Source organism: Nostocoides jenkinsii Ben 74 (genome assembly GCF_001046875.1).
In the GTDB taxonomy this organism is placed as follows: Bacteria; Actinomycetota; Actinomycetes; order Actinomycetales; family Dermatophilaceae; genus Nostocoides_A; species Nostocoides_A jenkinsii.
In genome coordinates this window covers 70,344-127,721 of record NZ_HF571038.1, presented here as the reverse complement: position 1 = coordinate 127,721, position 57,378 = coordinate 70,344, and the positions used below count along the sequence as shown (strand labels likewise).

Sequence of the window (57,378 nt, the reverse complement as noted above, 5' to 3'; positions counted from 1 at the left end):
TGTGGCGGTCATGTCAGTGCCCCGCCCCGGCGAGCAGATCGTGGATTTCGTCCGGCGAGCCGGTGGTGTCGACGACCACGCCATCGCGCAGGAAGACGACCCGATCGGCCCAGGCGGCGTGCCGAGCCTCGTGCGTGACGAGCAGGCCGGCGGCGCCGGAGTCGCAGCGCTCCCGCAGCACACGCAGCACACCCTCGCCGGTGTGCGAGTCGAGAGCGCCGGTCGGTTCGTCCGCCATGACGAGGCGTCGATCGCCGACCAAGGCGCGAGCGATGGCGACGCGCTGCTGCTGACCGCCCGACATCTTGTCCGGGAAGCGGTCGATCAACTCGCGAAGGCCGACCAGGTCGAGGGCGTCACTGGCGAAGTGACGTGCCTTGCGCGGGGAGAGTCCGTCCAGTTCGAGGGGGAGCGCGACATTCTCGCCTGCCGTGAGGGAGGGGATGAGATTGAAGTCCTGGAAAACGAAGCCGACGCGTCGGCGGCGTAGCGCCGCCAATTGGAGGGCGGACATAGTGCTCAGTGGCTCCCCCTCGATGAGGACCTCGCCCGAGGTCACCTTGTCGAGCCCGCCGGCGACATTGAGCAGGGTGGATTTGCCGGAGCCGCTGGGGCCCATGACGGCGACGAGTTCGCCCGGGCGCACTTCGAGGCTGACGCCGCGGAGCGCGTGGACGGCGGTCTCGCCGGTCCCGTGCGTACGGGTGACGTCGACGAGACGAAGGATTGATTCGGTCATTTCTTTGCCCCCTGCAGATCGGTTGAACTTGAATCGGTGGTTGCTTGCGTCGTGCCGGACTGGTTCCTTGGCTGGTTTGTGCCGGACTGGTTCGTGCTCATGCGAGGGGATGCCCCGTCAGTCACTGCGGCACGCCGGGGCATCGCGGCGGCCCGAGCGAGGCTGGACTCGACATGGTCAAGCCAGCGGACCTCGCTTTCGGCGGCGAAGATGAGGTTCTCGACGACCAGGAGCCACGCGAGGTCCCGCTGCTCTCCTTCGGACGTATGCCGATCGCTCGCCTGCGTCTTGACCCGCGTCAGATCCCGCAAGTGGCGAATGGTCGCGGTCCGCTGGGTCTGGACGACGGCGCGGACGTCGACGCCCGGGGTGGTCACCGCGAGCGCCAGTTTGATGACGAGTTCGTCGCGGGGCGTTTCCTCGCGCCGCACGGGCGTCTCCCACCAGGCCATAACCTCGGTGCGCCCGAGATCGGTCAACTGGTAGCGGATCCGGCCTTCCTCATCGGGCTCGGCGTCCTGGACGACCATGCCGTCGCGCTCGAGGCGGGCCAGCGTGGTGTAGACCTGCCCGACATTGAGCGGCCACGTCCCGCCAGTGCGGCCCTCGAACTCGCTGCGCAACTGCGCGCCATACATGGGTTCCTCGGCCAGGAGGGCCAGCATCCCCAACTTGACTGACATTCGCGCCGCCTTCCATTCGGTCGGGTGTCACCGGTCTAATACTGGGTATTTCCCGTGCTGAAGCGACTGTATACCGAGTATGAGAAGGTTGGCAATACGCGGTATGCGGGTGGTGGGTCACGTTCTGATGACACGACTGATGACGCCTCATACCCCTCCACAGACGACGGTTCGTTCGTGTAGGACGTAACGGCAGAATCGAGGTTGACGGGAGGGCAGGCGGGCGTCGATTTCGAGGACTTCGTCCGGGCGAGGTATGCCGCGCTCGTCCGCGCCGCCTATCTCCTGACGGGGACGCGCGAAGGCGCCTAGGACCTGGTTCAGGATGTGCTCGTGCGGGCCGGGGCGAACTGGTCTCGGATCATCGGTCGCGGCCACCCTGAGGCCTACGTGCGGCGGATGCTCGTGACGCAGTCGATCGATACCTGGCGCAAACATGATCGACCAGGTGGAGACGGTGATTCGGGAGGCAGCTGCGCGGCCGGGTGAGGTTGAGCTGCCGGACGCACCTTCGGGCGATCTGATGGACCAGATCATGGGGCGCGTGGAGCGGTCGCGGCGCCTGGGCCGGCTGCGGTTGCTCGGCGGTCTGGCGGCCGCGTCGATGGCGTTGGCCGGAGGGGTGTGGGCCGCAGGGGGGGTGGGCGGGGCTTCAGTACTTCCGGGGGAGCGAGTCGCTGCCGCCGGCGACGATGGCGAATACCTCGGCGACGACCGGGGCGAATAGTGGGACGACCGGCGCGACGGCCGGGATGACGACCGGCTCGACGACCGCGGCGCTGACCCTGACGTGCGATGGAGCCCGTCTCGCCGCTGCCGCCGCGCGCAGACCGCCTTGCCGCGCTCGTGCATACGCGAGATGACCGGGTGCTTGTCGTGGATGGCGACGGGCGGTGCTGGAGTGGGCCGAATGGACTCGGTGACGTCATCGGCGTGGCGGGCGCTGGAACACGGGACTGCGGCCTGAAGTCACTCAATCTCGACTATGTCCGCCAAAGCGACGTGGCACGCGTGATTGATTGGCAGTCCACCGGAGCGGCACCCACGGCCGCGTGGTGCCTGGGTGCGGGGATGGTGGGGTCGGTCGCACCGGACGGGCGGTCGGTGGGCCTGGCGGCGTCGAATGGCGGTGGGGGCATCCGGTGGTCGGTGGCCGATCTGGGCACCGGAGCGGAGGGAACTGTGAGCCTGTTGCCGGGCAGCTGGGTTCCCGGGGCTCCGTGGTTGGCGGATCAGCCGCTCACCAAGGGCGCTGGTTCTCCGGGCACAAGATCGACGGGCACAAGTTCGACGGGCACGGGATCGACCTTTCAGCTGGTCGACGGTAGCGGGCGAGTGCTCGTTGATTCCGATCCGGCGCTCCAGGTTGACGAGGTCCACCTCGCGCAGTGGTTCGTGGACGCCCGTAGTTGAGCCTCACGGAGTTTGAGGGTCAGGGCCGCAGCGCCAGGGCTGGAGTGTCAGGGCAGGAGCAGAAGCGGTCGTGTCCAGCGGCCGGTGTAAATGAGACGGGCGTAGGTTCGGTTTCGAGACCGCTCAAAGTCATCGAAGGAAGGACCCTACGCCCGTGTCTGCACGAGTATCACCCACCGATCGGATCCACGCCAGGATCGACGCCCTGTTCGCGCAGGACCGGCCGCTGCCGGAGGTGTTGGAGGAGGTGGCCCGGCTCGGCGCGCAGCTGTTGATGCAGGCCGCCTTGGAGGCCGAGGTCACCGAGTTCCTCGGCCGGGAGCGCTACCAGCGCGCCGCGACCATCACCGACGCCCGGCCGGGGTCCCGTAATGGGTACCGGCCGGTGACGGTCAAGACCACCGCCGGACCGGTCCAGCTGGAGCGGCCGAAGCTGCGCGGCACCACCGCCGCGTTCGCCTCCCGCCTGTTCGGTAAGCATGTGACCAAGACCAACGCGTTGGAGTCGTTGGTGATCGCCGCGTTCGTGCGGGGCCTGTCGGTGCGCGATGTGGAGGCCACCTTGGCTGAAGCCCTCGGGGACCAGGCCGCGATCTCCAAGTCCACCGTCTCCACCATCTGCCAGGCGATCACCGCCGAGTACGAGCAGTGGGCTGCCCGCCGCCTGGAGGGGGTGAGCGTGGATTACCTGTTCCTGGACGCCTCGTTCTTCCGGATGCACCCCGGCAGCCCGGCCGAGCCGGTGCTGGCCGCCTGGGGGATCAGCACTGACGGCAAACCCGTCTTCATCGGCCTCGCGCCCGGGGCCGGGGAATCCACCGACGCGTGGGTCGACTTCCTGGCCGACCTGCGCGATCGGGGCCTGGGCAGTCCGCTGCTGGTCATCTCCGACGGCGCTCAAGGATTGATCGCCGCGATCGAGCAGATCTACCCGAAAGCGTTGCGGCAGAGGTGCCTCATCCACCGGCTGCGGAACGTTCTGGCGAAGACCCCGACCGGGATGCAGGACGAGATCCGCGACAGCTACTGGGCCATCTTCGACACCACCGACCTCGATATCGAACCCGGCCCCGCGCTGGTCGACCTGATCGACACCCGCGTCCGCGCGTTCGCCGAGAAGTACGCCGCCATCTACCCGGCAGCGATGAAGATCCTGCTCACCGACGCCGCCGGACTGAGCGCCTACCTGCGCTTCCCGGCCGAGCACCACCAACGGATCCGGCACTCCAACTTCATCGAACGCACCTTCGGCGAAACCCGCCGCCGCGCCAAAGTCATCGGCCGCTTCCCCGGCGAGACCTCCTGCATCAGCCTGGTCTGGGCCGTCCTGGACCGCGCCTCCGCCGGCTGGCGCGGCCTGGCCATGACCCCCGCCGGCTCACGCCTGCTACACGACCTCCGCCGATCCCTACTCGACCCACCCCGCGAACTACGACCCCGACACGCCGTCGACCACGCCCACCAAACCGACGCTGTCACCGCCACCGCGTAACATCAACCCCACGAAACCTGAACCAGAGCCCGCGCGTTTACACCGGAATCTGGACGCCACCAGCAGAAGCTTGCCGATGTGCTGGCTCGCTTCGAGGTCGCGGTGCGCATCGGCGGCGTCGGCCAGGGGGTAGGTCGCCTGGATCACCGGCCGGACCGTTCCTGACTCGCCATTCCCACTTTCAGCGATCAGCGGCCAGACGTGCTCCCGAACGGCGGCCACGATCGTGGCCTTCTCCGCGAGCGGGCGGGCGCGCAGCGAGGTAGCGATCACCGCGGCGCGCTTGGTCAGGAGTTGGCCGAGGTTCAGCTCGCCGACCGCCCCGCCCTGTAGGCCGATGACGACAAGGCGCCCGTTGATGGCGAGGGCATCGACATTGCGCGGCAGGTACTTCGCGCCCATATTGTCGAGGATGACGTCCGCCCCGCGCCCGTCAGTCGCCTCCTTGATGCGCGCGACGAAGTCCTCGTCCCGGTAGTTGATGAGGACCTCGGCGCCGAGGTCACGGCATACGTCGAGCTTGTCTTGCGAGCCGGCGGTGACGGCGACCCGTGCCCCCACCGCGCGGGCCAACTGGATCGCCATGGTGCCGATCCCTGAGGAGCCGCCGTGGCACAAAAAGAGTTCTCCCGTCTGGAGATTCGCGGTGAGGAAGACATTGGACCAGACCGTGCACGTCACCTCGGGAAGGGCGGCGGCGTCCTGGACTGAGATGCCGGCGGGTATGGGGAGGAGTTGCGTCGCGGGGACGGCGACCAGCTCGGCATACCCACCGCCGGTCAGGAGCGCGCACACTTCGTCGCCGACCGCCCAGCCCTCGACCCCCTCCCCGAGCGCGTCGATGGTGCCGCTGACTTCCAAGCCGGGGTATGCCGATGCCCCCGCTGGCGGCGGATAGAACCCCTTGCGCTGCATGACATCCGCGCGATTCACTCCCGCCGCGGCGACCCGGATCCGCACTTCGCCCTGGCCTGGGGTCGGGTCGGGCACCTCGGCCAGGACCAGAGCGTCGGGCTCGCCAGGGCTTGGAATCGTGATCGCCTTCATGCCTCCCGATCGTAGGCACCAGCAGATTGCCCGGCCACGACCGCGGGAGTGGCAAAGTTGCTACGCTTTGTGCATGACGACCGTAGCCAGCCGTGACCTGCGGAATCACACGGCCGAGGTGCTCCGCCAGGTGGCTGAAGGGACGGATGTCACCGTGACCGTTCACGGTCGCCCGGTTGCCCTGATCACGCGCCCGACGAGTGCTAAGCCGACCTTTCTCACGCCCGCGATGGTGGTTGGGCCGGGTCACGAGGGCGGAGTTGATGGCCGTCTCCGAGCCGACCTGGCGTGGATTAAAGATGGCTCCACGGACGAATTGAATGATCCATGGGCAACCCACGACTGACGAGAGGCCTCGCGGACTCCAGTGTCTTCGTCGCGCACGAGACGGGCAGAGCGATTGATGTGAAGTCAATGCCGCCGGACTTGGCGGTCTCGGTTATCACGGTGGCTGAGTTGCGGGCGGGCGTACTCGCGGCCCGGAGCGTCGAAGAGCGGGCGATCCGTCTGCGAACGCTAGAGCGGGCGACGGCCGCAGAGCAGCTACCTGTCGACGGGCGTGCAGCGCAGGAATGGGCACTATTGCGCGTTCACCTCGGCCAAGCCGGGCGACGCGTGAATGTCAACGACCTGTGGATCGCGGCGGTCGCCCGGGCGAATGGCCTCCTCGTCGTGACGCAGGATGACGACTTTGACGTGCTCGCGGATCTCGGTCTGGTGGACGTGCTTCGGGTCTAAGGGCAGCCCACCGAACGATTGACTACCTACCGGGCCTGGTGTCGTCAGGTCGAACCCGATGTCGGGCAGGATTCACGGCATGAGCGCCGATGTCGACCGGCCAATGAGCCGCGGACGCTGGCGGCGGCCGCGGTGACGATGCTGTTCTGGGCATCGGCGTTCATCGGGATTCGCGCGGCGGGCAAACATTTCGACGCGGGTGCCCTGGCCTTGTTGCGGATGGCGGTCGGGTCGGTCGTCCTCAGCGTCATTGCCGGGGTGCGTGGGGTGCGCTGGCCGCCGCGTCGCTCGCTGGCAGGGGTCGTCGCGTGGGGCGTGGCGTGGTTCTGCGTTTACAACGTCGCGCTGAACACCGCGGAACAGACCATCGACGCCGGGACAGCGGCGCTCGTGGTGAATCTTGCCCCGCTGATGGTCGTTATCGTCGGCGGTCTTCTTCTCGGAGAAGGCTTTCCACGAGCGCTGGTGATCGGCGCGCCCATCTCGTTCCTCGGGGTTGGGCTCATCGCGACCCAGTCCCGGGGTGGTCACGTCGAGTTGCCCGGGCTCGCGCTCGCGCTGCTCGCCGCCGTGATGTATGCCGGGTGCACCCTCGGCCAGAAGCGCCTCCTCGCGAGGGTGGACTCCACCACGCTGACCTGGCTCGGTGCGGTCGCCGGGACCATCGCCCTGCTGCCCTGGGCAGGTCGGCTTGCATCGGATCTGCAGACGGCGCCGACGTCGGCGACCTTGTGGGTGGTCTATCTCGGCATCTTTCCGACGGCCATCGCGTTCACGACCTGGGCCTATGTCCTGGCCCGGACCTCAGCCGGTCGCACGGCCGCGACGAGCTATATCGTCCCGGCGTTTGCGATCGCGATGTCGTGGCTGCTCCTGAGCGAGGCGCCAACCCTCCTGACAGTCATCGGTGGTGTGCTGTGCCTAGTGGGCGTGGCGATAACCCGCCTGGGCGGGGCCTCGCGGCCGAAGTGACTCCCGCGGTCAACGACCGTCGTCGAGGAGCGCGTCGAGAATCGGTCGGAACGGACCGAGATCGATGTTGTGGTCCTGGGCGTAACTCAGGACCGAATGACCAGCGGCTCCCGCGGTTCCTGATAACTGCTGCCTGGCCCGATCCTGGACAGTGTTTACGCCGAGCTGCATGGCGCCGAGAAAGACCATGGGCGTCACGATGACGCCGATCGCCATCGCGATCCCGGCCATTCCTCGACGGGGGCCACGCACAAGGCCGATCACCGCCACGATTAGGCCGACGGTGATGAGAATGTCCATCCCTAACCATCCGGTGAGCCACAAAAGGCCGTCGCCTAGCGGATCGGTCGAAATGAGACTCACGGATGCGATGGCCTCATACAGCATCAAGGCGCCGACAAGTGTCCCGACCACGACCGCGGTCAGCGCCCCCACGCTGAGTCGCCCGCGTCGGCCCTTGAGAGAAGCAGTGGGGCCGGTTGAGCCTGCAACGGCTACTGGGTGGCCAGAGCTGGCCGGTGCCCCCAGCGGATGGGATGACGGTGTCGGACTCCACACTGCGAGGTCTCTGGGGGCGGGTGTGGGTGTCGTATAGGACTGTATCGAGCCGAACTGAGGGGTGGGCGTGCTCACGAAGTGAGGAGTTCCCGTCGGATAAATGGGTGATCCGGCGGGTGCCGACCACGGGCTGCTAGGGACTTGGCCCGGCGATGCGACATCGTCCGGGTCACTTAACCTGAGGTCATCGACCGACCAACCGTCTCCCATGAATAGTCACCGTCTTCTCCGTCGTGCGTGGCACGGCGGTCGGCGTGCGCACGGATCTTGCGCGGTTATGCGATGCCGGAATGCTATTGGGCGATTTCGCTTGTTCCCGGTCCTCCTTTTCAAGGACAACGCGGGGGCATCGTCGTTCGCGCACCTCTAGGCGGTCAGTTGAGGGAGGGCGCGCCATGGCTTGTCCTTCAATGCGAGGACTGGTCGGTCCCTGGACACTCCGGCAAGTTGATTGGGGCCCAGCACGCCGCTCTTGGCCTGTTGGACTGCGGCCCACGCCATCCCACTGCAGAGGACGACACATGAGCTGGAACCCCGAGCCATTTCCCGGGTCCCAGGGGGTTGGCGGTCAGGCCGGCAGCGGCTCTCTTGGTGGCTCCGGAAGTGGGGCCTCGCAATGGCCAGGAACGGGGACCTCTCCCTGGGACCCCGGCGGGCCAGGTGGTGGGGGTGCTCCAGTTTGGCCTAGCCCTGACGAAGCGCCCGTCGAAGGCTCCGCGTGGGGCAACGAGGGGGGCGCGACCGATCTGTGGGGCGGTGGATTCGATGGCGGAAGCCCCGGCCCGGTTGCTGCGTTGCCGCCGGGTAGGCCACCGGTGCCCTGGATCGCGGGAGCCGCAGCTAGCGCCGGACTCGCGCTCATCGGCGGGCTACTTGCCGCATTCGTGCTGAATGGTTCGCTCCCCCTGGCACTCGTCAGCTGGCTCCTTGCCGGACCGGTGGCTATCGCATTGTTGGGGCAGTTCGTCAAGGGTGATGAGCGCCAGCGTGCGCGGGCGTTCTACGACGGGTCCTGGGCTCGCCCCGCCACAGTGGGCGTCGGCATCTTGGCGATTTTGGGCGTGACGGCGTCGGCCTATGTCATCGCCAACTGGGTGGCTACGCGATGAGCACCCTTATCGCTCGGGCTGTGGCTGCCGCCTTCACCGTCGGCGTTGTCGCTCTTCCCGTCACCGTCGCACCGGATGCACGTGCGGTCTTCTCGGCGTCCGTGCCGGCACCGGCCTCACCACCCATCCGGTCATTCGCGACGGAAAGAGCGGCCGGTTCGCAGGGAATTGCCAAATTCGGCGCGTGCATGAAGAACAAGAAGTCCGCCGACGTCGTCATCCTGCTGGATGAGTCGGGTTCGTTGAAGGACAGCGATCCGGCAGGTGCCCGGGTGGACGCGTCCAAGTACCTCGTCAAACAGTGGGCTGCTCTCGCTCGGGAGAACAAGGTCAAGATGGCCATTCAGTCCATGGGCTTCTCGGGAAGCGTGTCCGATGCCAGTGGCGCGTGGCGTGACGCCGCGACTGACGAGCGCCGCATCACTGAGGAGTTGGAGGCATTCCGGCCGCGAGACACCGGCGCACAGACCGACTACTGGATGGCACTCGACGGCGCCCGCTCGGCGCTCGCCGAACGCTCCGAGAGCGGCGGGTCCAGCTGTCAGGCCATTCTCTGGTTCAGTGATGGAAAGCTTGACGCGTTCTCGACGTATCAGGGCGTGGTCAACGGAAAGGTCAAGGAGGCGGTCAAGCCTTACCTCAAGGCCAAGACCGACAACGCCTCGGCCACCGCAGCTGCCAGCAAGGACCTGTGCCGCAAGGGCGGCCTAGCTGACCAAGTGCGTTCCTCGGGAGTCGCGACGTTTGGGATCGGGTTGGCCGCCAAGACCGCAACTGCGAAGGACCTCGACCTCATGAAGTCCATCGCCCTCGGCACCAACAACTGCGGTGCCGTGTCGGCCGCGGGCACAGGCGACTTCCACTTGGCGTCGGATATCGGCCAACTGATGTTGGCCTTTGACGCGCTTCGCACTCCAGGCCAATTGCCGATCACGGAGCGTCGCAAGGTGTGTCAAGGGCAAGTCTGTGCCACTGAAGCGCACAGTTTTGTGCTCGATGACTCGATCACCAGCGTGCACGTAGCCGCCACGGGGGGCGCCACCGGCCTTGACCTCTATGTGCTCCCACCCAAGGGCGATGCGGTCAAGATTCCCATCGCAGGGACAAAAGACACCCGCGTCGGGGGAGCGGTCATCCGCAGCGAAGGACTTGCTGAAGACACCGTCACGCTGGACTTCTCGGCGAAGGGGTCCTGGACTGGCTTGTGGTCACTGGTTTTCGTAGATCCCAAGAGTGGCTCCGGCAATGCCGTGTCCGAAACGTCGATCTCGTTGTCTGGGGACATCGAGCCAACGGCGACCCTGCCGGCAGGCACCATCTATGCGGGAGAGCGCTCGAAGCCAATTCAGCTCGGGTTGCAGCGCACGGACGGCAAGCCCATAGACCCCAAGTCGCTCTTGGGCTCCGTGGTTGTCGATGTCGCCTTTACAGACTCGGCCAAGAACGTCACTCCGGTCGCCTCGGGCATCGATGCCGCGGGGCTGGCGGAACCGGTGACAATTGATCTGACCAAGGCGGCCGATGGCGCCGGCACGCTGACCGTTGAGGCGACCATTACGACGGCGTCGATCAAGCCGGCGAAGGGGAAGACCATTCCCGGCACGCCGCTCGCCACGTCGGCAGTCGACGTCGATGTTGCCGTGGCACCGCCAGTGGGGTTCCCCACCGTGACTGACACGGTGACATTCGGGTCGGCCAGGGGTGCGGCCAAGTCGTCCGCATCGGTCACGGTCACCGGGCCTGGTTGCGTCTGGGTGGACGGTCCCCAGGTGACCGCCGCCCCCGAGCAGGCCGGGGAGATCGCGGTGAGCAGCAGCGCTAGTTCAGCCACCTCCTGCATCGCCGTCGCCGACGGCGAGACCAAGGAGTTGCCGATCGACTTCGCTACGTCTGCCGCGGCGAATGGGGCTGTGACGGGGACGTTGACGGCGCATCTCGCGCCAAAAGACGAGCCGGATCGGGCACGCACGAAGTCGCTGACTTTCACGGCCAACTTGGCGAAGCAACCGGATATTGGCAAGCGCTGGGCAGTATTCGTGGCCACCTTATTTGGAGGCATCGCAATCCCCGTGGGGCTCATGTACCTCGTCAAGCGGATGAGCTCCAAGATCCCGCCACTGCCGCTGATGGCCGGTGTGTTCGACGTATCGGTCGATGCAGGCCAAGTGCTGCGCGACGGCACGCCCTTCGCGTTGCAGCCGCACGAGTTGCGTGACCCGATCCCCATTCCTTTGGAAGGCGCGACGTCCCTGACGATCGGTCCCGCCCAGCTCAAGGTGTCGAACGGGTGGTCACCTTTCGGCGCCGGATCGGTGCGCGCCGCGATCGCGGGCGCCGTCGGCGTGTCGTCTGAGCGGTCCGCAGTCCGCAAGGATGGACAGGCGGAGCTGCCGCTGGCAATCCACAACACCTGGGCGCTCTTCACGGCCCCAGATCGAGGACCCGGTCACGGTCGCCTGCTCCTGCTGGCTAGCGCCGATGCGGGGCCGGATCGTCGCTCCGACCTGGTCAACAAAGCCCTCGCGATCATTCCTCAACGCCTTCAGGAAATGAGCGCGAGCGCGGGTGCAGCGTCCGGAGCGGTCCCGTCGCCCTTCCCCGGCGACCTCGGGACACAGGGCGGCACAGCAGGACCAGTCCTTGCGGATCCGGACGCGACGTGGAGCCCAGGGGCAACCGGCCGACTGGACTCGGTCAGCGGAGATCGTGAGTGGGGTTCCCCGACCTACGCGCCAGGCGGATTGGCCGATCCCTGGGGGCAGGGTGCCGCTACTCCGCAGCCGAGTGGGTCGGCCGATCCGTGGGCGCAGATGGGCGGGGACGCACCGGCATACGAACCGCCGACTGAGGTGATCCCCCAAACCGGCGCGCCGGCGACTGACGCGGAGTCCATGGCGACCCAGCCGCGGGCAAATATCGCCGAGCAGACCGGGTTCTTCGACTGGTCGCCTGAAACCACGTCGCCGTGGCCCCCCGACGACAACTCGTCGCGCTGACCTTCACTTTCGACTCCGAGGGAGCTTCTGTCGTATGCGCAATATCCTGTTTGTTGGTTGTGGTGGCTCCGGCGGGGCGTTGCTTGGCTATCTAATGGACCAGCTCCGCTCTGATTTGCGGCGGCAGGGCATCGAGCAGCTCCCGAGTGGGTGGGGATTCATCCACGTGGATTGTCCGCCGTCCCCGGACCCGTTGGCTCCTGGCCTGGGCACCATCTGGGATCTGGGGGGCAAGTACATCGCGTTGGCGCCACAGGTCGGGTCGTATGGCATTGTCGACCGAGCCGTGACGACGGGCAACGCGTTGGGTGAGATTGCGACGTGGGCTCCCCGGCGTCCCGATCGGGTGAACGTTCCGATCCAGCTAGGGGCCGCGCAGCAGCGAGTCCTGGGGCGGGTCTTGCTGGCGTCGCGGGCACCGAGCCTGTTGGAGCAGTTGAAGGCTGCCGTGGATGGGATGAAGTCCGCGGAGGCGACCAGCGAGATGTATGCCGCGGCGAAGGCTTTGGGAGAGCCCTATGACGCGGCGCAGGCGTCATACACCATCGTTTTGTCGTCGATGGCCGGCGGCACGGGCGCCTCCATTGCGTTGGACGTCTGTCGCATTCTCGGGCAGATCGTCGACAGCTCGTTGATGTCGGTGTTCATGTGTTCTCCGGATGTGTTCGATTCGATTCCTGCGACGCTGCGCGTGGGGGTGCGTCCGAACGCGCTGGCGATGTTGGGGGAGATCGTCGCGAGCCAACTCGGGGAGTCCCATGAGCATGACCTGGCGTTGTTGACGGCGGTCGGCGCGCCGGTCACCGGTGCCGCGCCGGTCCCGTTTGCGCGCGTGATTCCGGTTGGGCGCTTCTTGGGGACGGCGGGAACCCCGTTCGGGGACGGGAGCATGCAGACGATCTACCGGGGGGTGGGACAGTGCCTGGCGGCGTTGACCGTCAGTGAGAAGGCTCTGGAGAACTACCGAAAGTTCATTCTGGAGAACTTCACTCCGCGCGCGCATACGCGAGTGTCGGCCTTTGGGTGGGGCGCTAACAGCAATCCCGATATTCAGTGGGGGTCGATCGGCTATGCCTCGTTGTCGATGGGGCGTGATCGCTACGCGGAGTATGCCGCGCAACGCATGGCGCGGGCCGCGCTGGACCACCTGATCGGTGGCCATCTGCAGCGAGGGAACCCCAACTCGGGGCAACTTCAGGCGCGCGCGATGGTCGCCTCGCAGTGGCCTTATGTGTGTTCACAACTCGGTCTGCCCGCGGGTGGCGGGCAGGATCCGCAGGCGCTGGTGCGGTGGCTCTACGAGGGGGGACTACCGCGGCAAAAGTCCGCGCACATTGCGCGCTCGGTGGTGGAACGGGGACTGTCGGCAGAGATGCCGGTCGCTACCGCCGGCATTCCGTCCGAGCAGTTCGTGCCGACGCTCATGGCATTCCTAGGTCGCGCGCGCAACCAACTAGCCGAGTTGTCGCGCCAGGCGGCCTATGCCGACGCCTACGTCTGGACCGGCAGTTTTGTCTCGCGATTGGAGTCCGTTATCGGAGACGCCATCGCGCAACACGGCTTGGTCTACACCAAGGAACTCATCTCTGTCCTGCAAGAACATCTGACCGGCAACTACGGTGCCGCCGGGCTCTCGGCTCTCGGTGCCCAAACGCCAGATGCGGCGCAAGTCCCGCCAGGAGTCGGGGAACTGTTCTCTTCCATGCGTGGGGTCATCCAACGTGGCCAAGATCTCGCGGACCAAGTCAAGGAACGCTACGCCGCCATGCTCGATATGTCGGCGCGCGGCATGTGGTGCTCCCACGTAGCCCAGGTCCTCGGGGATATCGCCGGCGGCGTCTTGGCCCCCATGAATGAGGCGGTCATGGCCGCGCTGCGCGAGGTCGAGTCCGCGCGCGCGGCCGCCGCCACGCGCACCGGGCTGGCAACTGTCGCGACCCCGCTCTATCCCCTATGGCCTTCCGACGAGGACGTCATCGTCGACGCCCGCTGGAGCGCAGCAGACAACGAAGTCCTCCTCACGCCCGCAGCCGCATTCCCCGATCAGTACCTTCGCGATCTGGCGACCGCGAGCCAGATCGACAGCGACGGGGCACCACCACCCATCGCCGAGGCTCGTCGCCGCACTACCCATGCCGTGGTGACGGGCCTATGGGCGACCGCCGGCGGGTTCTCGCCCCCCGGCGGCCTGATCACAACCGACCCGCAATTCGTCGCGAAGTCGCTTCCGATCGACCCGGGCACGGGGCGGCCCCAGATCCCCACCCGAGCCGTCTACACGATGCACGTCAGCGCCGAGAATCTCCTCGACCGTGCCCGACAGTACGTCAACCGGACACAGTCTTCCTTCTCACTCTTCGTCCAGGAATCCATCCGCGCCTACGTCGACACCGGCGGCGGTCAACGCAGCAACGAGGTCGTCGGCAAGTTCCGATCCGTCTTGACCAAGGCTGTCCCTTTCGCCCAAGTCAGCCCGCACGTCGTCGACGAGGTCCATGACGGCCCGGCCACGGTCAATTTCTTCTTCTCCGACATCCCCTTCGCCGGCTTGCCCATCGCCGCCGAACTGGAAGCGCTCGTCACCCAAGACTCTTCCGTCGACGCGTTGACCACCCAGAACCTGACCTTGGCCCTCAGCCAAGCCCCAGCGACGCGGATCGACGTTTTCGGCTACTACCCCAACGAACTCCCCGTCGTCTACTCCGGACTCCTCGAGCCAACCCGAGCCCAATGGGCCCAATCCATGTCCGCGGACTCCCGCAAGACCTTCTGGCACGGCCGACGCAGCCGCCCCCTGCCCGCCGCCCTCGCCATGAGTCGAGCAGAACGCCAAGCCATGGTGGGCGGGTGGTTCCTCGGCCAAATCACCGGCGAAATCGACATCCCCGCACCGCCATACACCCAGCCCGTCCGCGTCTGGGACGCACAGAAGAAGACCTGGCTGGCGTTCCCGAACCCCCTCCTGACACCGCCGGAACGATTCCTGCGCAACTTCGACTGGCTCCCCGCCGTCCTAGAATCCCACCTCCTCGCGGTCGCCAACTTCGGCGCCAGCCCCGTCGGCCAATCCATGGCACCCTACGAATCACTCCGCCGAATCTGGGACGACAACCCCGACGAACCGACCCCCATGGCCGCCGGAATGTTCCAAACCCGCGGATCACGAGCCCTAGCCACCTGGCTCACCGACGGTCGCACCCCACCCGGACCTGGCTCACGCGTCCCCGGAATCGAGCCAACCGCCACCGGCGAGGACCGGCGCACCGCCGCTCTCGCGTGGCTGGACTCCATCCACGGCCTCGTCAGCGACCACTTCCGCCCGGACGGCAGAGGTGAATTCTGCCAAATCACCTCACCCGACCAACGCGAACGCGTCCCCTTCTTCCGCGACCTCAACGCCGACCTGCACAAAGTCCTCCCACAACTAATCGACATGACAACCAACGCCAGCATCGGTGGCGCCAACAACAGTGCCCACGGCGTCATGGACGCGACGTTCTGACCATTGCCCCTGTGCCCCCAACCTCACGCGAGCGATTTGGACGTATGCCGATGAGCGACCTGACAATTCTCGTCACCGAGAATCCAACCCTTGCCGGGATCCCGGCCGCCCTTAGGGACTGGTCTGCTGCCGGGCTGATTCGCCCCTTTGTGTGGGTACCACCGGCGACGCCCAACTCGCGTCTCATTGAGGCGCGGTTGGTCGAGTCGGGAGACGTTGTCGTGTCCTCCCTCGGAGACCTGCTCGCCCGCCGTTCTCCCCGTCACGTGCGCATCGTCGCCCTGACCAGCGAATTGGTTGACGGCGCTGATTCGGCGCGGAACGCCACCAGCCTGGCGGCAGCGGTCGGCGGAGCGGGAGGGGAGATTCGCACCACCCTCGTGCAGCTTGTCGTGACTCGCCTGGAGGCAAGAGAAGGCGCGTTGACGGCACTTGAGGGATGGCACAACATCCTCATTTCACCCGATGATGCCGCGGGGCCGACCAAGCCCCATACCTTGCTCGAAGGCCCCGCGTCCGACGAGGACATAGCGCAGTTCGCGCTCCCGGCGGTTGCTGCTGTGGGGGCGCTATTCGACGGCGTGGAGGCCGGGCCGCTCGATGACACGCCCGTCCCCCCGGGGGCAACGTTCCAGGTTCTGCGAGTCTTCGCCCGCCGTCTTGACGCCTCGACTGTCCGCGACGCGCTGCAACGCCAAACTCTTGGCCTAACCGATGGGTATCCGCTGGTGCTGGGAGCCGGTGGGGCCTCGGCCACGTATGTCGAGAACATCGACCTCGCCAATCTCGACATGGCCAATGGTCTGTGGAGTCGCCACCTTGGCATCCTGCGCAGCGCGCGCCAGAACCCCCAGTTGGCGCAGGTGGAGTCGCTCGGCATCTGGAAGGCGTTCCGGATGCTCTGGAGCTTTCTTTGGGCCTCGATCAAGAACGCACCCGCGGAGTGGGCCAACAAGGTCATTTACACCGGCAAGCAGTGGGTGGCCACCACGGCGACGCGGGCGATCTTCGGTCAGAACAGCGCCTTCGCGGTCGTCGTCGGGGGCGTCCGCGGGCAATCAGCCTCCTGGCAAACCCAAGTGGAGGCGTTGGGCGCACTCGAGAACTCGCTGGGTCCGGCGCAAGACGGGCACCACGTCCACTCCCGGATGGATAGCCTGTGGCAAGACTTGGTCTCCGGTGGCTTGACCTTGCTCGACGGGCAGCCCCGACGGGGTGATCAGATGGACGCTGCCAAGATCGGCAGCGACACCGGGATCATCCGGTTCGGCCGGTTTCTCGCGCCCTCTCGCGCGACGGACTCCTTCACCGACATTCCCGGAGCAGTGCGGGCCGCCACCGAGACGGACGAGTTGGCACCATACGACACGCTGCAGATCCGCCGATTCGGCACCCGCCTGAGCGCTTTGGCCGCTGACCCAATCGCAGGCGCCGATGCGTCAGCGACTATGGAGAAGTTCCAGGCATGGTGGCGGCGGGTCAGCGCGACATATACGACCAAAGTATCGCTCCGCCTGTCGGACGAGTTCGAGCGCCGGTTGGCCGAGATAGCCGAGTACACCGCCGTGCTGCAAGCCGCACAGGCCACCACGGGAATCCCAGACGACATTCGCCACGAGCAGAATCGGCTCGCCTCCCGGCTGCGGTTCCTGCTCATCGCTCTGGTTCTGCTCATCACCGCCACGATCACCCTCGGGGCACTAGCCGTGATTCCGTGGCTGGTCGCCGGGATCGCCTTGGGAGTATGGATGCTCGGCTGGCTGGTGAGTTCGGTCTTGACCTTCCTTAAGGGTCAGCGCCGGCTATTCCAGTTGAAGAACATGCGGGCCGAGGCATTGAGCAAGGCTGACGCAGCGGAATATAACCTCGCCGCGGCCATCCGGGACGCTCGACGCTGTGGAGACGCCTATGCCCTCCTCCTGCAATGGGCCGAGTCGCTGGCGATCTTCGCCTCCGATCCATTAGGTCAGGCAAGTGCGCAGGCGGGGCCCAACGTGGGGCCGGGAACCGACCACCCGCTTGCAATTCAGTTCGGACAAGCGGAGGTCAACGATCGCGAGGTGGCGCGCGCCGCGAGCGCTCTCCGCCGGCAGTTCTTCCCGGTCGGGTGGCTCGACTCCGTATGGGATGCCTTTTTGGGGAGCGCCGGTCACCTCCTCGGTGCGCGCGGGACAATGCTTCTCGACGAGCCGGCCCTGCTTTATCGGCAGCGAGCCATCCAAGAAGACGTGCTATTGCCCAGGTGGGTCGAGGCGCTCACCGAGCAGGGAGTCCCTGGAACTGCTGGCGACCAGACGTGGGAGCGCATCGTTCACACATTGCAAACGACTGCGCGGGATGAGCTAGAACGGCTGTTGGGACAGGTTCGCACTGAGACCGGCGCGCCCACGGCGCTTAATGAGTTCCTTGGTGGGCTGACGGCCCAGGTGATAACACCGACTGGCTTCCCCACGACCCTGTTCTCGGCCAGCGCGATCACGGGCGACCTGATGCGGCCGCACGTGACCTGGTGCCGGGAGTGGTCGGAGGGGCTGTCGCGCACTGTCGTTCTGGCGCAGATCTCCGTTCCCATGCCCGCCGAATACCTACGTCCTGAGGCGCGCCGGCACGAAGACCCGATCGGCAACGTGGGGTCATCGAACGGCGGCGCGACCACCCGGCTGGTCCGGCCCATCGTTGACGACATCTTCTAACGTGGAGGAACGGGCAGGTGTGTGAGAACAAGCAGTGCATCCTCCTCACGTGGCGGCGGTTCATGGCTGCCAATGGGATGCCGTCATTGCCGAGCGAGAGTGATTTGTCCTTCATCTGCGCCCAAGGTCGGATTCCAGACAACCCGCCTTCCGCCGTTGCCAGTTGGGGACACGCCATCTCTTTCCTGCTGAACCAGGCCAAGTTCGGCGTGACCTGGGAAGGCATCCACCTCACGGGAGACTTGCTGCGACCTTTGGCAGCAACGATTGGTCGGGGGTCAGCGACACCCCTAGCCACGTCATCCCCGACTACTTCCCCCAATGCGGCTGCACCCGTCGGGACGCCCGCACTCACGGGAATGGCGGCAGCGACCGGAGCAGCGCCCAACCTCCTAGACGGCCTTCGTGCGTGGCGCGATCGCGCTGTCAAGGACGGGGCCCTCGCGGCAGGCGCTGCACCGGATCACCACCTCGTCATGTTGATTCGTCCCGCGATGAAGCGACCGGCAGATGTGGGCCAGCGCGTCGCCGCACTTGCCCCCTTCGCCCAGGAAGTTTTCGATGTCGTAGCTGCGGCGGAGACCTCCGCCGCTCCTGCGTCATCTACGACGCCCGCAACGACGTTCGTCGCGACGGACGAGGACGAGGCCCAGCCGCGGACTGTTCCACGGAGCAACCTCGCGACAGCCATACGTGCAGTCGAAGCGGTCCCGCCGTCGTCACTGTCTGGCGGCCGGCCGGTCACAACCGTTCAGCCGCCCGCGGACTACACCTCGCCGGTGTACCCGTCCACCGCGCAATATCCGGGGGCGTCCGTTCTGCCGTCAGGCAGCCACAGTTCCGGGGCGACCACGAGCGCGTATCAGGGTCACGTCGCGGATACAACGGCACCGCGCTCGACCTCCAGCTCGGTTGCGTCCAATGCGACTGAATCACGCCCTTCAGCTGTCACCGCGTCTACGGCTCACGAGCCGCCTAGCCTGGCCGCCGCAGCGCGCGAGGACGGAGAAGTGCAGACCGAGGTGTCGGCCGAGGTATCGGCCGACAAACCGGGCGGCGCGCAGACGCTGCCGTCCGATCTCCGGAGCATCGAAAGTCACGATGATATCGAGCGTGGCTTCGCTGAGGCGTTGAGTGTCGTGGCCGAGCCGGCCAGCACCGTGGTCGACCACATCAGTATGGACGGGCGATCGATCTATCGGTGGCCGGCCCAGTCGGAGGCACTGACGATCTATCGGGTTGTCGTGTCCGACAGTCAACGCCCGCTGGTGCCCGAGATGGGCGATCTTCTTGCGGTCACCCAGGGTACTGAAGTTGAGGATGGTGCCCCGATCGGAGGGCTCTTCCGCTTCGTTCAAGTCTGGGCCAATTCCGGCGACTCGATCGGCGCCGCGAAGGCGGCGCAGCCTCGACTTGTCGCCGAATGCGTCCGGGTGGCCCCGGTGCACGAGGTGTCCGGCTCCCCAGATTTCGGCCAGGTCGCCCTCGTCTGGACGGCACCGCCTGGCGCCAGCAGGGTCCAGGTGTTCCGGCTTCCCCCCGCAATGACGGGCCCGTCCGGATTTCGGGCTTTCGAGATTGCCACCGATCGTCCTAACCTGGGTGGTGTCGTCGATCGCGGCGGGGAGGCCGGCGCGGCATACGTCTATCGCATGATCGTGGAGGCGAGAGATCCTTCCGGGGGAAGCCACCAATCGAGCCCTGTCGATCTGCGATTGGAGTGGCCAGCCGTTATTCGCGAAGTCACGAACCTGGCCATTCATACGGTTAAAGGGCCAACCCGATTCGAGTCGGGAATGGTGGACTTGACGTGGACGGCATTGCCGGTCGGGGACGTCCAGATCTATCGCCTCAAGGAGCCATTGGGGGCCGGCATTCTGGGGGTCGAAGTTGACAAGGGCGCACTCCCGCAAATGGGCTTGACCGACAGCGAGCTGTGCAAGAACCCCCAGGACCCGATGGGCGACGATCAGATCCGCATGGCCGAGGTGCCCTGGCCGCCGGGCTGGCCACGCATTCACTTCGTTCCCGTGACCATTCTGGGTCAGCGCGCCCTGCCCGGACGGCCGAGCGTTGAAGAAGCACCCGTCGCGCCAGGCGATCCACGCCTCGTTGATCGGGTTGCTCAGCAGGTCATCACATTTGTCTGGCCGGAGGGCGCCACGTATGTCCGTGCCTACATCGGCCCGGTTGGGGCAGAACCTCACGCTGTCTGCAGCGGCAACCCCCATCACCAAGTGACCGAGGAAGACTATCGGCGCCATGGGGGTCTGCGGATGGCCTACAACCCCCCCTCCGACGCCGCGGTCTTTCTCACCGGCGTACGCGGTGACTCCGTGAGTGCACCCGTGGCGGTTCCACTACCCAAGCGGTGGCAGATCCGTTACTCGGTCGAATTGCACCGTCGACGCCTCATCGGACCGGTGGACTACGTGCGGGTGGCGGTGTGGGCGCCCAACGAGCAAGCCGCCGGATCACCGCCGTTCGTCGTCGCGTATAACCAGGACCGGCTGCCAATGCATCCGCGAGACGGCGTAATCCTGACGTGCGTCCCGGATGCGACACCGGATGCATCACCAACTCAGGTGATGCATCCGCAGACCTTGATCGGAGGTCCACAGTCGCCTCGCTTTCGAATGCTCCTGCCATCGCCCGTTGCTCGCGGATATGTTCGGCTCTTCGTCTCACCTGGAGTCGGCGCTGAATCTCTGCGCAGGATCGTCGTCCTTGATCCGTCCGTTACGGAATTGCGGTGGGCCTGATGTATGCCTCCGGCGAAGAAGACGCCGCGGGACAGATCGGTTACACGTCAAGCCGCGGCGGATTCGGCATTCATGCCGAAGTGGGTCAGCTGACGGACACGGAACGGGATCTGCTGGTGCGGGGAGCCGATCCTGGACGCACCGACTTCGGCCAGCCCCTGCCCCGATTCGCCGCGCCCGATGAAGTGGCGACTTTCCATCGAAACCTCGTGGTGACGCCGATCCCCACGGGTGCGGCTGCATGGCATAGCTCGCCCGCCGGAGCCGATGAGAGCGGTCGCGCCGGCAACGTCTTCATCCATGCATTGCTCGATCGTGCTCCAGCCCACGACGGCCGTCGGCTCATCGATACCTGGCGGTCACCGGATTGGACAACTCCGTATGGCGCGGCCGAGGTCCGCGGCAGTGCGCTTCCTCCCGCTCTTCCTCGCCCGGGAAACGTGGTCGGTTACCAAGGTGTGTGTGACTTCCTCCTTGATCCTTCGACCTGGAGACTTGGCACTTTGTCCGTCCTTCTGGACGAGCTTGCCCTCCCACGGGGGGCACGCGGACCCGTCGTCCTCGGCGTCAAGAGTCCCGATGTCGGCGCGCTTTGGATTGGGTCAGTCGCCCATCTCATGTCACCGGGTGCGGCTGCCAAACTCGGGTTCGGCGTCTGGGAGAGCCCGCGCGCGTTACAGGGCGATCGGCCGGTGACCTACGAGTTCATCTGTGTTGCATCCAATGATCTGACCGAGATCCGTGAACAGCACCCGCAACTGACCATTCTCGACGACGAGGATGGCGCCACGCCACGCGATTGGACTTCTGCCGCCGGCGGTGAGGCAGCCTGGGGGGCCTTGTCGGTGGGGATGCTCAGCCTTGCCGACGATCCCTACAACGTTCTTCGCGAGATCGATGAGGTGTCGACTCGTGTCGGGGATGTCGACCTTTCCCGATTCTGGCCGCTCGCCATGGTGATGGCCCAGCGCCTGGACTCGTGGGCGTTCTTATCGCAGCCCATTGCCGCGGCACTGGGTTCAGGGAGCCCGCCATCCTTGGCCGGGCAGGCGGACCTCTTCTCGACCACGTTGGCCGTGGTCGGCCGGCATACGGGTGAATCCACTGCGGACTCGTGGCAGGCCCTGTCAGCCTGCGCCCCCGGCCCGATTGCGCAGGTTCTCCAACGGATCTACTTAGTTCGCGCCCTAGCAGATGATTCCTGGTTGGCTACGCCCGGTGGGCCACCCACTCGGTGTGACCCGGGTTGGCGGCCGACAGACCATCCTGGGTTGGAGGCGGAAGCGACAGTCGCCGTTCAGCGCCTAGCCGAACTCGACACGCCCATGGCGGCCGTGCTGATGATCAACCTCGCCGACCTGCTGATTCGCTCTGGCTGGCCCGTCGAAGACCCGGACAGCTTGTGTGACGGCCAGCTGCTTCGTGGTCTGGCCGGGTGCCTCCGGCCAGTCCTCGGGAGTGCTGAACTACGTCGGCAAGTGACGTCCATGAGGCACGTTTCGTTGCAAACGCGAGCCGGCCTACTGCGACCGGCGCTGGCGGACTGGCCGGACGATATCGCCAGGCAGTTCTATCTTCCGTTAGGACGACGAACGCCGTCTGACGTTATCGCCTGGCTGTATCCGAACGGGGCCGACGACTTGGGCCCCGCACCGGAGGAACTATCGCCGCTGGATCTCGAGGCACTTGCCTTAGTGGCCCTAGCCGGACCTGACCGCGATGCGCGGATGATGGGGCGCCAGTTGCTGCTCGACGCGCTGCTCGTGACCAGATCTGGCGGGGAGCCAGAGCTGCGGGGCCAGTTAGAGCTGCGGGGGCAGTTGTTGGCCGTCATCGCCGATTCACGTCCACTCCGACCGGCAGAAGTCGTGAGGTTGATACAAGCTGACGTCCGCGTGTCCCGGGTGCAGCTAGCCGCCGCGATCCTCGGTGCGCAGGAAGACGAACGAGGCGAGGTGGTAGCGCTTCTTGCGGACTCGAGGGTAGCTGAGAGCCCCGACGGCCTAGGCAGGTCCGCCCGGTGGCTACAACTGATTCTTGGCGGCGAAGCCTGGGGAGCCCAGAGTTTTGAGCAAGCGGTCGAGGTATATGCGCCTCAGGTTGTGGCCGCGTTCAAAGAACTTTGGGCGGCTTCTAAGACCACCGCGGGGCCGCTGTGGCTACGACACCTTGTCTGTGCTGGTGAGTTGGTCGAAGCTCGAAGCGACCCACACGGATTTTGGAACGATGTGCTTCCGGAGGCAGGTGGGAAGGCCCCCGGTTGTGGCGAGCTGTTCCGCTCGCTGATATCCCTTCGCCTGACCGATTCGGCAAGCTACGAAAAGATCGACATGCTGGGCATGCGAGTCATGTCATGCGAGCCGGACTTCCCTCGGCCATTGGATCCGCAAGCTCCGGTCCGCAGGCTCCACTCGCTGGTCGATGGAGACTCCTACCCGGCGCTCCAAATGGGATTACTCCGCTACTTCTCCGGCCTGGATCGAGACTCGCTCGCCGGATGTCGAGATGGCGTGGCAGCGACGGTTGCGCGGCTCTTCCCGGACGACACCGAGGTGCACGAGTTCGCTCGCTCCTGGCTGATGCGAATCTCGGGAAGTCGTGGTGTAGGTGATCGAATCCGCAACGTCGGCGGCCGGCTCTTCGGCCGATGAGCAATCCACCTTTGGCGCCTCACAAAAGGAAAACTGATGACCAACTATGAACTCGGGCAACAGCCAGTTGGACTTCGCCGCGGACGGATTGAGATCGCCGCGGTTCTCGGAGACGAGCCGCTGCGATTGAACCTGCGCAGCACCGACGCCCGGCCTCCGATGGAGGGGATTTGGGCACAGCATGGAACCGGCTATCTCGGAATGTTCAACCGTCCGGTCGCCGATCTGCCTCCCCAAATGCTGATCTCCGTCGCCCGGGCAGACGGAAGCCCTTTCCCCGCAACACCTCCGGTGCACGTATCACTCCTCGTCGGACAGGACGGCATTTCCTGGACGTTGGGTGGGCTTGGCGGTATGCCGATAGCGGATTTGGTCTCCGTGGGGATCGCGGATGAGTGGATCACCTTCAGCCGCCCGGCCGGGGCAACTGAGGACCCGGAGGGTCTCACGCGCGAGGCCGCGGCCATGGCTGCTGCAGCCCGTCGGGTGCTGGGTATGCCGATGGTTCCGGAGCCGCAACGGGCGCACGTAGTGGTCGTTGTCGATCCGTCCGGCTCAATGAAGACGAACTCCGCCATGAGGGCACTAGCCGAAGTCGCAACGGCAATCACGGGGATTCATGCCGTACTCGGGGGGCGCGCCAGACGGTTGGAGTGGCATCTCGCGGGTCGACCACGTCGTCGATTCGAATCGCCGGAGTCCCTGCTAGCGAGCCTCAGCGAATCACCGTACCGGTTGGGAATCACGCTGGACCTGCCGGACGTGGTTCCAGCCTCCGACGAGCCGACAGTCGTGTATCTCGTCACCGACGAATTGCCAGGCGGCCTAGCGACATTCGCTGACATCGACGGGCAGGCCCGTCACCTCGTCGTTGTCGCCAACTCGGCCTCGGCGCCTGCGCGCGTGGGCCACGTAGATATCACAGTGTGGCCGCGCGATCCCGCGGACGAGCATCGACTCACCGCATTGGCCAAGGATCTCCTGCGGGGCTGCTTCGCCCAGGAAAGCCTCTGCGGAAAGGCGGTGGCGGTATGAGTAAGTGCCCGCTCTGCTTCACTGATGTCGGCACAGTAGAGGCCAGTTGGCAGTGCGTGAACCGCGATTGCGCGAGCGAGGCGACGGAGCATCCTGCGGTGAAGGCGTATCTCGGTCGTGAAATGAAGATCAAGCAACGTCGCCGCGAGGTGCGTCCGAAAGACCACCGCGGACCGTGGACGCCCCGTCTGGAGCAGCACTGCACGAAGTGCGGCGCACACATGGAACGGTCGTGCCTCGTGTGTCAGCAACCCATCCCCAAAGATATCGACACTTCCGATGTCATTTGTGTTGCATTGACCGGCGCTCGAGCGACCGGAAAGTCTGTCTCGATCGGGGTCATGCGCCTTTTCGTGGAGAAATTGGTCGAGGAACTCCGTTCAGCCCTTACCTTCGAGTCACGGTATTCGCAGACAGATGAAAGCAAGGAATACCTCGACCAGATTCTCACGGGGAAGGCATACCCGGCGACCCCGCCGGGAATCGCACGTTCACTTCTCTACAGCCTGGGGCAGTTGAATGGAAAGCATCGCTATTTGGCCTTCCGTGATATCGCGGGAGAAGATCTTGAGAAGTCTGACTCGTCACTGAATCTCAGCTTCCTGGGGCGGGCTGACCTCGTCATCTTTCTCTTTGACCCGCTCGCGATAAGAAGTATCCGCGACGCTCTAGAGAGCGTGATACCACGGCAGGGTGAACCGGGGCAGGACCCGCAACGCGTGCTTGGAACCGTATTGAAACACATTTCCAACGGTCGCCCGCACTTGGCTGTTTGCCTCGCCAAAGTCGATGCCTTGCAAGCGTTGGGTGAGCAAAATAGCCCGCTGAGCCCGGTCTTTGCCAATGCCGGGACCACGCTCGTGCGTGAAGCCCCCAAGCGCACAATCGGCGGGCCGGCGTATGACCAGGCGGATGGCCTGCTGCTCAGTGAAGAGGTCCGGTCCACCTTGATGCTTCTCAACGGCACGTCCATCGTCAATATGGTCGAAAATCCCGCGACCAAAGTTGTGCTGCCACACCGATTCTTTGCAACTTCCGCGTTGGGAGCAGCTGCCGACGGGGAGCTCTTGCCCGACCACGGAATCACCCCATTCCGGGTTCTGGATCCGCTTCTATGGATCCTCAACGAGAAGGGGGTCGTGCCTTCGGCTTGATCTGGAAAGTGCAACAGAAACTCAACTCGAGAAGGGTGCAATAGATGGCTATATCTCTCTCTAAAGGCGGCGTTATCTCTCTCGCAAAGGAGTCGGGTCCGGCGCCCCTGGACAACGTGCTGGTCGGCCTGGGATGGGACCCCGCAGACACTGGGGCACCGTTCGACCTTGATGCGTCCGTGTTCTTGACGGACTCATGGTCTCGATGCGTCACGGATAGTGACTTCGTGTTCTACGGAAACAAGGTGCACAACTCGGGCGCTGTGACGCACTGCGGTGACAGCATGACCGGGGTTGGCGATGGCGACGACGAGCAGATTCTTATGACCCTGTCCAAGGTTCCTAGCGCAGTCGTCAGGCTGCGGGTTGTGGTCAGCATTCACGAGGCTGCGAGCCGCGGTCAGCATTTCGGCTTGGTTGCGAATGCCTTCATCCGCATTGTTAACCAGAGCGACAATCGCGAACTGGCAAGGTTCTCACTGTCGCAGGGCGCAACGGGCCAGGATTGCCTCATTTTCGCCGAACTGGAGCGGCAAGAGGCCGATTGGACCTTTCATGCGATCGGCGACTTCACGCCGGGCGGACTGGGTGGTGCACTCGCGGCGCACGGCCTAGTAGCGGGCTAATGATCGAGACGGTGCCGGCGTGAGCCACTGGTTGACGCCGGCACCAGTATTAATTCTTGCGGCGGTGCCTAGCGCGCCTTAAGGTAGATCACGAAGTCGCCGCTCGTACACCGCAGTGGAATTGTGTTCTCGCACTTAACGCGCAAGTTCTTTCTGCTAATTGAGCTATAGGCATTGAGGTTGACTGCTCCTTTGCGTTTCTTGGATGGGATATCCAAATAGGCGGTGCGGACAGCTAAAGCGAAGCTACACGGAGTGTCACGTGTACCGGCGTAGGTATTGACTGTGATCTTGGTGTTTGCCTTGCCGCATATGCGCGAGGTGGCCGGGATCTTGATCCTCTTCGGCTTGCTGGAGGCCGACGTTGGCGTGGATGCCGCGCCGGTGTTATCCGACGTCACTTCGCCACTTCCGTTTTTGATCCCGGAGTTGATAAGGTCAATGAGTTCTGACGTCCCGACAAGGAGCGCGAGTGGCAACACCACAAACTTGAGTATTCGGCGCTTCTTCTTTCGCCGCGGCGTGGCAGGCGCGAGCGGCACCGGAGGGGGAGATGGGGTAGGTGCGGCGTCGGGCTTGGACTCTGCCAGTGTCGGTGTGAGGACAGGGTTGATCGTCGGTGGGTTGGCTGTTTTCGGGGGGAGAGACGTTGGGTCATGGCTGCCCACGGTGCCGTCATGCCTTGCGCCACTCTCGTCGGATGACGCTCCAGTCGGCATGGATGCCCCGAGCTTGACCTGAGAGCCGGGCGGGCGGGCCGTGCCGCAGCCACCGCAGAAATCGTCGTCGTCAGCCATGTGCAGCCGGCAGTTGTGGCACTGCAAAGCGATCTCCCCGGATAGTGCCTAAAGATGTCGAGGCTCAGTCGACATTAGTCTGCCGTTCTGGCAAGAGGTGACGGTTCAACTATGCAATTGGGCGGCGTAACGCGGTAGTCCCTGAAACGGGGGACTTTCAGGATATCCGCGATAGCGCACGCAAAGCGGTGACACAGTGCGTGGTCAAGGCGTGTAATTCCGAGCCGGGGGGCAACTGGAGGGCGCGATCCTCGACATACGCGACCCAGGCGTGGGCGACGCGGGGGTCCGTCGCGGGGAGGGCACGGCATACGTGCTCGGCGATCCCGGAACGCAGGCTCGTCGCGGTGGCGCCGGGGTCGTCGAGATCGGCGAGCGGACCGGACTGGCCATAGACGAGGGCGAGATAGAAGTCGTGCCGGCGCACGATCTGGGCGATAAAGCGTTCTGCCAGTTGCCGAATCGCCTCCTCCCCGCTCGCGTCGGGATCGGGCCGAACCGTCCGCAGCACCCGGCGCCCGGCGGCCGCGACGACGGCCTCGTGGAAGAGGGCCTTTGTGGGGAAGTAGTGGAAGAGCAGGCCTCGCGAAACTCCCGCCTCAGTCGCGACCTCGTCCAGGGAGAGGTCCATCGCGGGGCGCTCGACAAACTTGCGGAGACCGATCCCGAGCAGTTGGCGGCGCCGCTCGTCCGGGCTCAGCCGCACACGACCCGGCGGTGGGGTGCTGTGATCGTCGCGACTCGGCACGCTATTGAGCATCGCTCAATAAGCCGTTAGGGTCAAGGGCATGGACTTCAGCCTGTCGCCCCGCGCCGCCGATCTGTCCGCCCGGGTTCGGGAATTTGTCGACACCCACGTCGAGCCCCTGGAGGCCGAACTCGTCGCCGATGTCGCGGCGCGCCGGCTGCGTGGTGAGGATCCGTGGCGCATCGATCCGCGGATCGAGGAGGCGAAGGCCGAGGCGCGCCGCCAGGGTCTGTGGAATCTCTTCCTGCCCGCCGGGCACGAGGGGCCGTATGCCGAGCGCTTCGGCACCGATGGCGGCGCCGGGTTGTCGAATCTCGACTATGCGCCGGTAGCCGAGCAGATGGGCCGCTCGTTCATCGCGCCGCTGATCTTCAACTCCAATGCGCCGGACACGGGCAACATGGAGGTGCTGCTGAAGTACGGCTCGCATGCCCAGAAGGACCGCTGGCTCGAGCCGCTGCTCGACGGCAAGGTCCGCTCGGCCTTCCTGATGACCGAGCCCGGTGTGGCGAGCTCCGATGCGACGAATATGCAGGCGCGCGCCGAGATCGACGGCGACGAGGTCGTCCTCAACGGCCGCAAGTGGTGGTCCTCCGGTGCCGGCCATCCCGACTGCAAGGTCGGCATCTATATGGCGGTCACCGACCCGAATGCAGATCGCCACCACCGGCATTCGATGGTCGTGGTCCCGATGGACCACCCAGGAGTCAGGGTCGAGCGGATGCTCTCCACGCTTGGGCAGTATGACGAGCCGCTCGGGCACGGTGAGGTCACCTTGACCGATGTGCGGCTGCCCGTCGATCACATCATCGGCGGTCCGGGGCGGGCCTTCGAGATCGCGCAGGGCCGGCTCGGACCGGGGCGCGTGCACCACTGCATGCGGCTGATTGGCTTGACCGAGAAGTGCCTGGATCTGGCGCTGCAGCGCTCGGTCAGTCGCGTGGCGTTCGGCAAACCGCTCGCGCAATTGGGTGGCAACCGCGAGAAGTTCGCCGAGGCGCGGATCAAGATCAACCAGGCTCGCCTGCATGTCTTGCACGCCGCGTGGAAGCTCGACACCTTCGGCTCCGCCGCCTCGCTGAGCGAGGTCTCCGAGATCAAGGTCGCCGTGCCAAGAATGGCTTGTGAGGTCATCGATTTCGCGATCCAGATCCACGGCGGGGGCGGGACCGGCCCGGACTTCCCCCTCGCGGCGGCGTATGCCGGAGCGCGCTCCCTGCGTCTCGCCGACGGCCCTGACGAGGTCCACCTCGGAGTGGTCTCGCGGCTGATGCTGGCGCCCTACGCCAAGAAGGCGATGGCCGTTGGGGCGGCCCAGTGAGTCGGGTGCTCATCACCGGCGGGGCGTCCGGGCTTGGGCTCGCCTTGGCCACGGCGATGCTCGCTCGCGGGGACGAGGTCCTCGTCGGGGACCTCGCGGAGGAGCGGCCGGACAGCGTGCCGGAGGGGGCGGCATACGTCCGGCTCGACGTGCGCAGCCAGCAGGACTGGGATGCGGCGCTCGCAGACGTGCGCGAGCGGTGGGGCGGGCTGGACCTGCTGGTTAACAACGCCGGCGTGGCCACCGGTGGGCGGATCGACGTCGAGGCCTTCGCGGACTGGGAGCGGGTCATCGACATCAATCTGCTTGGTGTGGTGCGGGGCTGCCAGACGTTCGTGCCGCTGCTGAAGGAGCGGGGATCGGGGCGGATCGTCAATGTTGCCTCACTCGCCGGACTCGTGCATGGGCCGGCCATGTCGTCCTACAACGCGGCGAAGGCCGGAGTCGTGGCGCTGTCGGAGACACTGCGATTTGAGTTGGCGCCCTTCGGTATTGCCGTCAATGTCGTCTGTCCGTCCTTCTTCCGGACCAACCTGCACACCTCGCTGCAGGGGAAGGACGAGGAGATGGAGAAGACGGCGGTTCGGCTGATCACCAAGGCTGGCGCGAGCGCGGACGACATCGCGGCCAAGGTGCTACGCGGCATCGAGAAGGACCGGCCGGTCATCCTCACCGACCGGCAGGGGTATGCCGCCTACGGGACCAAGCGCTTCGCTCGCCCGCTGTACGACCGCGCGTTCGGGAAGGGCGCGCAACGGTTGGCCAGGAAGGCCGCGAAGTGAGCGATCATGTGACCGGTGGCGAGCCAGTGGCCGGTGCGGGAGCCGTGCGGGACGAGGACGCCTTCGATGCCGCCGCCGTCGCGGAATGGTTGCGCGGCAACGCCGTTGACGCTTCTGGTTTGGACGCTGAGCCGGAGGTGCAGCAGTTCGGGGGCGGCGCCTCCAACCTGACCTACCTCCTGCGTTGGCCCGAGCGCGACCTCATCTTGCGGCGTCCGCCGTCGGGCACCAAGGCCAAAGGCGCGCACGACATGGCGCGCGAATACCGTATCCAGGACGCCCTCGCGCCCGTTTATCCGCTCGTACCCCGGATGATCGGCTACTGCGGCGACGAGTCGGTCATCGGCTCTGAGTTCTATGTCATGGAGCGCGTCGAGGGGTTGATCCTGCGGCGCGACTTCCCCGAGGGGGTCGGGCTCGATGACGGGGCCGCACGAGATCGCTTGTGCGGCACCTTTGTTGATGCGCTCGTCGCCCTCCATACGGCCGATCTCGACGCCTCGGGCTTGCGGGAACTCGACCGCGGCCCGGGCTATGTCGCCCGCCAGGTCGGCGGCTGGACCGAGCGCTTCCGGCGAGCGCGCACGGAGGATGTCGGCGACTTTGCCGAGGTTATGGCGTGGCTCGACGCGCATCAGCCGGACGACCACGCCCATACGATGATCCACAACGACTTCCGCTTCGACAATCTCGTGCTCGCCGCGGATGATGTGAGTCGCGTTGCGGGAGTGTTGGATTGGGAGCTGTCGACCGTCGGTGACCCGCTCATGGACGTCGGCTCGGCGCTGGCGTACTGGTCGCAGGCCGATGACCCCGATGCGATGCAGGCCATCCGGCTGCAGCCGACCAATGCCCCGGGGATGTGGACTCGGGAGCAGGTATGGACGGCCTACGGTGAGCAGCACGGGCTCACGATCAGCGCGCAGGACCGGCGCTTCTACGAACTCTTCGGCACCTTCCGGCTCGCCGTCATCGCGCAGCAGATCTACTACCGCGCGTTCCATGGGCAGACCACGAATCCGAAGGCCGCCGGCATGGGAATGTTCGTCCGGATTCTCGACGCCCGGTGCACGGAGTTGCTCGGATGAGCCGGATCTTCCTGGTTCGGCACGGGCAGGCGTCGTGGGGCGCCGAGAACTATGACGCGTTGAGCGAGTTGGGGCACCGGCAGGCCGCCGCGACCGGGGCGTGGCTCGCCAGGCAGGGCATCGATCCGGTCCGACTGATCTCGGGTGAGCTTATTCGGCAACGAGATTCGAGGGCAGCTGCGGCAGCGGCGGCGGGTTGGAGGGTCGCGCCGGAATGTGACCCGGCGTGGGATGAGTACGACCACCTTGCCGTGCTCGCCGCCCTGCCCGCCGAGGATCCGGTGTATGCCGCGAGCGCAGCCTCCGTCGAGCGCCGCGCCTTTGATGCCCGCGCCTTCGATGTGGTGTATGCCGCAGCCTTGCGCCGCTGGGTCCTCGGCGAGGGCGACTACCCCGAGACGTATGCCGCGTTCACCGCCCGAGCCTCGGCTGCCCTGGAATCGCTGGCCGCGACCCTCGCTCCCAAGGAGGACGCGGTCGTCGTCACCTCGGGTGGTGTCATCAGCGCGATCGGTGCGCACCTGCTCGACGGGGGGCCGCTGGTCTGGGACCGGCTGCAGCGGACCGTCGTCAACGCCTCGGTGACCCAAGTGCGGGTGGGGGCGCGCGGCATACATCTGATGAGCTTCAACGAGGCGAGCCACCTGGGCGAACTGTGGTCGGCCCGCTGAAAGGGCAGCCCCGCTGAAAGGACAACAATGACAACGGTTTTGATCACGGGAGCCAGTTCCGGCCTGGGTGCCGAGATGGCGCGGCAGATGGCCGCGCTCGGCCACGACCTCGCGCTCGCGGCCCGCCGCACGGGGCGGCTGGAGGAGCTACGCGACGAGATCGAGAATGCGCACCCCGAGTGCCGCGTTGAGATCCGCGCCCTCGACGTCAACAATGACGACCAAGTCTTCGAGGTCTTCCGCGCCTTCCGCGACGACTTCGGCACCATCGATCGCATCATCGTCAACGCCGGCCTCGGCAAGGGTGCCCCGATCGGTACGGGCCGGTATGACGCCAACAAGGCCACCGCGATGACGAATTTCGTTGCGGCACTGGCGCAATGCGAGGCGGCGATGGAGATCTTCCGCGCCCAGAAGGCCGGGCACCTGGTCATGATCTCGTCCATGTCCGCGATGCGGGGCATGCCCAAGACCATCACGACGTATGCCGCGACCAAGGCCGGCGTCGCCGCCCTCGCCGAGGGCATCCGCCACGAGATGGCCGGCGAGCCCGGCCTCGCCATCGACGTCTCGGTGATCTATCCCGGCTACATCCGCTCGGAGATGAACGAGCACGTCAAGAAGCCGATGCCCTTCATGGTCGACACCCCGACCGGCGTCGCGGCGATGGTCGAGGCGATCGAGAAGCGCAAGCCCCACGCCCGCGTCCCGTCATGGCCCTGGGTGCCGATGGGGACCGTCCTGCGCCACGCCCCGCTTCCGGTCGTCCGCAAACTCACCTGATCGATGCGCTCCTTGCCCCGAAGAGAGGGGCCCATTGATCGAGTGCCGGGCCGACCCGGTGCACCGTCTCAGGGGCGTTTGCGGAAGTAGATCCAATCGGTGTCGAGCCGCTCGCCCAACGGTGGGCGGTAGTCCCTTGACGGCCGCGCTGGTTTGGGAGGCGCCTCGCCGCCGTGTGGGTCGGGTGGGGCAACCTGGATCGAACGACCATGGCGGGTGCGGAATACGAAGGGCAACAACGCATTTCCACTCTCGGAGATGGTGAAGTCGCCGGCGTGGTGCGCGTCGTGGTGGTGCGGGCACAGACTGATCAAGTTGGCGTAGTCGGTGCCGCCACCGTCGGCCCAATGGTCGATGTGGTGGATCTCGACGAATCGGGTCGCCGTGCAGCCGGGATAGGCACAGCCACGATCCCGGTCCTCGACGAGCCGGCGGAGCCGCTCCGGAATGGCGTGCTGAGATCGGCCGACTGAGACGGGCCGGCCCTTCGTCTGCCAATCGACAGCCGTGTCGGCGGTGCAGCCGAGCCGGGCGGCGAGGTGCGCGGCCAGCGAGCCGCGGGCGTTGACCCAGGCGCCTTCGGTGTCGAGGTGGATGTGGACGCGGTAATGACTGGCCCGGGCCGGTGACTCGACGGCACCGAGGCTGCGGGAGGCGATCTCGATCAGCGCATCCGCATACGTCGCTGCGGGGTTCCCGGCGGTGAAGAGCGCATCCTTCGCCTCGCGAAGAGCGTTCTCCATCAAGGCGCCATCGGCGGCATCGAGATCGGCCCGGAGCACGAACCGGCCGTCGTCCCACTGCAGGGACACGGAACTCGGCTGGTCGGCTCGGTCGGGGAAGGCCGGCGGAGCAGCAGCTACCGTCGGCTCTTCGGTCTTTGACGCATCCTCGGCACGGTCGGGCTCATCGGGCTCGAACGGGTAGCGGTTGACGATCCGCCGCAGTTGGGTGACGGTCATCAGCGGAGCAAGTTCGCAGACCGCTTCCTCGTATGCCGCGGGCACCCGCCCCGCGACCGCCGCGGCCTGGTCGAGGGAGAGCCGCCCCTGCTCCACCAAGCCCGTCAACACTGGAAGGCGGGTCCGGGCGCGCGCGAGCGTGGTGATCTGGGCCGCCGTCGCCGGCGATAGCCCGGCGCGCAAGGCCAGCCAGTGCTCGGGCGACCGCACGCCGCCATTGCCACCCCAGCAATCGGCCTCGATGGCCTGAGCCGTCAACTCCACGAGCTCGGCGTGCAAGGCATTGAGTTGACCCGCGATAGCGGTCGCACGATCCCAGATCGTGTCCGGATCCGGCGCCGACGCGGCATGCGGGAAGGCCACAACACTCATGCCGACACCCCCGTATCGCTCGCGCTGCCCACCCCGGGCTAATGCCTCAATAGTACGCGCGTTCTATGCTGAGGTCAAGGGCTTTTCCCAACTCTGACAAGGGTTTTCGCTCATTTGGGAGCCACGAGTGACGACAGCCATCGAGGGATTCTGTCCGGGCCGTAGCCAACAACCTCCTCCGCTGGCCGGTCGTCCAGCACATCTCGTGCGCGCCCACGTCGGATGATGCCCATCACGTTGTCGGCGCTCTCGGGGCGTCGAATGAGACTTCTAAGTTGCTCCGAAAGTCGCAGCGCAGAAGCCCGCCCGTTTGTCCTCACGGCTTCGCGGTCGCCTCCTGCTCCAACTCCTTGGTCTTGGCCTTCGCCTCGGCCTCAATCGCCTCCATTTGCTCGCGCACATCGGCCGGCGGTAAGACTTTCTCGCGCACCGCCTCGGCCAACAGGCTCGCGACCTGAGCCCGAGAGGCGCAGCCCTTGGTCAGCAGTGCATTTCGCTTGGTGCACCAGGCGGCACCCAGCTCGTGACGGATGGTCGCCGACACATCGGCCCGGGCGGGGTTGAGTATGGACAGTTCCTCCTCGCCGCTGTGGTGGGCGACGACCTTGCTCAGCTCCTCGAGGGCGTCCTCATACTTCTGCGTCGTCGTGCCCTTCGCATCCAGGAACGCGAGCAGCGCCTCCAGGATCTCCGCGTGTTCGTGCTCGCCGTGCTCCTCCTTGTCGGCGCTAATGGCCCGCTTGGCGTGCAGCGACGGATAGACCTCACTCTCCTCCGCCTCCGCGTGGGCGACCAGCAACTCCGCGAGCGCCGAACGGGCGGCGGCCCGGTCGCGATCGTCGCGACGGCATTCGCGCAGGAGGTCTTCGAAGGTGCGGTGATCGCCGAGGATCAACTCGACGACATCGCCATTGGTGGGCTGCTGGATCCAGAGCGTGTTCATCCGGCCATCGTGCCCACCCAACCACGGCTGTCGGGTTCTTGTGGCCTGGTGGATTTCGCGGCGCGTCTCGGATTTGATGAACCTTGTGACGTCAACGGTGACCCTCGGCAACGAACCCCTGACCATCGAACAGGTGGTCCACATCGCCCGCTCCGCGCCGCCCGGCACGGACTACCTCGGCAGGCCCGTGAGCGTTGAGGTGAGCGAGGCCGCGTGGGGGAGGGTTCGGCATACGCGGGGGGTGATCGACGCCCTCGCCGACGACACCGTCGCGCACTATGGAATCTCCACGGGTTTCGGCGCGCTCGCCAACACGAGCATCCCCCCGGAGAAGCGAACACAATTGCAGCGCAGTCTGATTCGCTCCCACGCGGCTGGCTCGGGCGCGGAGGTAGAGCGCGAAGTCGTGCGCGCCCTCATGCTACTGAGGATCCAGACCCTCGCCACCGGCCGCACCGGCATACGCGAGGAAACGCTGCGCGCGTATGTCGCGATGCTCAACGCCGGGATCACCCCCGTCGTGCGCGAGTATGGCTCGCTCGGCTGCTCCGGCGACCTCGCCCCGCTCTCGCATTGCGCGCTCGCGCTGATGGGGGAGGGCTGGGTGCGCGACGCCGACGGTGAGCTGATGGCGGCCGGTGATGCGCTCGCCGCGGCTGATATCGCGCCCGTCGAACTGCGCGAGAAGGAGGGCCTGGCCCTCATCAATGGCACCGACGGCATGCTCGGGATGCTGTGTATGGCGATCACCGACCTCCGCGCGCTCGTCACCATCGCGGACCTCGCCGCCGCGATGAGTGTCGAGGGCCTGCTCGGAACGGACGACGTCTTCGCCGCCGACCTACACGCCCTGCGGCCCCAGCCGGGCCAAGCGCTCAGCGCCGCGAACATGCGGAAAGTCCTGGCCGTCAGCGGTATTCGCGATTCGCACCGCGACCCGGAGGCATGCACACGCGTCCAGGACGCCTACTCGTTGCGATGCGCGCCCCAGGTCGCCGGCGCGGTTCGCGACACCCTCGACCACGCCGCCCGGGTCGCGGGCTGGGAGTTGGCGAGCGCCGTCGACAACCCGGTCGTGACCCTGGACGACCGAGTCGAGTCCAATGGCAACTTCCACGGCGCGCCGGTCGCCTATGTCCTCGACTTCCTCGCCATCGCCGCCGCCGACCTGGCGAGTATGAGCGAGCGGCGCACCGATCGCTTCCTCGACAAGGCCCGCAACCACGGGTTGAACGCCTTCCTCGCCGACGACCCGGGCGTCGATTCCGGCCTGATGATCGCCCAATACACCGCTGCCGGAATGGTTTCCGAGATGAAGCGCCTCGCGGTGCCCGCGAGTGTCGACTCGATCCCCAGCAGCGCGATGCAGGAGGATCACGTCTCGATGGGCTGGGGCGCGGCGCGCAAACTGCGGCGCTCCGTCGACGCCCTGACCCAGGTGCTGACCATCGAACTGCTCACGGCCGCGCGCGGCATACAACTGCGCGCACCCTTGACCCCCTCCCCGGTGAGCGCGGCGATCATCGCCGCCCTTGACGAGGTCTCCCGCACCGCCCCCGGTCCTGACCGCTTCCTCGCCGACGACATCGCCGCCGCGGTGTATGCCGTCGCCGACGGCTCCGTCCGCCACGCCGCCGAGTCTGTCGCCGGCCCGCTGAACTAACCCGACTCCGCCGGTCGAGTTCGGGAAGCACGCCGGCGCGCGGGCATCCCCCTCGGCGTGTTTCCCGAACTCGATGCTTCGGGTGCGCAGTGTTCTCGGCTGCGGTTCAGAAGTGTTCAAAAAGTGCCGCTGTTCAGACATTCTGAACGGCGCTCCTCGCGCGAACGCGTGTCGGCCCACCTGGAACCCCAACCCGCCTCCCCGATGGTGCGAGAGTGGCCGTATGTCGTCGAAGTGGTCCATCGCCTCCGAAGACTCGATCCTGTGCATCGCGAGTCGCGGGTCGGTGCTCAGCATCGGGTCCGTGGGCAGCGCCTTGTCGATCGGGTCCATCGGGTCGATCGCGTCGGCCTTCAGCATCGCCTCGGCGGCGAGCGCTGGGTCCCTGATGTCCGCCGCCAGCGCGGGATCGGTGATGTCCGCGGCCGCGGCCGGGGAAGTGCAGGGGGCGGCGACGAGTGGGGGACGGCGGCATACGGTCGGGCAGGGCCTGGGGATCGCGACGGCGACCCTCGCGATCCTGGCTCTTACCGCGCGGGGCCGGCGAACGACCTGAGGACCCGGCCGCCGGGAGGCAGCGGCGGCGAGGCGGGCGGGCGCCATAGGATCGGCATACGACTCAAGGATGAGGAGATCCGGTATGGACGGGGCACGCCCGGTCCGCGCGGCGCGCGGGAACACGTTGACGGCCAAGCGATGGAGCACCGAGGCACCGTTGCGGATGCTGATGAACAACCTCGATCCGGAGGTGGCCGAGCGGCCGGACGACCTCGTCGTCTATGGCGGCACCGGGCGGGCGGCGCGCGACTGGCGCAGCTTCGATGCCATGGTGCGCACCCTGACCGACCTCAACCCGGACGAGACAATGCTCGTGCAGTCGGGCCGGCCGGTCGGGGTCTTCCGCACCCACGAGTGGGCGCCACGCGTGCTCATCGCGAACTCGAATCTCGTTCCGGACTGGGCGAATTGGCCCGAATTCCGGCGGCTGGAGCACCTCGGGCTGACGATGTACGGCCAGATGACGGCCGGCTCGTGGATCTATATCGGCACCCAGGGCATCGTCCAGGGCACCTATGAAACCTTCGCCGCGATCGCCGAGAAGAGGTATGGCGGTCACCGTCGGCTGCGGCGGGATGGGCGGCGCGCAGCCGCTCGCCGTCACCCTCAACGAGGGCGCGTGCCTGATCGTCGACGTCGATCCGCACCGGCTGCAGCGCCGCGTCGAGCACCGCTATCTCGACGAAGTCGCCGACGATCTCGACGACGCGATCGCCAAGTCGCTCAAGGCGAAAGAGGAGCGTCGCGGCTGGTCGGTCGGCGTCGTCGGCAATGCCGCTGAGGTCTTCCCCGAGCTGCTGCGCCGCGGCGTCCCGATCGACATCGTCACCGACCAGACCAGCGCGCACGACCCGCTGTCCTATCTGCCGGTCGGGATCGAGTTGGACCAGTGGGACGAATACGCGACCAAGAAGCCCGAGGAGTTCACTGACCGCGCCCGCGAGTCGATGGCCCGCCACGTCGAGGCGATGGTCGGCTTCCAGGACGGCGGCGCCGAAACCTTCGACTACGGCAACAGCATCCGGGACGAGGCCCGGCTCGGGGGGTATGACCGGGCCTTCGCCTTCCCGGGGTTCGTCCCGGCCTACATCCGACCGTTGTTCTGCGAGGGCAAAGGCCCGTTCCGCTGGGTCGCCCTCTCGGGGGATCCGAAAGACATTGCCGAGACCGATCGGGCCGTCCTCGACCTCTTCCCGGACAACGACCGGCTGCACAAGTGGATCCGCGGCGCGCAGGATCGCATTGCGTGGCAAGGACTTCCGGCCCGCATCTGCTGGCTGGGGTATGGCGAGCGCGACCAGGCCGGCCTGGCCTTCAACGATCTCGTCGCCTCCGGCAAGGTGAGCGCCCCCATCGTCATCGGGCGCGACCACCTCGACTGCGGCTCGGTCGCCAGCCCCTATCGCGAGACCGAAGCGATGGCCGACGGTTCCGATGCGATCGCCGACTGGCCGCTCCTCAACGCGCTCGTCAACACGGCCAGCGGCGCTAGTTGGGTCTCGCTGCACCACGGTGGCGGCGTCGGCATCGGCCGCTCGATGCACGCCGGCCAGGTCTCCGTCGCCGACGGCACGCCGCTCGCGGCCGAGAAGCTCGCTCGCGTCCTCACCAATGACCCGGGTATGGGCGTGATCCGCCACGTCGACGCGGGCTACGAGATCGCCGAGGACGTCGCGCGCGACCGCGGGGTCCGGATCCCGATGGCCGAGTAGCCCCGGCGCATCACGGGAGAGAACGTGTGCATACGCAACGGTAATGATCCGTTGCGTATGTACACGTTCCGGCAATGGGCGGAAAAGTGCACTCCACCACAGCGGCGAGTGGGGGCGATCTGATTGGGGGCGATCTGATTGGGTGCAGGTATGTCAGCGCTGACGTTCCCCGCGATGTGGGCTGCCCTGCTGCCGGTTGGGCGGGACGCCGGCACGGGGGGCTACCGGCGGTTTGCGTGGGGTCGGGCCGACCACGAGTTGCGCGAGTGGTTTGCGCAGGAGGCGCAGGTCAGGGGGCTGGACCTGACCGAGGACCGCATGGGCAACCAGTGGGCGTGGTGGGGCAATCCCGATCGCGACGGGCCCGGGTTGGTCCTCGGCAGTCACCTCGACTCCGTCCCCGACGGCGGGGCGTATGACGGGCCGCTGGGCGTCGTGTCGGCTTTCCTCGCGCTGGACGAACTTCGAGCGCGTGGGTTCACTCCTGATCGCCCCGTCGGCATCGCCAACTTCGTCGACGAGGAGGGCGCCCGGTTCGGCATCGCCCTCGCCGGGTCACGGGTGCTCACCGGGCTCCTCGATCCCGACAAGGCGCGAAACCTCAAGGACATCGATGGCGTCTCGATGGCCGACGCCTTGCGGGCCGCCGGGCGCGACCCGGCTCACATCGGCCCCGATCCGGAAGTACTGGCCCGCATCGGCACCTACGTCGAACTCCACGTCGAGCAGGGCCGGGTCCTCGCTGACCTCGACGCCCCGGTCGCGGTCGGCACCGACATCTGGCCCCACGGTCGTTGGCGGATCGACCTGCCCGGCGAGGCCAACCACGCCGGCACCACGCGCCTCGACGACCGCCGCGACGCGCTGCTCGAACTCGCCCGCGTGATCCAAGGCGCCCGCGAGTCCGCTTCGCGGCGGGGCTGCCTCGCCACGATCGGCAAGGTCCACGTCGAGCCCGGCGGTATCAACGCCGTGGCCAGCCACGCCACCGGCTGGCTCGATGCGCGCGGAAGCAACCCGGAAGCCGTCCGCGGCGTCATAGAGGATGTGACGGCAATGGTGACGCGCGCGCACGGCGAGGTGCGCGAGGAATCGTGGACCCCGGTGACGACTTTCGACCCGGCGTTGGCGAGTCGACTGGCGGGGGCGCTGGGCGGCATACCCCTGCTCGGGACGGGGGCTGGGCACGACGCCGGCGTCCTCACCCAGGCCGGGATCCCCAGCGCCATGCTGTTCGTGCGCAACCCGACGGGGGTGTCGCATTCGCCCGCGGAGTTCGCCGATCCGGCAGACTGCGAGGCAGGCATCGACGCTCTCGTCGGGGTCGTGACCGAGCTGTGCGGGGGCACCTCATGACATCCACCAACTACTGGGTCTCCAGCGCCATCTTGCCGACCGGCCTAGCCAACCGCGTCCGGCTCATGACGACGGATGGCGTCATCACCGACGTCACCTCCCGCACCAACTCCGAGCCCGGCGACATCCGTATCGACGGGGTCGCGCTGCCCGGCTTCGCCAACGCCCACAGCCACGCCTTCCACCGGGCCCTGCGCGGGCGCACCCATGGCGGGCGCGGGGATTTCTGGACGTGGCGCGAGACGATGTATGCCGTTGCCGGAACCCTCGATCCGGACAGCTACCGCGTTCTGGCACAGGCGGTTTTCGCCGAGATGGTGGCGGCCGGTTTCACTGTGGTCGGGGAGTTCCACTATCTCCACCATGACCTCCAGGGCAAGCCGTATGCCGATCCCAACGCCATGTCCCAGGCCCTCGTGGACGCGGCGGTCGCCGCTGGAATTCGGCTGACCTTGCTGGACACCTGCTACCTGGCTGGCGGGTTGTCCGGGTCGGGACACCTCGACCTGGACCCGGTCCAGCGCCGGTTCACCGATGGCGATGTCCCCCGGTGGATCGAGCGGGTCTCGCAACTGCCGGATGGGCCGACGACCCGGATCGGCGCGGCAGTGCATTCGGTGCGGGCTGTTCCGCGCCACGCGCTCTCGGACTTCGCCTCCGTCGTCGGCGCCCGGCCCGTGCACGCGCACGTGAGCGAGCAACTCGCCGAGAACGCGGCGGCGATGATCTACTACAGCGCCACCCCGACGACGCTGTTCTCGGAGGCCGGCCTGCTCGGTCCCAACTTCACCGCCGTGCACGCGACCCACGTGGACGCCGACGACATCCAGCGCTTGGCCCGTGCCGATGCGATGGCCTGCTTCTGCCCGACGACGGAGCGTGATCTCGCGGACGGGATCGGTCCGGCGCGGGCCCTCGCCGATGCGGGGGTCACTCTGTGCCTGGGCTCGGATCAGCACGCCATGATCGATCCGTTCGAGGAGCTTCGCGGGCTGGAGATGCACGAGCGTCTCCTGACCGGCGAGCGGGGCCGGTTCACGATGGATGACTTGGGCCGCGCTGCCTCGGCGGCCGGCTATCGGAGCCTCGGCTGGCCGAACGGGGGTTCCCTCGGCGCCGGCTCTCTCGCCGATTTCATTGTGGTGCAGCGAGATTCGCCGCGAACGGCGGGGTGCCGCCCGAACCAGATCGCGTATGCCGCGACCTCCGCCGACATTCTGGCGGCCGTCGTCGGTGGAGATCAGATCGTCAGCGACGGCAAGCATCGCCTTGGCGACGTCGGACTTCTCCTGGCCGAAGCCTTCGCCGGTCTGCGGCACTGACGGAGTGGCGGCACTGATGGAGTGGCCGCATTGATGGAGTGGCCGCATTGATGGAGTGGCCGCATTGATGGAGTGGAGTTAATGAGCGCGCTATTGCTCGCCGGGATCGGCGAACTCGTCACCTGCGACGGCTCCGGCCCCGATCGGCTGGGCATCATGCGCGACGTTGCCGTGGTCGTGGATGCCGGGCGCATCGCCTGGATCGGTCCCGACGCCGCGGCGCCCACGTGCGACACGAGGCGGGATCTCGCCGGCCGGAGTGTCATCCCGGGGTTCGTGGACAGCCATACGCATCTCGTCTTTGCGGGCGACCGCTCCGCCGAGTTCGCCGCCCGGATGACCGGGGTGCCGTATGACGGGGGCGGGATTGCGACGACCGTCGCGGCCACCCGCGGGGCCGACGACGAGACGCTTCGGGCACTACTGGCATCCCGCGCGAGCGAAGCCCGGCGCCAGGGCACGACCACGCTGGAGATCAAGTCCGGCTACGGCCTCGACGTGCGCACCGAGCAGCGATTGCTCCGCCTCGCCAGCGAAATCACCTCCGAGACAACCTTTCTCGGCGCACATGTCGTGCCGGCGGGCGTCCAACGAGATGACTACCTAGCGCTGGTGATGGGCGAGATGGTGGCGACGTGCGCGCCATACGCCCGTTGGATTGATGTGTTCTGCGAGCCGGGGTCTGCCCACGCCTTCGATGAGGACGAATCCCGAGCGGTGCTGCAGGCAGGGATGGCAGTCGGCCTGCTTCCGCGGGTGCACGGCAATCAACTCGGCCCGGGCCCGGGCGTCCGCCTCGCGGTTGAGGTCGGCGCCGCCGGCGTCGACCACTGCACCTATGTGAGCGACGCTGACATCGATGCCCTCGCCAGTGCGCCGGAGACAGTGGCGACCCTGCTCCCGGGCGTGGAGTTCTCGACGCGCTCGCCCTATCCGGACGCGCGCCGCCTCCTCGACGCCGGGGTCCAGATCGCGCTGGCCAGTGACTGCAATCCGGGCACGTGCTACTCCTCGTCGATGCCACTGATGATCGCGCTGGCGGTGCGGGAGATGGGGCTGACACCGGCCGAGGCGCTGCTCGCGGCCACGGTGGGGTCGGCACAATCATTGCGGCGCAGCGATATCGGGCGAATCGAGGTCGGCGGGCCGGCCGACCTCACGATGCTGGAGGCACCGTCATACGTGCATCTCGCCTATCGTCCGGGCGTCCCGATTGCTAGCGCGATCGAGCCGGAGGGGGAGCAGACTCGATGAGGCCGCGCCAGACGATGGAGCAGCGTCAGCTGGGGGGCTGCCTAGACGCTGCGTGCTTCTTCCCGGTCGCGCATCGGCTGCGGCAGATGCCCGGCGGACTGCTCGTAGTAGGCCGCCGCCTTGCGCGTGAACATCGTCTTGGCCAGCGCGGCTGCCGCGGCACTCAGGACGGCCAGCGCCAGCGCCTCACCGACGGGGGTGTGCGGGTTCTGCGGGTCGACGGTGTCGTCCTTGCCGGCCTTCTGCCAGATTGCCGTGACACCCTTGTTGGCCACGATGCCCGCGACCACTGCCGCGCCCGTCCCGAGGACTCGCCAGACCATATTGCCCATGCGCACACGATGCCACACGACCATGTCGATCTGACCCCGAAGCGGAGCGTGACCGTATGACGGAACGGAGCGTGACCGGATGACGAAGCGGCGCAAGCTCATCCTCGCCGCCGGCGCGCTCGCGACGCTCGGGTTGGCCGTCCCGGTGGGCGCCAACCTCTGGATCGCCGATAAGGCCGACGGACACGTGTATGCCGCGGCCGACGTCCCGCCCGCTCCCGTCGCCCTAGTCTTCGGTGCCGGAATCACCGCCGATGGTCGCCCGACCCCCTATCTCGCCTATCGCCTCGATGTCGCCAAGACGCTCCTGGACACCGGCAAGGTCGAGGTGATTTTGGTGTCCGGGGACAACCGCACGCACGACTATGACGAGCCGACCGCGATGCTGGATTACCTCGTGGCACAAGGGGTTCCGGCCGACCGTGTTGTCCGGGACTTCGCCGGACGGGATACCTACGACTCGTGCGCGCGAGCGCAGCGGATCTTCGCTGTCCAGCGCGTCATCGCCGTGACCCAGGAGTTCCACCTCCCGCGTGCGGTGGCGACCTGTCGCGCCCTCGGTCTCGACGCCGACGGCGTCGGGGACACGGTCGGCAAGAGGTACTCCGGCCCCTGGACCGCCGGCGCGCGGCGAGAGAAGCTCGCGGCGGTCAAAGCGGCATACGACGTGGTGAGTGGGCGTGATCCGATCCTCGGACCCCAGGAACCCGGGGTCCACGACGCGCTGATCGCGGCCTCGGGCGACTGACGTCATAACCCGCCCGGGCCCTCGTGGAACCCCGTTCGGCACCACGGTGAGGGGGGCCGGTCGGCGCGCGGCAGGTGACTAAGGTTAGGAATATGAGTCGTCCCAATGGTGGGCCTTCACTGCCCATACCTGCCTCCCCGCAGCAGATTCGCAATATCGTCCTGGTCGGTCCGAGCGGTGGTGGCAAGTCCACGCTCTTCGATCGTCTGGTCGGAGCCGGTGGGGGGCGCCGGAAGGATGATTCGAGCGCCTCGACGGCGCTGCGGATGTCGGCGCTCGGGCACGGTGATCTGCTCATCAACCTGGTCGACACTCCCGGGGCGCCGGACTTCGTCGGCGAAGTGCGGGCCGGGCTGCGCGCGGCGGACGCGGCGCTCTTCGTGGTGGCGGCGGGTGCCACCGTGGACGAAGCATCCAAGATGTTGTGGCGCGAGTGTGCCGCGGTCGGTATGCCGCGAGCCGTCGCCCTGACGAAGCTGGAGCAGACGCGCGACGATTACGCCTCGGTGGTGGACGCCTGCCGGCGGGCGTTTGGCGACGCGCAGCCGCTACAGGTTCCGGTCCTCGACGGGGAGAAGGTCACCGGCCTGATCGACCTGCTCAGCCAGGAGGTCCACGGCCCGGACGGCGCTGCGGTCGGCGCGCTCGACGACGACCAGCGGGCCATCGTCGACGACCTGCGCGGCGGGGTGGTCGAGGCGATCATCGAGGAGTCTGAGGACGAGTCGATGCTCGACCGCTACCTGGAGGGCGAGGATCTCGACGCCGAGACTCTCCGCGCGGACCTGCGGGCGGCGATCGGATCGGCGCGCTTCTTCCCGATCGTGCCGACGCACTGGGCGAGCGGCGTGGGGGTCAGCGAGTTGCTGCGGCTGTTCGAGCACGGCTTCCCGTCGCCCGCGGACGCGTGGATGCCCGAGGTAACCACGCCGGACGGCGCGGACTTCGGCGAGGTGACCTGCGATCCGGCAGGGCCGTTGGTCGCGGAGGTGGTGCGCACCTCCAGTGACCAGTATGTCGGTCGGCTCTCGCTCGTCCGCGTCTTCTCGGGGACGCTGCGACCCGATATGCAACTGCACGTCTCCGGTCACCTCGCGCAGACCGCGGCGCATGCGACGGAGGGCCACCCCGATCACGACTCCGATGCCGATCGGAGTGGGCACGTGTCCACCACGTCGGGCGAGGAGTCCGTGCCCCGCACAGAAGCCATCGCCGGTGACCTGGTCTGGGTAACCAAGGTCGCGCACGCCGAGACGTCGGACACCTTGTCGACGCCGGAGCGCCCGGCGCTGGTGCAGGCGTGGCTGCTGCCGGAGCCCCTGCTGCCCGTCGCCATCCACGCGGCCTCGAAGGCTGACGAGGACAAGTTGGCTGCGGCGCTGGGCCGGCTCGTTGCCGAAGACGTCACCATGCGGTTGGAGCACAACGTCGAGACGCACCAGTTGGTGTTGTGGGCGCTTGGCCCGGCGCACGTCGATGACCTGCTCGCCCGGTTGAAGGAGCGCTACAACGTCAACGTCGAGGCCGAGCCGCTGAAGACCTCGCTGCGCGAGACTTTTGTGCGAGCCTGCGATGTCCAAGGGCGACTCGTGAAGCAGTCCGGTGGTCACGGTCAATATGCGGTCGTGAAGATCAAGATCGAGCCGCTGGAGCGGGGCGCCGGCATCGAGTTCGTCGACAAGGTGGTCGGCGGGGCGGTGCCGCGCCAGTTCATCCCGTCGGTCGAGAAGGGCGCCCGCGCGCAGTTGGAGAAGGGCGTGTTGGCGGGCTACCCCTGCGTCGACGTCCGCGTGACCCTGTATGACGGGAAGGCCCACTCGGTCGACTCCTCGGACATGGCATTCCAGACCGCGGCCGGGCAGGCGTTGCGCGAGGCGGCCGACGAGGGCACGGTGGCGATGCTGGAGCCGATCGACGCCATCACGGTCACGGTTGCGGATGACCACGTGGGTGCGGTGCTCGCCGACCTGCGCGGCCGCCGCGGCCAAGTCCACGGCACCCTGCCCGCCGACGACACCGAAGGCTTTACGACCATCACGGCCGAGGTCCCGCAGCACGAGTTGTCGCGCTATCCGATCGACCTGCGCTCGGTGGCGCACGGCACGGGCAGTTTCACCCGAGAGTTCGTGCGCTACGACCACATGCCGACTGCCTTGGCCCGCGAGGTCACCGCCAACTGACGGTCCGGTCGGGCCTGACGGTGCGGGCAACCTCAGGCCTGACTCCGAACTTGAGCACGCCTTACGAACTTGAGCACGCCTTCCAGGGCGTGCTCAAGTTCGTAAGGCGTGCTCAAGTTCGGAGTGGTGGTGGCTTCACGTTCCGGGGTCGCTGCCGCGCGCTGCCCCCTCAACCCCCTCGGCCCCCACTGCCCCCTCGGCGCTTGCGGCCAGGGCCCGGCGACGCTCTTGGCGGACCCCGGCGCGCACGCTTCGCCGGATGAGTTTGCGCATCTGGCGCGGGGAGAGGGTCACCCCGACGTCCGCGTCGACCGGCAGCGTCCATTTGCGCCACCGCGCGATCAAGGTGAGGGCACTGCCGACGGCGATGCCGATCGCCATACCGAGGGTTGGTCGTTGGGTGGGCGGGACGAGCAGGATCGAGGTCGACGCGGCCAGGGCGGCCGTCGCATAGAGAGTGTTGCCGCCGAGGACGGCGGGGACCTGCCCGATGCAGACGTCGCGCACCATTCCGCCGCCGATGGCGGTGATGACGCCCAGCAGGACGGAGGCCAGCATTCCCAGGCCGGTGATCTGCGCCTTGATGGTTCCGGTGGCCGCCCAACAGCCGAGGGCCAGGGCGTCGAAGACCGCGAGCGGCCACTGCCACGTGCGCCCGTCCATCTTGATCAGGGTGGCCGCCAGCACGCCGAGCAGTGCGGTCACTAGGTAGGCCGGGTCGGTCAGGGCGACGGGCTGCCCGACCTGGAGCATCACGTCGCGGATGACCCCGCCAGCCAGGCCGGAGACGACGCCGAGGACGGTGAAGCCGATGACATCGAACTTTCGCCGCCGCGCGATGGTCGCTCCGATCGCACCATTGCAAAACACGCCGGCGACGTCGACGAACCGGAAGGCCTCCGTGACGTCCACGGCGCCCAGCAGGTCTGGCACGGGACCTCCTTTCGGTGGCCAACCTTAGGGGGAGTCCGCCACCTCGACATCGCGCGCCGGCGCGGCGCGATAAACCTCGACCTCCGTCGCCTTCGCGCTGAGCCAGACCGGGACGCCGGGGCCGAGGCCCAACTCCGCGACGCTGGCCGCGGTGAGGTCCACCAAAGCAGACGGTTCGCCGGCGACGTCGAGGCGTACGCGCCCGCCGAGCGCTTCGAGATGAGTGATGCGTCCCGGCCAGACGTTGCGGGGCGAGGCGTCGTGCGGCTTGCTCGTATGGACCGTGACCGCCGACGGCGACAGAGTCACCAACGCGGGACCGGACCTGAGTGCGGGGTCGAGCCCCGCGACAAGTCCGGAGTCGGGACCCGCGTCGAGTCCCGAGTCCCGTCTCGACTCGAACTCCCCCCCAGAACTGGTCACCAGGTGCCCCCCACCGTCGAGGAGAACGGTCCCGGTGGCGGCGTCGAGGTAGCCACGATAGAAGTTCAGCCCGAGCAGGGTGGCGACCCATTCACCGGCCGGGCGGCGGGCGACCTCGGCGGGGCTGCCTTGCTGCACAACACCTCCCGCGTCGAGGACAACGAGCCGATCGGTCAGCACCATCGCCTCCAGTGGGTCGTGCGTCACCACGACGACAGGTCCGGCCACCTCCGCCAAATGGCTGCGCAACCACGATCGGGTGGCGGCCCGGGTGCCCGCATCCAAGGCCGCCAGCGGCTCGTCGAGGAGGAGGACCTCGGGGTCAGTCGCCAGGGCCCGGGCCAGCGCGACCCGCTGGGCCTGCCCGCCCGACAACGCCCCGGGTCGACGCTCGGCGAGGTCGGCGAGACCAACGCGAGCCAGCCAGGCGTCCGCGACAGCACGGGCATACGGCCGAGGACGTCCCGCGGCCCGCAGACCGAAGGCGACATTGTCCCGAACGCTCATTCGGGGAAAGAGGCGATAGTCCTGGAAGACGACCCCCACCCGCCGCTCCTGCGGCGTCACGAACTCACCGGTGGCTTCGTCGTCGAAAGTCCGCTCGCCCAGGCGGATTCGCCCCGAACGGACTGGAGCGAGACCGGCGATCCCGCGCAGGAGGGTGGTTTTCCCGGCCCCGTTGGGGCCCAAGACGCCGACGACCTGGCCGGCCGGGAAGCGGACGTCGGCGTTGAGGGTGAAGGGGGGATGGCCCAAGGTGGCGGTGACGAGTAGGTCGGCGCGCGCGATGGCATCCACGGAACTCATGTCGTCAACCAGCGTCCGCGGAGGGCGACCAGGACGATGACAGCCGTCAGCAAGAGGACAAGCGCGAGGGATACGGCGGCATCGGGATCGCGTTCCATCGCGAGATAGACCGAGATTGGCATCGTCGTGGTGCGCCCAGGGGAGTTGCCGGCGAAGGTGATCGTCGCACCGAACTCGCCGAGAGCTCGGGCCCAGGCCAGCAGCGATCCGGCGAGCAGCCCCGGGAGGGCGGAGGGCAGGCTCACCCGAGTGAAGGCGAACCAGCGCGACGCCCCTAGGGTGGTCGCGGCCTCCTCCAGACCAGGGTCGATCGAGCGGAAGGCGCCTTCCATCGCCAGGACCAGGAAGGGCATAGCGACGAAGGTCTCGGCCACGATCACGCCGGTCGTGGTGAAGGGCAGCGTCACCCCGAAGGCCTCGTCGAGCCAGCGGCCGAGGAGTCCGTTGCGACCGAACGCCTTGAGCAGTGCCACGCCGCCGACGACAGGGGGAAGCACGAGGGGCACGGTGACCAGTGCCCGAACCAGCCCGATTCCCCGGGCACGGGATCGCGCCAACACCCAGGCAAGCGGAACCCCGAGGAGTATGGCCGTGCCCGCCGCCGCCGTCGCGCACACCAACGACAGCCGCAAGGAGGTTTGAATCGCGGGTTCGCTGAGGTGTTCGGGCAGTGAGCGCCAGGGCGCTCTCGTCACAAGGGCGAGGAGGGGAAGGAGAAGGAAGGCCGCGCCCACGGCGGCGGGTGCGCCGAGTTGCCAACTCACGGGTCGGGGTGTGGCCGCCGATCCGTGGGCTCGCTCCTTCATACGCTCATCTTGCCGGGTGGCAATGGCCTGCCTAAGGCGCGGCAAAGCCCGCTTGGGCCAGGACGGCTTGACCCGCGTCGGAGAGGACGTAGGCGACGAACTCCTTGGCCAGCGCCGGGCTCGGCGCCTTGGAGATTGCGGCGATCGGGTAGCTCGTGGTGGCGTTGTCGGCGGCGGGGATCGCGATGGCGGTGACGTCGTTGGCCGCGGCCTTCGCGTCGGTGACATAGACGATCCCGGCGTCGACCTCGCCGAGGCTGACCTTGGTGAGCACCGCCTTGACGTCGGCTTCCTCGCTCACGGGCTTGACGGTGAGCCCGGCGTTGCCGAAGACGGTCGCGGCCGCGGCGCCGCACGGGACCTCGGCCTGGCACACGGCAACCAAGGTGTCGGGATTGGTCAGATCGTCGAGGCTGTCCACCTTGGCCGGATTCTTGGTCGGGACCACGATCGTCATCGAATTGGTGGCGAAGTTCGTCGGCCCGCTCGCGTAGCCCGCGTCGACCACAGTGCCCATTGTCTTGGTGCTGGCGGCGGCGAAGACGTCGGCGGGAGCGCCATTGACCACTTGGGTGGCCAGGCCCGAGGACGGGCCGAACGAGAGGGTCACGGTTGAGCCGGGGTGGGCGGCTTCGAAGTCGTTCGCGATCGTGGTGAACGACTCGGTGAGCGAGGCCGCGGCGAGGACCGTGATCGAGCCGGTGGCTCCGGCCGCGGTAGTGGATGACGTTGCGGCTGACGTGTCGGATGAACTCGCCGATGACGTGGTGGACGTCGAGCCGGTGGAACTCGTCTGCCCGCTGCTCCCTCCGCAGCCAGCGAGCAGCGCGAAGCTGGCAACGGAGTAGGCAACACTCACGCTGAGGCTTGTTTTACGCACGGTCGGGAACCTCCACAACGACATTGGTTGACTTGACGGCCGCGATGGCCAGGACGCCCGGCTCCAGACCGAGATCATCGGCGGCCTCGCGGCTCATCAGCGAGACGATCCGGTGCGGGCCGCACTGCATCTCCACTTGCGCCATGACGGTGTCGCGGATGACGTTGGTGACCAGGCCGACGAACCGATTGCGCGCTGACTCGGAGACCACCGGCATGGGTGCCGGGCGGGGCACGTCGGCGGCGAGAGCGTGGGCGAACGCGGCAAGTTCGGCGCCGTCGACAGTTTGGCGGCCTGCGCTCGTCGTGGCGGCGAGGCGCCCCTGCTCTATCCACCGGCGCAGGGTGTCATCGGAGACGCCGAGCAGGTCGGCGGCTTGCTTGACGCGATACTCAGGCACCAGCGCACACTAACGCATTCACGGATTGATCTGTCCATTCTATCCGCAGATGCGGAAGTTGCTCGATGAGGTGAGGTGGGGAGGTGAGGCGCGGCATACCCTGGTCGTATGGTGCGCGCCTCCTTCCCCGACCAATCCTGGCTTGACGACGTGGGCCCTATCCCCGGGATCGACGCGGTCGTCTGGAACCTCACCGACCCGCCGCCGACCGACGACATCGAGGTCGTCATCCCGAACTATTTGGGAGCCGCCCGGCGCATCGGCGCCGTTGCGAATGTGCCCACCGTGCGCTTCGTGCAGTTGTTGACGGCGGGCTACGACGGCATTCTCGAGAAGCTGCCCGAGGGCGTGGCCGTTGCCAATGCGGGGCACCTGCATGACGACTCGACGTCGGAGATGGCGCTCGCGTTGACGCTGGCCGGGCTGCGCGGCATACCCCAGTTCGTCCGGAACCAGGCGGACGGGACCTGGGCACGCCCACACGACTGGCCGGCGCTGGCCGATCGGCGGGTGCTGGTCCTCGGATATGGGTCGGTGGGGCGGGCCATCGTTTCCCGGCTGCTGCCGTTCAAAGCCGAGGTGACGGCCGTGGCGAGCCGGGCGCGGCCCGGGGACGATCTTGTCGACCGTGTGCACGGTACGGACGAGCTGCCCACATTGCTACCGCTGGCTCAGGTGGTCATCGTCGTGGTGCCGCTCTCGGACGCGACGCGCGGGCTGGTCGGCGACGACTTCCTGGCCGCGCTCCCCGACGGCGCGCTGGTCGTCAATGTGGCCCGCGGACCGGTGGCCGACACGGAAGCCGTGCTGCGGCAAACGGACCGGCTGGCGTTCGCCTTGGACGTGACGGATCCAGAGCCTCTGCCCGCCGAGCATCCGTTGTGGCGTGCGCCGAATGTCCTGATCAGCCCGCACGTGGGCGGCATGTCGACCGCCATGCGGCCCCGTGCCATCCAACTCCTGCGCGAGCAATTGGGGCGGATCGGGCGCGGCGAGGAACCGAGCCATCTCGTGCGCGGCGAGTTCAAGCGTGGTCAGTTCAGCGCGATCAACTGAGACGGGTCGTCGACGCTGAGATCGCGTCCGTCGAGCACCGCCGTCACCTGCATCGAATGGAGCGCGACGAAGCCGCGGGTGACCGTCATGAACGCCGTGTCCGAGGTGTCCTGGCCGGTTGCGATGCGGACCATGGCGTCGCGGGGCGCGAGGCCGGTGGCGTCGAGGGCGTACCAGACACCGTCGATGCAGGCCTCGACGATCGCGTGAAAATCCATCGGTCTAAGGCCCGGGGCATACACCGACACCAACCGCGCCGGCACGTTGTAAGCGCGCAGGAAGGTGATGAGCAGGTGCGCAAAATCACGGCAGACGCCCCGGCGCGCGAGGTAGGTGTCCAGCGCCGTATCGACCGGGCGCGACGAGCCGCTGACGTAGCTGATGTGCTGATTGACCCACTGCGTCGCAGCGATCAAAAGCTCTGTGCCAGTGAGTGATCCGAGTTCCGCCCGGGCAACGGTCAGGAGCCTGTCGGAGTCGCAATAGCGGCTCGGGCGCACGGATTCGATGAACTCAAGGGGGCTGACGCGGGTGGGTTCGAGCGCGCCGGTCACGGTCGCCTCGTAGGTGAGGGTCATGCGCCCGACCGGGAGCCCGCGCGCGACATGGAACCGGGAACCGACCGGGCCGAGCACCTCGGTCATGACCATCTCGTAGCCATTGATCACCATCGACAGCCGCTCCGACTCCACGGTGTGGTCGGCGGCGACGGCGAGGGACAGGATGAGGTCGGCCGTGCCATTGACCGACATGTCCATTACGGCGCCGACCTGGCGGGTGATCGTCATACGTCCATCAAAGCGTGCGCGCCGCCCGGGTCGGTCCGTGGGCGGGGGCCGGTCCATATCCTGGGACTCGTGAGCGCTGCCCCCGCATTCGTCGAGCCGTATGCCGTGTCCGCCGCCGCCCGCGCGGCATACGTCCGCGATGGTCACGTCGTCCTGCGAGGGGTCGCCGAGGCGGACGAGGTGGCCCGGTTCGCGCCGGTGATCGAGGCGGCGGTGGTGGCCAACAAAACCGAATCGCGGCCGTTGGCGCAGCGAGACCTGTACAGCCAGGCGTTCCTGCAGACGATGAATCTGTGGGAGGTCGACGGCACGGTCGCCGAGCTCGTGCTGGCGCCGCGCTTCGCCGGGATCGCGGCGGCGCTGCTGGGGGTGGATCGGGTGCGGCTCTACCACGATCAGGCGCTCTTCAAGGAGCCGGGCGGCGGGATCCCCCCTGGCATCAGGACGCGGGCTACTGGCCGCTGCGCGGGGAGCGCTGCATCACGATGTGGCTCCCGCTGCAAACGGTGGAACCGGCGATGGGCACCCTGCAGTTCGCGTCGGGCACGAATGCGGTCGGGTCGTTGTCGGAGGAGGTGATCTCGGCGGCGTCGGAGTCGTTCTTCGCTGCGCAGGTGGTGGATGGCGTTCTGGGGGAACGGTTTCCGGTGTCCGAGCCCGCCAGCCTCGCGCTCGGGGACGCCTCTTTCCACGGGGGCTGGACGCTGCACCGGGCCCTGGCCAATGGCACCGACCGGATGCGGGCGGTGATGACGGTGATTTGGTATGCCGATGGCGAGCGCGTCGTCGAGCGCCCGGGGGCGCACGCGGCGGGGGATCTGGAGCGTTGGCTGCCCGGCTGCGCCCCCGGCGATGTGGCGGCTTCCCCGCTGAACCCGGTGGTGCTGGATGCGGTTCGGCTGGACCCGGTGTTGCTGACGCCGTCGGCCCCGGGTCGTGAGGGGTTTGTGCGGTCGTGAGGCTTTCGTGCGGTCGTGAGGGGTTTGTCCAGTCGTGAGGCTTTTGTGCGGGTTGGTGAGGGCTTTGTGCTGTGGTGAGGCGCTATAACGCCTCACCACAGCACGAAAGCCTCACGGGCCCCGCGGAAAGCCTCACCACGGTGGTAAAGCCTCACGGGCTCCGCGGAAAGCCTCACCACGGCGGGAAAGCCTCACCACCGTATGGTGCGCGGCCGCCTCAGCAGGTCAGCGCCGGGGCGCCGGGAGTGGAACCGGTCGCCGAGAGCGTCGCGAGATTTGCGGAGGTCAGTCCGAGGATCGCCTGGGTGGTCGCCCGCACGGCGGTGCCACGATCGAAGGGGCCCGCGGCATACGCGATCGCACCACGCCGCCCGGCCGGGGCGTCGCAGGTCTGCTGCTTGCCCCGGATGAAGGTGCGCAACCCCGCCGCGGTGGCGAGGTTCGGTCGCCCGGCGACAACCAGCGCGGCACCCGCGAGACCCGCCGAGTTGGTGTTGGCCGCCGGAATTGCCTTGCCGCGCAACCAGGTTGCCGCCCTGGCGGCCGCAGCACCGCGCCCCGTCGCGGCGAACGCCTGCACCGCCAATGCCGTCGCGTCGGCGTCGGACGTGCACGCGCCCTGCTCGAACGCGATCGGGACTCCGCCGTCCGCACATGCCTGGCTGGCCAGGTAGGCGGCGGCGCGGTTCGCCGGCTTCGTCTGGCCCGCGCGCACCAGCGCAATCGTCCCCAGGCTCTGGCCGAAGGCGTTGCTGTAGTCGCCCCACTGCGACGTGTCGCTCAGCCGGCCACTCGAGGCCTGCAGGCCGGCCAACTCGGAGACGACATTGCGACCGCCGAACGACGCGGCATCGCGCCCGCTCACCTGCAACGCCAGCGCCAACTTCGCGTGGGCACCGGCATACGACTCGGTCGTCCCGTCCCCGATGTAGCCCGCCAGTCGCGTCGAGTCGGACAGCCAGTTCAGGGCGGCTCCCGAGCGTGCCGCGTTGCTCTTGGCTGCGGCGAAGGCGAGCACGGCGTCGAGGGTCAAGCCCGCATCGTCGTATGCCGTGCCGTCGAACTCCGTCTGCAAGTGACTCTTCTCGACGAATTGCCAGCCGAGCCAGGCGGCGGCGTGCTGTGCGGCGGCGCGGTCGCCGGCCGAGGCGGCCGGGGCCACATCCCCGGCGGTGGTTGACGTGTCGGCGTGTGCCGCAGCGGGCGAGACGAGCATTCCGGACAGTGCCCCGGACAGGGCCGTGGCGCTGAGGGCCACGAGGGCACGACGGGAACGAGTGATGATCATGGGGAGTCCTTCCTCCGCATACCTCGGCGGGGAATCGAATGGGTGCAACCGGACTGCGCCGCACAGGCATTCGGGCTCGCCGCCGTAGCGGTCACCGTTGCGGGTCAGCGCCGGGATCTCACCGGACTTTCCCTGCTCGACGCCCGGCCAACCTAGCACCAGGCCTCGGACCCGAGACTTGGTGGTCCGAACCACGGCGTCAGCGCTTGCGGCGCTTGAACCAGCCCGTCACCGACTCGACCAACAAGTCCGTCACCTGGCTCACCACATCGGTGGCTGGTGGCTTGGCCGGGCCGGTGTTGGCGCCCTTCCCCTTCCCCGAAGCCGGGTCCGGTGGTGCCGCCGGACCCGATCCGGGGGAGCCCGACGAGCCCGGGGCGCCTTCGGCGAGCACGACGATGGACCAGGGGGCCGCGCCATACGTCCCGACGATCACATCCCCGGCGGCGACGGACCAGCAATTGAAACCGGCTTCGAAGGTCGCGGAGGTGTCGATGATCCGGCGCCACGCGACCGTCTCCGGGCCCTGCGGGACCGCGAACGTCACCGGGTGATCGGCCATATTGATCAGCACCAGCAGGTCCGAGGCGCCAACCCCCGAGCCGTCGATCCACAGGCGCAGCGCACGATCGCCCTCGCGAGGCGAATTCGCCTCTCCCGGAGTGAAAAACACATAGCTGACGTCGCCGCCGCCGAGGACGGCATCGCCATACGTCCGCTGCCGCAGGCCGGGGTGATCCCGGCGCAGCCGAGCGAGGTAGGCCGAGAAGACGACCTGCGGGTTCACCTGCGCCGGGCCGGCGGCGCGGCCGAAGGCGTCGCGATACGCCAGGTCTGGGCGGCCCGGGTCGACCGGAATCGCCGTCGGCGACGAGGTCGCGAGCGCGGCCCAGTTGTTCCACATACCGACGGTGTTGAGGTTGTAGGGGTTGTTGTTGCCGTTCTGCGTGCGGCCGAACTCATCGCCGGAGCACACCATCGGCACGCCGCGCGCGAGGAAGAGCAGGGTCCAAAAGTTGCGCAGCCGCTGCCGGATCAGCGCCGGGTCGCCGCCGGAGCCCCAGGAGTCGTTGCTGTCGCTCCCGCCATCGGAAGGGCCGAACGGCCACGCGCCGCCGTTGTTCTTCTGGTCATAGGCCACGAGGTCGAGCAGGCAAAAGCCGTCGTGCGCGGTGACGAAGTTGATCGAGCGCTGGGGCCCGCCCTGATCGGCGAAATTGCGATAGTCGCCATTCATCATTTCGAGGAAGGCACCGGTATTACCGTCGCCCTTGCCGAAGCGGCGAATGCCGTCGCGGAACCGGCCGTTCCACTCCGCCCAACCGTCCGGGAAGTTGCCGACCTCATAGCCCCACAAGTCCCACGCCTCGGCGATGACCTCGATGTCACGGGCCTGCGCCATCTCGCGGATCGCGATGAGCAACGGATGATCCTGATAGAACCGCTGCTGCCCGCTCCAGTCGCTGCGCGCCTGAGCTTCCGGGCGTCGACCGAGCACCGGCGCGAGGTCAAAGCGGAAGCCGTCGACGCCCATCTCGTCGCTCCAGTAGGCCAACGAGTGCACCACCAGAGCCCGCGTGACGATGCTCGACATATTCGTCTGATTGCCGCAGCCGGTGGCGCCGTCCACGAGCACCCCGTCGTCGGTCAGCACGTAATAATCCGTCGTCGCGAACCCACCGAACGAGGTGAAGCCCACCGTGTCGCGATCGCCCCAGTTGCCGCCCTCGCCGGTGTGGTTGTAGACGACGTCGAGGTAGACCTCCAGTCCCTCCTCGTGGAAGGCCCGCACCATCTCCTTGAACTCGCGCGTCGGCCCGCCGGGGGACTTGTCGGCCGCATACTGCCGGTTCGGGGCGAAGAACCCGAGGGTCATATAGGCCCAGTGGTTCGACGAACCGGACGTGTTGAGTTCCGATCCGCTCGACTCATGCACGGGCAGGAGTTCGATCGTGGTGAACCCCAACGCCTTGAGGTATGGCGCGAGGTAGGCCGCCCCGGCATACGTCCCTCGGAGGTTCTCGGGAACGTCCAAGACATCGCCGAACCCGGGCAGGTCGGCAAGGTGAGCGCGCAGTGCCCCCGCCGAGGGGTGGAGGCTCAGATTGCGGATGTGCGCCTCGTAGATCGCGCTCGACTCCGGCGGGATCGCCGGCTTCGTCCCGGGGCTCGTGTCATCGTCGATGACGATGGCCTTCGGCGCGAACTGGCCGGTGTCCCACTCGCGCAGGGCCCGGCCGCGGTAGTCGCGCGGCCCCCAGCCGAAGATCCCCGCGTCGGCGCCGGCGTCGGTGATCAGTGGGCTGGACGGGGCGTGCGAGATCTCGCGCGCATAAGGGTCGGTGAGGACCTTGTTGGGGTTGAACCGCTGCCCCTGCGGGCCGAGGTCGGCGACGAAACCGGCGGCCGAGTTGCCGCGGGTCCACTCCTTGTCGACATCCCAGCCCGGCCCCCAGACGCGGTAGCCGTAGTGCGCCCCCGGGCCTACCCCGGTCACCCGGCCGCGCCAGATGCCGTCGTTGTCCCGGACGAGATCGACGTCGGTGAGGGCGTCGCGGCCGGTGGGCGCGGCATACAACTCCAGCAGGACGCGGGTTGCCTCTGGCGCGGCGACTGCGAAGGTGGTCGAGGACGTCTGCGCGTCGTAGTGCGCGCCGAGTGGCCAGGCGGCCTTGTCCCAGGCGTCGCGGCGGTCGGGGGTCGGCATGGCAGTGAGGGCGGCTGCCGTCACGAGGTCTCCTTCAGACAGGTGGAACAGGTGCCCGACAGGGCGGCATGGGCCGCGTCGAGTCGGAATCCGTCGGCCGCGGCGAGCTGGGTGGCGACGGCATCGAGCACGTCGACCGGGAGGTCGACCACGACCCCGCAGACCCGGCATTGCGCGTGCGGGTGCGCCTGCGCGTCGTCGATCAAATGGTATGCGGTGGCCCCGTGACCCAGGTGAATGTGCTGGACGATGCCGAGGTGGCTGAGCGCCTCGAGAGTGCGATAAACGCTGGCTTGATGTATGCCGCGCGCTCGCCCCGCGGGCTCGCCAGCGGCGACGAGGACGAAGACTTCGTCGGCGCTCAAGTGCCCGGTGGTGGTCGCCATCGCGTGCAAGACGGCCCGGCGTTGGCTGGTCATCCGCTCCCCGCGGGCACGCAGCCGCTCGTGGACCGCGGCGACGAGGTGCTCAGGGTCGCGGGGGGTCGTCATGTTCATCGAGCCAGGTGGTTTCATGGAACTGGTCGGGTCCATCGCGGCGGCCGTGTCGGGTTCATGAGGTGGCGACCT

Annotated in this window: 51 protein-coding genes and 2 pseudogenes (1 of these 53 cut by a window edge); 33 read left to right on the top strand and 20 right to left on the bottom strand. The window is 67.3% G+C overall.

Annotated features, from left to right (window positions below; translation table 11 throughout):
* The 3 genes in view from BN13_RS00570 to BN13_RS00560 are tightly spaced (at most 1 nt apart) and all read right to left on the bottom strand, a layout consistent with a single transcriptional unit that may run on beyond the window.
* Window positions 1-12: the 5' end (the start) of an FtsX-like permease family protein gene (locus BN13_RS00570; protein WP_048543571.1), read on the bottom strand. It extends 2,817 nt beyond the left edge of the window; 12 of the gene's 2,829 nt are visible here — the first part of the coding sequence; the start codon lies at window positions 10-12; its stop codon lies beyond the left edge, outside the window.
* 1 nt (window position 13) lies between these two features.
* Window positions 14-739: an ABC transporter ATP-binding protein gene (locus tag BN13_RS00565; protein WP_048543569.1), complete on the bottom strand. Its 726-nt coding sequence runs from the start codon at window positions 737-739 to the stop codon at window positions 14-16.
* Window positions 736-1,422 carry a PadR family transcriptional regulator gene (locus tag BN13_RS00560; RefSeq protein WP_084733474.1) on the bottom strand — a complete coding sequence of 229 codons (687 nt, stop codon included), beginning with the start codon at window positions 1,420-1,422 and terminating at the stop codon, window positions 736-738. The genes BN13_RS00565 and BN13_RS00560 overlap by 4 nt, the downstream gene beginning before the upstream one ends.
* A gap of 315 nt (window positions 1,423-1,737) precedes the next feature.
* On the opposite strand from BN13_RS00560, the gene BN13_RS20850 reads away from it, so the two are divergent.
* The 4 genes from BN13_RS20850 to BN13_RS00545 all read left to right on the top strand — a co-directional run bounded on the left by BN13_RS20850 (window position 1,738) and on the right by BN13_RS00545 (window position 4,327).
* On the top strand, window positions 1,738-1,911 hold the full coding sequence (locus BN13_RS20850) for a SigE family RNA polymerase sigma factor (protein ID WP_407667887.1): 174 nt from the start codon (window positions 1,738-1,740) through the stop codon (window positions 1,909-1,911).
* Entirely contained in the window at window positions 1,871-2,149 is a 279-nt protein-coding gene (locus tag BN13_RS00555; protein ID WP_157038356.1) for a hypothetical protein, read from the top strand. The genes BN13_RS20850 and BN13_RS00555 overlap by 41 nt, the downstream gene beginning before the upstream one ends.
* Window positions 2,150-2,217: 68 nt before the next feature.
* Window positions 2,218-2,835 carry a hypothetical protein gene (locus BN13_RS00550; RefSeq protein WP_048543566.1) on the top strand — a complete coding sequence of 206 codons (618 nt, stop codon included), beginning with the start codon at window positions 2,218-2,220 and terminating at the stop codon, window positions 2,833-2,835.
* A gap of 154 nt (window positions 2,836-2,989) precedes the next feature.
* Window positions 2,990-4,327: an IS256 family transposase gene (locus BN13_RS00545; protein ID WP_048543564.1), complete on the top strand. Its 1,338-nt coding sequence runs from the start codon at window positions 2,990-2,992 to the stop codon at window positions 4,325-4,327.
* Here BN13_RS00545 and BN13_RS00540 read toward each other — a convergent pair.
* Window positions 4,265-5,374 carry an NAD(P)H-quinone oxidoreductase gene (locus tag BN13_RS00540; RefSeq protein WP_084733473.1) on the bottom strand — a complete coding sequence of 370 codons (1,110 nt, stop codon included), beginning with the start codon at window positions 5,372-5,374 and terminating at the stop codon, window positions 4,265-4,267. The genes BN13_RS00545 and BN13_RS00540 overlap by 63 nt on opposite strands.
* Here BN13_RS00540 and BN13_RS20845 point away from each other — a divergent pair.
* From BN13_RS20845 to BN13_RS00525, 3 genes are all read left to right on the top strand, one after another.
* The gene (locus BN13_RS20845; RefSeq protein WP_407667886.1) at window positions 5,373-5,720 is read left to right on the top strand and encodes a type II toxin-antitoxin system Phd/YefM family antitoxin; all 348 of its coding nucleotides are present in this window, start codon (window positions 5,373-5,375) and stop codon (window positions 5,718-5,720) included. The genes BN13_RS00540 and BN13_RS20845 overlap by 2 nt on opposite strands.
* Window positions 5,702-6,112, top strand: a complete 411-nt coding sequence (locus BN13_RS00530; RefSeq protein WP_048543561.1) for a PIN domain-containing protein — start codon at window positions 5,702-5,704, stop codon at window positions 6,110-6,112. Before BN13_RS20845 ends, BN13_RS00530 begins: the two co-directional genes overlap by 19 nt.
* A gap of 132 nt (window positions 6,113-6,244) precedes the next feature.
* Window positions 6,245-7,084 carry a DMT family transporter gene (locus tag BN13_RS00525; RefSeq protein WP_268806946.1) on the top strand — a complete coding sequence of 280 codons (840 nt, stop codon included), beginning with the start codon at window positions 6,245-6,247 and terminating at the stop codon, window positions 7,082-7,084.
* Window positions 7,085-7,093: 9 nt separating this feature from the next.
* On the opposite strand, the gene BN13_RS00520 is transcribed toward BN13_RS00525, so the two are convergent.
* Window positions 7,094-7,519: a hypothetical protein gene (locus tag BN13_RS00520; RefSeq protein WP_048543559.1), complete on the bottom strand. Its 426-nt coding sequence runs from the start codon at window positions 7,517-7,519 to the stop codon at window positions 7,094-7,096.
* A 938-nt stretch (window positions 7,520-8,457) separates the two neighbouring features.
* On the opposite strand from BN13_RS00520, the gene BN13_RS00515 reads away from it, so the two are divergent.
* The 5 genes from BN13_RS00515 to BN13_RS00495 all read left to right on the top strand — a co-directional run bounded on the left by BN13_RS00515 (window position 8,458) and on the right by BN13_RS00495 (window position 20,704).
* Complete coding sequence (locus tag BN13_RS00515; RefSeq protein ID WP_048543557.1) at window positions 8,458-8,751, top strand: hypothetical protein; 294 nt, start codon at window positions 8,458-8,460, stop codon at window positions 8,749-8,751.
* Window positions 8,748-11,747 (top strand): vWA domain-containing protein, encoded by a 3,000-nt coding sequence (locus BN13_RS00510; RefSeq protein WP_157038355.1) that lies wholly within the window; start codon window positions 8,748-8,750, stop codon window positions 11,745-11,747. The genes BN13_RS00515 and BN13_RS00510 overlap by 4 nt, the downstream gene beginning before the upstream one ends.
* A 34-nt stretch (window positions 11,748-11,781) precedes the next feature.
* A complete protein-coding gene (locus BN13_RS00505; protein ID WP_084733471.1) occupies window positions 11,782-15,249 on the top strand; it encodes a tubulin-like doman-containing protein in 3,468 nt (1,155 codons plus the stop codon).
* Window positions 15,250-15,299: 50 nt separating this feature from the next.
* On the top strand, window positions 15,300-17,942 hold the full coding sequence (locus tag BN13_RS00500; RefSeq protein WP_157038354.1) for a hypothetical protein: 2,643 nt from the start codon (window positions 15,300-15,302) through the stop codon (window positions 17,940-17,942).
* 1,010 nt (window positions 17,943-18,952) lie between these two features.
* Window positions 18,953-20,704 carry a hypothetical protein gene (locus BN13_RS00495; RefSeq protein ID WP_048543549.1) on the top strand — a complete coding sequence of 584 codons (1,752 nt, stop codon included), beginning with the start codon at window positions 18,953-18,955 and terminating at the stop codon, window positions 20,702-20,704.
* A gap of 47 nt (window positions 20,705-20,751) precedes the next feature.
* Here the strand turns inward: BN13_RS00495 and BN13_RS19040 are convergent, their stop codons facing one another.
* Window positions 20,752-20,904, bottom strand: a complete 153-nt coding sequence (locus tag BN13_RS19040; RefSeq protein ID WP_157038353.1) for a hypothetical protein — start codon at window positions 20,902-20,904, stop codon at window positions 20,752-20,754.
* Between BN13_RS19040 and BN13_RS20840 the strand changes: the two are divergent.
* The 5 genes and pseudogenes from BN13_RS20840 to BN13_RS00470 all read left to right on the top strand — a co-directional run.
* Window positions 20,890-21,039, top strand: a pseudogene (locus BN13_RS20840) (hypothetical protein); the annotation flags it as partial. The gene BN13_RS19040 and the pseudogene BN13_RS20840 sit on opposite strands and share 15 nt — an antisense overlap.
* 168 nt (window positions 21,040-21,207) lie before the next feature.
* Window positions 21,208-23,355 (top strand): hypothetical protein, encoded by a 2,148-nt coding sequence (locus BN13_RS00485; RefSeq protein ID WP_157038352.1) that lies wholly within the window; start codon window positions 21,208-21,210, stop codon window positions 23,353-23,355.
* A gap of 36 nt (window positions 23,356-23,391) precedes the next feature.
* Window positions 23,392-24,390, top strand: coding sequence for a hypothetical protein (locus BN13_RS00480; RefSeq protein WP_048543544.1), 999 nt, complete (start codon window positions 23,392-23,394; stop codon window positions 24,388-24,390).
* A gap of 98 nt (window positions 24,391-24,488) precedes the next feature.
* On the top strand, window positions 24,489-25,544 hold the full coding sequence (locus BN13_RS00475; RefSeq protein WP_157038351.1) for a hypothetical protein: 1,056 nt from the start codon (window positions 24,489-24,491) through the stop codon (window positions 25,542-25,544).
* A gap of 44 nt (window positions 25,545-25,588) precedes the next feature.
* Entirely contained in the window at window positions 25,589-26,170 is a 582-nt protein-coding gene (locus BN13_RS00470; protein WP_048543541.1) for a TerD family protein, read from the top strand.
* A 68-nt stretch (window positions 26,171-26,238) separates the two neighbouring features.
* On the opposite strand, the gene BN13_RS19035 is transcribed toward BN13_RS00470, so the two are convergent.
* The gene (locus BN13_RS19035) at window positions 26,239-26,967 is read right to left on the bottom strand and encodes a hypothetical protein (protein WP_157038350.1); all 729 of its coding nucleotides are present in this window, start codon (window positions 26,965-26,967) and stop codon (window positions 26,239-26,241) included.
* Window positions 26,968-27,124: 157 nt separating this feature from the next.
* A complete protein-coding gene (locus BN13_RS00460) occupies window positions 27,125-27,715 on the bottom strand; it encodes a TetR/AcrR family transcriptional regulator (protein WP_201329030.1) in 591 nt (196 codons plus the stop codon).
* Window positions 27,716-27,755: 40 nt separating this feature from the next.
* On the opposite strand from BN13_RS00460, the gene BN13_RS00455 reads away from it, so the two are divergent.
* The 5 genes from BN13_RS00455 to BN13_RS00435 are packed head-to-tail and all read left to right on the top strand — an operon-like array spanning window position 27,756 to window position 32,360.
* Window positions 27,756-29,036 carry an acyl-CoA dehydrogenase family protein gene (locus BN13_RS00455; protein WP_048543537.1) on the top strand — a complete coding sequence of 427 codons (1,281 nt, stop codon included), beginning with the start codon at window positions 27,756-27,758 and terminating at the stop codon, window positions 29,034-29,036.
* Window positions 29,033-29,818, top strand: a complete 786-nt coding sequence (locus BN13_RS00450; RefSeq protein WP_048543536.1) for an SDR family NAD(P)-dependent oxidoreductase — start codon at window positions 29,033-29,035, stop codon at window positions 29,816-29,818. Before BN13_RS00455 ends, BN13_RS00450 begins: the two co-directional genes overlap by 4 nt.
* Complete coding sequence (locus BN13_RS00445; protein ID WP_235433882.1) at window positions 29,815-30,906, top strand: phosphotransferase family protein; 1,092 nt, start codon at window positions 29,815-29,817, stop codon at window positions 30,904-30,906. The genes BN13_RS00450 and BN13_RS00445 overlap by 4 nt, the downstream gene beginning before the upstream one ends.
* On the top strand, window positions 30,903-31,577 hold the full coding sequence (locus BN13_RS00440) for a histidine phosphatase family protein (RefSeq protein ID WP_048543534.1): 675 nt from the start codon (window positions 30,903-30,905) through the stop codon (window positions 31,575-31,577). Before BN13_RS00445 ends, BN13_RS00440 begins: the two co-directional genes overlap by 4 nt.
* A gap of 27 nt (window positions 31,578-31,604) precedes the next feature.
* Window positions 31,605-32,360: an SDR family oxidoreductase gene (locus BN13_RS00435; protein ID WP_048543531.1), complete on the top strand. Its 756-nt coding sequence runs from the start codon at window positions 31,605-31,607 to the stop codon at window positions 32,358-32,360.
* A gap of 68 nt (window positions 32,361-32,428) precedes the next feature.
* Here the strand turns inward: BN13_RS00435 and BN13_RS00430 are convergent, their stop codons facing one another.
* Together BN13_RS00430 and BN13_RS00425 are read right to left on the bottom strand one after the other, a co-directional pair.
* On the bottom strand, window positions 32,429-33,694 hold the full coding sequence (locus BN13_RS00430; RefSeq protein WP_084733470.1) for an HNH endonuclease signature motif containing protein: 1,266 nt from the start codon (window positions 33,692-33,694) through the stop codon (window positions 32,429-32,431).
* Between the two features lie 316 nt (window positions 33,695-34,010).
* Window positions 34,011-34,637, bottom strand: coding sequence for a hemerythrin domain-containing protein (locus BN13_RS00425; protein WP_048543528.1), 627 nt, complete (start codon window positions 34,635-34,637; stop codon window positions 34,011-34,013).
* A gap of 76 nt (window positions 34,638-34,713) precedes the next feature.
* On the opposite strand from BN13_RS00425, the gene hutH reads away from it, so the two are divergent.
* The 6 genes and pseudogenes from hutH (at window position 34,714) to hutI (ending at window position 42,502) form a co-directional block, all read left to right on the top strand.
* A complete protein-coding gene (gene hutH, locus BN13_RS00420; RefSeq protein WP_048543526.1) occupies window positions 34,714-36,300 on the top strand; it encodes a histidine ammonia-lyase in 1,587 nt (528 codons plus the stop codon).
* Window positions 36,301-36,523: 223 nt separating this feature from the next.
* Window positions 36,524-36,856, top strand: a complete 333-nt coding sequence (locus tag BN13_RS18430; RefSeq protein WP_048543524.1) for a hypothetical protein — start codon at window positions 36,524-36,526, stop codon at window positions 36,854-36,856.
* 84 nt (window positions 36,857-36,940) lie between these two features.
* Window positions 36,941-38,570, top strand: a pseudogene (hutU, locus tag BN13_RS00410) (urocanate hydratase).
* 150 nt (window positions 38,571-38,720) lie between these two features.
* Complete coding sequence (locus BN13_RS00405; protein WP_048543523.1) at window positions 38,721-39,926, top strand: allantoate amidohydrolase; 1,206 nt, start codon at window positions 38,721-38,723, stop codon at window positions 39,924-39,926.
* Window positions 39,923-41,248, top strand: a complete 1,326-nt coding sequence (locus BN13_RS00400) for a formimidoylglutamate deiminase (protein WP_048548648.1) — start codon at window positions 39,923-39,925, stop codon at window positions 41,246-41,248. Before BN13_RS00405 ends, BN13_RS00400 begins: the two co-directional genes overlap by 4 nt.
* 81 nt (window positions 41,249-41,329) lie before the next feature.
* Window positions 41,330-42,502 carry an imidazolonepropionase gene (gene hutI, locus BN13_RS00395; RefSeq protein WP_048543521.1) on the top strand — a complete coding sequence of 391 codons (1,173 nt, stop codon included), beginning with the start codon at window positions 41,330-41,332 and terminating at the stop codon, window positions 42,500-42,502.
* A 41-nt stretch (window positions 42,503-42,543) separates the two neighbouring features.
* Here hutI and BN13_RS00390 read toward each other — a convergent pair whose 3' ends face one another.
* Entirely contained in the window at window positions 42,544-42,834 is a 291-nt protein-coding gene (locus tag BN13_RS00390; RefSeq protein WP_048548647.1) for a DUF4235 domain-containing protein, read from the bottom strand.
* A gap of 79 nt (window positions 42,835-42,913) precedes the next feature.
* On the opposite strand from BN13_RS00390, the gene BN13_RS00385 reads away from it, so the two are divergent.
* A complete protein-coding gene (locus BN13_RS00385; RefSeq protein WP_048543519.1) occupies window positions 42,914-43,582 on the top strand; it encodes a SanA/YdcF family protein in 669 nt (222 codons plus the stop codon).
* A gap of 92 nt (window positions 43,583-43,674) precedes the next feature.
* A complete protein-coding gene (locus BN13_RS00380; protein WP_048543518.1) occupies window positions 43,675-45,762 on the top strand; it encodes an elongation factor G-like protein EF-G2 in 2,088 nt (695 codons plus the stop codon).
* Window positions 45,763-45,897: 135 nt separating this feature from the next.
* Here the strand turns inward: BN13_RS00380 and BN13_RS00375 are convergent, their stop codons facing one another.
* Genes BN13_RS00375 through BN13_RS00355 form a run of 5 tightly spaced genes read right to left on the bottom strand, consistent with a single transcriptional unit; the run spans window position 45,898 to window position 50,011 of the window.
* The gene (locus tag BN13_RS00375; RefSeq protein ID WP_235433881.1) at window positions 45,898-46,695 is read right to left on the bottom strand and encodes a trimeric intracellular cation channel family protein; all 798 of its coding nucleotides are present in this window, start codon (window positions 46,693-46,695) and stop codon (window positions 45,898-45,900) included.
* Window positions 46,696-46,719: 24 nt separating this feature from the next.
* On the bottom strand, window positions 46,720-47,925 hold the full coding sequence (locus BN13_RS00370; protein ID WP_084733469.1) for an ABC transporter ATP-binding protein: 1,206 nt from the start codon (window positions 47,923-47,925) through the stop codon (window positions 46,720-46,722).
* A complete protein-coding gene (locus tag BN13_RS00365; RefSeq protein WP_048543516.1) occupies window positions 47,922-48,731 on the bottom strand; it encodes an ABC transporter permease in 810 nt (269 codons plus the stop codon). Before BN13_RS00365 ends, BN13_RS00370 begins: the two co-directional genes overlap by 4 nt.
* Before the next feature lie 31 nt (window positions 48,732-48,762).
* Window positions 48,763-49,611, bottom strand: coding sequence for a molybdate ABC transporter substrate-binding protein (modA, locus tag BN13_RS00360; protein ID WP_235433880.1), 849 nt, complete (start codon window positions 49,609-49,611; stop codon window positions 48,763-48,765).
* On the bottom strand, window positions 49,604-50,011 hold the full coding sequence (locus BN13_RS00355; RefSeq protein WP_048543514.1) for a TOBE domain-containing protein: 408 nt from the start codon (window positions 50,009-50,011) through the stop codon (window positions 49,604-49,606). Before BN13_RS00355 ends, modA begins: the two co-directional genes overlap by 8 nt.
* Before the next feature lie 108 nt (window positions 50,012-50,119).
* Between BN13_RS00355 and BN13_RS00350 the strand changes: the two genes are divergently transcribed.
* Entirely contained in the window at window positions 50,120-51,067 is a 948-nt protein-coding gene (locus BN13_RS00350) for a 2-hydroxyacid dehydrogenase (protein ID WP_048543511.1), read from the top strand.
* Here the strand turns inward: BN13_RS00350 and BN13_RS00345 are convergent.
* Window positions 51,046-51,855 (bottom strand): transglutaminase-like domain-containing protein, encoded by an 810-nt coding sequence (locus BN13_RS00345; RefSeq protein ID WP_157038349.1) that lies wholly within the window; start codon window positions 51,853-51,855, stop codon window positions 51,046-51,048. The genes BN13_RS00350 and BN13_RS00345 overlap by 22 nt on opposite strands.
* A 69-nt stretch (window positions 51,856-51,924) precedes the next feature.
* Here BN13_RS00345 and BN13_RS20115 point away from each other — a divergent pair, with 69 nt between their 5' ends.
* Window positions 51,925-52,434 (top strand): phytanoyl-CoA dioxygenase family protein, encoded by a 510-nt coding sequence (locus BN13_RS20115; RefSeq protein WP_053079673.1) that lies wholly within the window; start codon window positions 51,925-51,927, stop codon window positions 52,432-52,434.
* A complete protein-coding gene (locus BN13_RS18425; RefSeq protein WP_235433879.1) occupies window positions 52,341-52,814 on the top strand; it encodes a phytanoyl-CoA dioxygenase family protein in 474 nt (157 codons plus the stop codon). The genes BN13_RS20115 and BN13_RS18425 overlap by 94 nt, the downstream gene beginning before the upstream one ends.
* A 217-nt stretch (window positions 52,815-53,031) precedes the next feature.
* Here the strand turns inward: BN13_RS18425 and BN13_RS00335 are convergent, their stop codons facing one another.
* The 3 genes from BN13_RS00335 to BN13_RS00325 all read right to left on the bottom strand — a co-directional run bounded on the left by BN13_RS00335 (window position 53,032) and on the right by BN13_RS00325 (window position 57,306).
* Window positions 53,032-54,102 (bottom strand): hypothetical protein, encoded by a 1,071-nt coding sequence (locus BN13_RS00335; protein WP_048543509.1) that lies wholly within the window; start codon window positions 54,100-54,102, stop codon window positions 53,032-53,034.
* A 199-nt stretch (window positions 54,103-54,301) separates the two neighbouring features.
* Entirely contained in the window at window positions 54,302-56,833 is a 2,532-nt protein-coding gene (locus BN13_RS00330; protein ID WP_157038348.1) for an alpha-amylase family glycosyl hydrolase, read from the bottom strand.
* Window positions 56,830-57,306: a Fur family transcriptional regulator gene (locus BN13_RS00325; RefSeq protein WP_048543507.1), complete on the bottom strand. Its 477-nt coding sequence runs from the start codon at window positions 57,304-57,306 to the stop codon at window positions 56,830-56,832. The genes BN13_RS00330 and BN13_RS00325 overlap by 4 nt, the downstream gene beginning before the upstream one ends.
* Window positions 57,307-57,378: the final 72 nt, after the last annotated feature.

Bases quoted from the DNA above. Each gene is read 5' to 3' on its own strand.
- BN13_RS00565 (WP_048543569.1), bottom strand. From the start codon at position 739: ATGACCGAATCAATCCTTCGTCTCGTCGACGTCACCCGTACGCACGGG.
- BN13_RS00560 (WP_084733474.1), bottom strand. From the start codon at position 1,422: ATGTCAGTCAAGTTGGGGATGCTGGCCCTCCTGGCCGAGGAACCCATG.
- BN13_RS00550 (WP_048543566.1), top strand. From the start codon at position 2,218: ATGGAGCCCGTCTCGCCGCTGCCGCCGCGCGCAGACCGCCTTGCCGCG.
- BN13_RS20845 (WP_407667886.1), top strand. From the start codon at position 5,373: ATGCCTCCCGATCGTAGGCACCAGCAGATTGCCCGGCCACGACCGCGG.
- BN13_RS00540 (WP_084733473.1), bottom strand. From the start codon at position 5,374: ATGAAGGCGATCACGATTCCAAGCCCTGGCGAGCCCGACGCTCTGGTC.
- BN13_RS00530 (WP_048543561.1), top strand. From the start codon at position 5,702: ATGGGCAACCCACGACTGACGAGAGGCCTCGCGGACTCCAGTGTCTTC.
- BN13_RS00510 (WP_157038355.1), top strand. From the start codon at position 8,748: ATGAGCACCCTTATCGCTCGGGCTGTGGCTGCCGCCTTCACCGTCGGC.
- BN13_RS00505 (WP_084733471.1), top strand. From the start codon at position 11,782: ATGCGCAATATCCTGTTTGTTGGTTGTGGTGGCTCCGGCGGGGCGTTG.
- BN13_RS00500 (WP_157038354.1), top strand. From the start codon at position 15,300: ATGAGCGACCTGACAATTCTCGTCACCGAGAATCCAACCCTTGCCGGG.
- BN13_RS19040 (WP_157038353.1), bottom strand. From the start codon at position 20,904: ATGGAAAGTCGCCACTTCATCGGGCGCGGCGAATCGGGGCAGGGGCTG.
- BN13_RS00480 (WP_048543544.1), top strand. From the start codon at position 23,392: ATGACCAACTATGAACTCGGGCAACAGCCAGTTGGACTTCGCCGCGGA.
- BN13_RS00470 (WP_048543541.1), top strand. From the start codon at position 25,589: ATGGCTATATCTCTCTCTAAAGGCGGCGTTATCTCTCTCGCAAAGGAG.
- BN13_RS19035 (WP_157038350.1), bottom strand. From the start codon at position 26,967: ATGGCTGACGACGACGATTTCTGCGGTGGCTGCGGCACGGCCCGCCCG.
- BN13_RS00455 (WP_048543537.1), top strand. From the start codon at position 27,756: ATGGACTTCAGCCTGTCGCCCCGCGCCGCCGATCTGTCCGCCCGGGTT.
- BN13_RS00440 (WP_048543534.1), top strand. From the start codon at position 30,903: ATGAGCCGGATCTTCCTGGTTCGGCACGGGCAGGCGTCGTGGGGCGCC.
- BN13_RS00435 (WP_048543531.1), top strand. From the start codon at position 31,605: ATGACAACGGTTTTGATCACGGGAGCCAGTTCCGGCCTGGGTGCCGAG.
- BN13_RS00430 (WP_084733470.1), bottom strand. From the start codon at position 33,694: ATGAGTGTTGTGGCCTTCCCGCATGCCGCGTCGGCGCCGGATCCGGAC.
- BN13_RS00425 (WP_048543528.1), bottom strand. From the start codon at position 34,637: ATGAACACGCTCTGGATCCAGCAGCCCACCAATGGCGATGTCGTCGAG.
- hutH (WP_048543526.1), top strand. From the start codon at position 34,714: ATGAACCTTGTGACGTCAACGGTGACCCTCGGCAACGAACCCCTGACC.
- BN13_RS18430 (WP_048543524.1), top strand. From the start codon at position 36,524: ATGTCGTCGAAGTGGTCCATCGCCTCCGAAGACTCGATCCTGTGCATC.
- BN13_RS00405 (WP_048543523.1), top strand. From the start codon at position 38,721: ATGTCAGCGCTGACGTTCCCCGCGATGTGGGCTGCCCTGCTGCCGGTT.
- BN13_RS00400 (WP_048548648.1), top strand. From the start codon at position 39,923: ATGACATCCACCAACTACTGGGTCTCCAGCGCCATCTTGCCGACCGGC.
- hutI (WP_048543521.1), top strand. From the start codon at position 41,330: ATGAGCGCGCTATTGCTCGCCGGGATCGGCGAACTCGTCACCTGCGAC.
- BN13_RS00390 (WP_048548647.1), bottom strand. From the start codon at position 42,834: ATGGGCAATATGGTCTGGCGAGTCCTCGGGACGGGCGCGGCAGTGGTC.
- BN13_RS00385 (WP_048543519.1), top strand. From the start codon at position 42,914: ATGACGAAGCGGCGCAAGCTCATCCTCGCCGCCGGCGCGCTCGCGACG.
- BN13_RS00380 (WP_048543518.1), top strand. From the start codon at position 43,675: ATGAGTCGTCCCAATGGTGGGCCTTCACTGCCCATACCTGCCTCCCCG.
- BN13_RS00370 (WP_084733469.1), bottom strand. From the start codon at position 47,925: ATGAGTTCCGTGGATGCCATCGCGCGCGCCGACCTACTCGTCACCGCC.
- BN13_RS00365 (WP_048543516.1), bottom strand. From the start codon at position 48,731: ATGAAGGAGCGAGCCCACGGATCGGCGGCCACACCCCGACCCGTGAGT.
- BN13_RS00350 (WP_048543511.1), top strand. From the start codon at position 50,120: ATGGTGCGCGCCTCCTTCCCCGACCAATCCTGGCTTGACGACGTGGGC.
- BN13_RS00345 (WP_157038349.1), bottom strand. From the start codon at position 51,855: ATGACGATCACCCGCCAGGTCGGCGCCGTAATGGACATGTCGGTCAAT.
- BN13_RS18425 (WP_235433879.1), top strand. From the start codon at position 52,341: ATGTGGCTCCCGCTGCAAACGGTGGAACCGGCGATGGGCACCCTGCAG.
- BN13_RS00335 (WP_048543509.1), bottom strand. From the start codon at position 54,102: ATGATCATCACTCGTTCCCGTCGTGCCCTCGTGGCCCTCAGCGCCACG.
- BN13_RS00325 (WP_048543507.1), bottom strand. From the start codon at position 57,306: ATGAACATGACGACCCCCCGCGACCCTGAGCACCTCGTCGCCGCGGTC.